The 41,684-nt window shown below is 55.1% G+C and carries 35 protein-coding genes; 12 read left to right on the top strand and 23 right to left on the bottom strand.

Translation table 11 applies throughout. The features are described from left to right. The 3 genes from B4F73_RS08515 to B4F73_RS08525 all read left to right on the top strand — a co-directional run. Positions 1 to 1,139, top strand: a 1,139-nt coding sequence (locus tag B4F73_RS08515) for a hypothetical protein (RefSeq protein ID WP_290483008.1), incomplete at its 5' end; no start/stop codon positions are given. 43 nt (positions 1,140 to 1,182) lie between these two features. Continuing rightward, the gene (locus B4F73_RS08520) at positions 1,183 to 2,253 is read left to right on the top strand and encodes a glycosyltransferase (protein ID WP_290483009.1); all 1,071 of its coding nucleotides are present in this window, start codon (positions 1,183 to 1,185) and stop codon (positions 2,251 to 2,253) included. 25 nt (positions 2,254 to 2,278) lie between these two features. After that, a complete protein-coding gene (locus B4F73_RS08525; RefSeq protein ID WP_290483010.1) occupies positions 2,279 to 3,379 on the top strand; it encodes a glycosyltransferase in 1,101 nt (366 codons plus the stop codon). A gap of 41 nt (positions 3,380 to 3,420) precedes the next feature. Here the strand turns inward: B4F73_RS08525 and B4F73_RS08530 are convergent, their stop codons facing one another. From B4F73_RS08530 to B4F73_RS08545, 4 genes are all read right to left on the bottom strand, one after another. Next, positions 3,421 to 3,807 carry a DCC1-like thiol-disulfide oxidoreductase family protein gene (locus B4F73_RS08530; RefSeq protein ID WP_290483011.1) on the bottom strand — a complete coding sequence of 129 codons (387 nt, stop codon included), beginning with the start codon at positions 3,805 to 3,807 and terminating at the stop codon, positions 3,421 to 3,423. 11 nt (positions 3,808 to 3,818) lie between these two features. After that, the gene (locus B4F73_RS08535; protein WP_290479604.1) at positions 3,819 to 5,531 is read right to left on the bottom strand and encodes a hypothetical protein; all 1,713 of its coding nucleotides are present in this window, start codon (positions 5,529 to 5,531) and stop codon (positions 3,819 to 3,821) included. Positions 5,532 to 5,756: 225 nt separating this feature from the next. Then, the gene (locus B4F73_RS08540; RefSeq protein ID WP_290479605.1) at positions 5,757 to 6,776 is read right to left on the bottom strand and encodes a hypothetical protein; all 1,020 of its coding nucleotides are present in this window, start codon (positions 6,774 to 6,776) and stop codon (positions 5,757 to 5,759) included. Further along, on the bottom strand, positions 6,773 to 8,308 hold the full coding sequence (locus tag B4F73_RS08545) for a lipopolysaccharide biosynthesis protein (RefSeq protein ID WP_290483012.1): 1,536 nt from the start codon (positions 8,306 to 8,308) through the stop codon (positions 6,773 to 6,775). Before B4F73_RS08545 ends, B4F73_RS08540 begins: the two co-directional genes overlap by 4 nt. A 429-nt stretch (positions 8,309 to 8,737) precedes the next feature. On the opposite strand from B4F73_RS08545, the gene B4F73_RS08550 reads away from it, so the two are divergent. The 3 genes from B4F73_RS08550 (at position 8,738) to B4F73_RS08560 (ending at position 11,931) form a co-directional block, all read left to right on the top strand. Then, positions 8,738 to 10,198: a GMC oxidoreductase gene (locus tag B4F73_RS08550; protein ID WP_290483013.1), complete on the top strand. Its 1,461-nt coding sequence runs from the start codon at positions 8,738 to 8,740 to the stop codon at positions 10,196 to 10,198. Beyond that, complete coding sequence (locus B4F73_RS08555) at positions 10,195 to 10,638, top strand: hypothetical protein (RefSeq protein ID WP_206990701.1); 444 nt, start codon at positions 10,195 to 10,197, stop codon at positions 10,636 to 10,638. Before B4F73_RS08550 ends, B4F73_RS08555 begins: the two co-directional genes overlap by 4 nt. A 63-nt stretch (positions 10,639 to 10,701) precedes the next feature. Beyond that, positions 10,702 to 11,931: an acyltransferase family protein gene (locus B4F73_RS08560; RefSeq protein WP_290483014.1), complete on the top strand. Its 1,230-nt coding sequence runs from the start codon at positions 10,702 to 10,704 to the stop codon at positions 11,929 to 11,931. Between the two features lie 9 nt (positions 11,932 to 11,940). Here the strand turns inward: B4F73_RS08560 and B4F73_RS08565 are convergent, their stop codons facing one another. The 4 genes from B4F73_RS08565 to B4F73_RS08580 form a co-directional block, all read right to left on the bottom strand. Then, positions 11,941 to 13,284, bottom strand: a complete 1,344-nt coding sequence (locus B4F73_RS08565) for an HlyD family type I secretion periplasmic adaptor subunit (protein WP_206990703.1) — start codon at positions 13,282 to 13,284, stop codon at positions 11,941 to 11,943. Next, positions 13,281 to 15,029 carry a type I secretion system permease/ATPase gene (locus B4F73_RS08570; protein ID WP_290483015.1) on the bottom strand — a complete coding sequence of 583 codons (1,749 nt, stop codon included), beginning with the start codon at positions 15,027 to 15,029 and terminating at the stop codon, positions 13,281 to 13,283. The genes B4F73_RS08565 and B4F73_RS08570 overlap by 4 nt, the downstream gene beginning before the upstream one ends. Before the next feature lie 198 nt (positions 15,030 to 15,227). Next, on the bottom strand, positions 15,228 to 16,199 hold the full coding sequence (locus B4F73_RS08575) for a glycosyltransferase family 2 protein (protein WP_290479611.1): 972 nt from the start codon (positions 16,197 to 16,199) through the stop codon (positions 15,228 to 15,230). A 54-nt stretch (positions 16,200 to 16,253) separates the two neighbouring features. Then, positions 16,254 to 17,786: a lipopolysaccharide biosynthesis protein gene (locus tag B4F73_RS08580; RefSeq protein ID WP_290483016.1), complete on the bottom strand. Its 1,533-nt coding sequence runs from the start codon at positions 17,784 to 17,786 to the stop codon at positions 16,254 to 16,256. A gap of 399 nt (positions 17,787 to 18,185) precedes the next feature. Between B4F73_RS08580 and B4F73_RS08585 the strand changes: the two genes are divergently transcribed. Further along, positions 18,186 to 18,356, top strand: a complete 171-nt coding sequence (locus B4F73_RS08585) for a hypothetical protein (RefSeq protein WP_156947807.1) — start codon at positions 18,186 to 18,188, stop codon at positions 18,354 to 18,356. Between the two features lie 30 nt (positions 18,357 to 18,386). Here B4F73_RS08585 and B4F73_RS08590 read toward each other — a convergent pair whose 3' ends face one another. From B4F73_RS08590 to B4F73_RS08620, 7 genes are all read right to left on the bottom strand, one after another. Next, positions 18,387 to 19,688 (bottom strand): O-antigen ligase family protein, encoded by a 1,302-nt coding sequence (locus tag B4F73_RS08590; RefSeq protein WP_290483017.1) that lies wholly within the window; start codon positions 19,686 to 19,688, stop codon positions 18,387 to 18,389. Next, entirely contained in the window at positions 19,685 to 20,830 is a 1,146-nt protein-coding gene (locus B4F73_RS08595; RefSeq protein ID WP_290483018.1) for a hypothetical protein, read from the bottom strand. Before B4F73_RS08595 ends, B4F73_RS08590 begins: the two co-directional genes overlap by 4 nt. A gap of 59 nt (positions 20,831 to 20,889) precedes the next feature. Further along, the gene (locus tag B4F73_RS08600; protein ID WP_290479616.1) at positions 20,890 to 23,286 is read right to left on the bottom strand and encodes a GumC family protein; all 2,397 of its coding nucleotides are present in this window, start codon (positions 23,284 to 23,286) and stop codon (positions 20,890 to 20,892) included. Between the two features lie 72 nt (positions 23,287 to 23,358). Next, complete coding sequence (locus B4F73_RS08605; RefSeq protein WP_290481108.1) at positions 23,359 to 24,651, bottom strand: outer membrane beta-barrel protein; 1,293 nt, start codon at positions 24,649 to 24,651, stop codon at positions 23,359 to 23,361. Between the two features lie 361 nt (positions 24,652 to 25,012). Beyond that, positions 25,013 to 26,167, bottom strand: coding sequence for an acyl-CoA dehydrogenase family protein (locus tag B4F73_RS08610; protein WP_206990711.1), 1,155 nt, complete (start codon positions 26,165 to 26,167; stop codon positions 25,013 to 25,015). A gap of 26 nt (positions 26,168 to 26,193) precedes the next feature. After that, on the bottom strand, positions 26,194 to 27,390 hold the full coding sequence (locus tag B4F73_RS08615) for an acyl-CoA dehydrogenase family protein (RefSeq protein ID WP_290479618.1): 1,197 nt from the start codon (positions 27,388 to 27,390) through the stop codon (positions 26,194 to 26,196). 109 nt (positions 27,391 to 27,499) lie between these two features. Beyond that, the gene (locus B4F73_RS08620) at positions 27,500 to 28,441 is read right to left on the bottom strand and encodes a nicotinate-nucleotide--dimethylbenzimidazole phosphoribosyltransferase (protein WP_242517322.1); all 942 of its coding nucleotides are present in this window, start codon (positions 28,439 to 28,441) and stop codon (positions 27,500 to 27,502) included. Between the two features lie 200 nt (positions 28,442 to 28,641). On the opposite strand from B4F73_RS08620, the gene B4F73_RS08625 reads away from it, so the two are divergent. After that, the gene (locus B4F73_RS08625; protein ID WP_206990714.1) at positions 28,642 to 28,836 is read left to right on the top strand and encodes a DUF1289 domain-containing protein; all 195 of its coding nucleotides are present in this window, start codon (positions 28,642 to 28,644) and stop codon (positions 28,834 to 28,836) included. 9 nt (positions 28,837 to 28,845) lie between these two features. Beyond that, positions 28,846 to 29,382, top strand: coding sequence for a retropepsin-like aspartic protease family protein (locus B4F73_RS08630; RefSeq protein WP_206990715.1), 537 nt, complete (start codon positions 28,846 to 28,848; stop codon positions 29,380 to 29,382). Here the strand turns inward: B4F73_RS08630 and pyk are convergent. After that, a complete protein-coding gene (pyk, locus tag B4F73_RS08635; protein WP_206990716.1) occupies positions 29,369 to 30,793 on the bottom strand; it encodes a pyruvate kinase in 1,425 nt (474 codons plus the stop codon). The two genes, B4F73_RS08630 and pyk, sit on opposite strands and share 14 nt — an antisense overlap. 158 nt (positions 30,794 to 30,951) lie before the next feature. On the opposite strand from pyk, the gene B4F73_RS08640 reads away from it, so the two are divergent. Continuing rightward, complete coding sequence (locus B4F73_RS08640) at positions 30,952 to 31,791, top strand: DUF5694 domain-containing protein (RefSeq protein ID WP_206990717.1); 840 nt, start codon at positions 30,952 to 30,954, stop codon at positions 31,789 to 31,791. On the opposite strand, the gene metH is transcribed toward B4F73_RS08640, so the two are convergent. The 5 genes from metH to B4F73_RS08665 are packed head-to-tail and all read right to left on the bottom strand — an operon-like array spanning position 31,788 to position 37,781. Beyond that, positions 31,788 to 34,421 (bottom strand): methionine synthase, encoded by a 2,634-nt coding sequence (metH, locus tag B4F73_RS08645; protein WP_290479619.1) that lies wholly within the window; start codon positions 34,419 to 34,421, stop codon positions 31,788 to 31,790. The genes B4F73_RS08640 and metH overlap by 4 nt on opposite strands. After that, positions 34,418 to 34,846, bottom strand: a complete 429-nt coding sequence (locus tag B4F73_RS08650) for a gamma-glutamylcyclotransferase family protein (RefSeq protein WP_290483019.1) — start codon at positions 34,844 to 34,846, stop codon at positions 34,418 to 34,420. The genes metH and B4F73_RS08650 overlap by 4 nt, the downstream gene beginning before the upstream one ends. Beyond that, entirely contained in the window at positions 34,843 to 35,916 is a 1,074-nt protein-coding gene (locus tag B4F73_RS08655; RefSeq protein ID WP_290483020.1) for a homocysteine S-methyltransferase family protein, read from the bottom strand. Before B4F73_RS08655 ends, B4F73_RS08650 begins: the two co-directional genes overlap by 4 nt. A gap of 3 nt (positions 35,917 to 35,919) precedes the next feature. Beyond that, complete coding sequence (metF, locus tag B4F73_RS08660; protein ID WP_290483021.1) at positions 35,920 to 36,828, bottom strand: methylenetetrahydrofolate reductase [NAD(P)H]; 909 nt, start codon at positions 36,826 to 36,828, stop codon at positions 35,920 to 35,922. Beyond that, positions 36,825 to 37,781, bottom strand: a complete 957-nt coding sequence (locus tag B4F73_RS08665; RefSeq protein ID WP_290483022.1) for an ArsR/SmtB family transcription factor — start codon at positions 37,779 to 37,781, stop codon at positions 36,825 to 36,827. Before B4F73_RS08665 ends, metF begins: the two co-directional genes overlap by 4 nt. Positions 37,782 to 37,945: 164 nt before the next feature. Here B4F73_RS08665 and B4F73_RS08670 point away from each other — a divergent pair, with 164 nt between their 5' ends. Together B4F73_RS08670 and B4F73_RS08675 are read left to right on the top strand one after the other, a co-directional pair. Continuing rightward, the gene (locus tag B4F73_RS08670; RefSeq protein WP_290479624.1) at positions 37,946 to 38,701 is read left to right on the top strand and encodes an MlaA family lipoprotein; all 756 of its coding nucleotides are present in this window, start codon (positions 37,946 to 37,948) and stop codon (positions 38,699 to 38,701) included. A 35-nt stretch (positions 38,702 to 38,736) separates the two neighbouring features. Beyond that, positions 38,737 to 39,366: an MlaC/ttg2D family ABC transporter substrate-binding protein gene (locus B4F73_RS08675; RefSeq protein ID WP_242517323.1), complete on the top strand. Its 630-nt coding sequence runs from the start codon at positions 38,737 to 38,739 to the stop codon at positions 39,364 to 39,366. 69 nt (positions 39,367 to 39,435) lie between these two features. Here B4F73_RS08675 and B4F73_RS08680 read toward each other — a convergent pair whose 3' ends face one another. Both B4F73_RS08680 and ettA read right to left on the bottom strand, forming a co-directional pair. Beyond that, positions 39,436 to 40,299: a sulfotransferase family protein gene (locus B4F73_RS08680; RefSeq protein ID WP_206990724.1), complete on the bottom strand. Its 864-nt coding sequence runs from the start codon at positions 40,297 to 40,299 to the stop codon at positions 39,436 to 39,438. Positions 40,300 to 40,580: 281 nt separating this feature from the next. Further along, positions 40,581 to 41,684: energy-dependent translational throttle protein EttA (gene ettA / locus B4F73_RS08685; RefSeq protein ID WP_290483023.1), on the bottom strand; the 1,104-nt coding region annotated here is incomplete at its 5' end.

Here is a 41,684-nt window from a genome sequence, read left to right on the forward strand (position 1 = left end):
CGCCTCCGCCGCCACCTCCAGCTGCGGATATTGGACTTGGCCGCACAGAAGCAGAAGACTTGGTCCTCACTGATGGGTTCATTACTGAATCCCGTTCGACCGCTTCGAACGACGCCGTTATACGCGCGGAGGATAGCGCAACAACCAGCGTCGCCGAGGGACAGTTCACAGGTGCTGACGGCGACTATCTGGTTCGCCTGTCCCATCTTGATGAGAGCGACGGAGTCTCGGCCTATCAGATCAAAGTAAACGGCCAGATCGTCACAAGCTGGCTGGCAGATGCAGATAATGATGTGTTCAATATTCATGAAGCTTCGGTCGCTCTCGAAACCGGCGACCAAATCTCCGTGGAAGCGGTCTATGATTCAGGCGAGAAGGCCCGGATCGACTGGATTGAAATCGTCGAAGACGATTCAATCGCCCCAATTTCTCACACACTCAACCCGGAAGATTACGATTATATCGCCTTCACCGGTCAGTCGAACGCCGAGCGGTACTTCTATCGCCACAAGGATGACGAGAGCCCAGGCGATATCGGATCGGTTGTGTTCGAGGACTCCATCGAGGCTTATCTCAATGGTGACACCACGCTGATCAACGCCGCCAAAGGCGGCAGCGGCTCCAACCCGCTGGCCGATGCCAATAGTTATTGGTGGAATGTGGATACAGATTCCCCGGGGCCAGCGCTGCTAACCGCGGTTTCAAAGATAGATGCAGCCCTCAATGCGGGCGAGGATCTCGACGCCATTATCTGGGCACAAGGCGAAGATGATGCGCGCGCGATTGATGGAAGCAACACTTCTTCAATTGTCGACGCTCTGATCGACGCTACGACGAGCGTGTTCGAGTATCTCTGGAACCGGTATGGCACAGACATCCCCGTCTTCATTCAGGAATTGGGTGACTTTCCGGAGCTGGGCCCCTGGCTCGATGGCCCCGAAGGCGCGCTGTCAGCTATCCGGGATGCCCAAGCCTACATCGCATCACTTTACGACAACGTTTATATCGGGGCGACGACCACGGATGTCGATGAGCAAATGGACGATGGAATCCACTTCAATGTGGAAGGATTTGGTCTCATCGCCGAAGAACTTGCCGAGACCGTCGCAAATGTATTGACGGGTGAAGTTCTGGCGTAAATCGTGCACTCATCATTTCGTCTGGCACAGTCGAGAGCACGATATGCGAATACTCATTGCGAGCGCACACCCCTATATTCCGCAGATTGCGGGCGGCGCCCAATCCAGCACGCATGAACTCGTTCTGGAATTGCGAGCTCGAGGGCACAACGTCAACGTATTTTCAGGCCTGACCGGAGACGGTTGGCTCGGCTTGCGTCATCGTACAATGTTGAAAGTGAAGTCTGGAACGATCGTCAGCGATGACGTGTGCGGCTACACCACTTATCGTGCTTGGCACCCTGTGGATTCAACATCCGAAGTCGTGGACGCATTCAAACCCGACGTCGTGATTCTACAATCAGGGTTTCCAGCCCGGCTGGCGAAAGGCTTCAAATCCCGGAATGTACCGCTGGTTTTCTACCTGCGAAATGTAGAATTCGAAGATTTGGGGGGAGACCTCAAAGAGTTTTCAGATTGCCAGTTTATTGCAAATTCCGAATTCACGGCGCGAAAGTTCGATGACGCATTCGGCGTGAAGTCGGAAATCATCTATCCTCTCATTCGTCCAGAAATGTACCAGACGGAAACGCGGCGTGAGTCTGTCCTGTTTGTGAATCCGCACAAGCACAAAGGACTCGACATCGCGCTGAATTGCGCCCGCGCCTGTCCCGAGATCCCGTTCACGTTCCAGATGACCTGGACCCTATCCAAGGAAGACCTCGACGAACTCAACTCCGCGCTGGCGACTCTTCCAAACGTTCGGGTTCAGGCCCGGACCCAGGACATGAAGCAGGTCTATGCCGAAGCCAAGATTGTGCTGGCCCCAAGTCGATGGGAAGAGGCTTTTGGACGCATTTCGGCTGAGGCTCATATCAACGGAATTCCTGTTGTAGCATCGGCCCAAGGCGGATTGCCAGAATCTGTAGGACCCGGCGGGGTTTTGATCGATTTGTCAGAGCCTGAAGAAACCTGGTCAAGCGCCCTGAAGAGATTGTGGACCGATAAGGCTCATTACGATCAACTGGTCCAGGCCTCACTAGACTATGCAGCGCGCCCTGCCCTGCAACGCGATCATCAACTCGATACACTGGAAGCGGTGCTCGGACGTGCAACGTCCCTGGCCGACCAGTAACCCGCCCTACCGAACAGGACACACCATGAACCTATTGTTCGTCACTGCTCATCCGCATACGCCGCAAATTGCAGGCGGATCACAATCCAGTACGCATGAATTGTCGCTGGAAATCATCAAACGCGGTCATGATGTCTCAGTACTGTCCGGCCTCTACCACAAAGACCGGCTCGGTTACCTTGTACGGGCTGCGCTCAAGTTGACGCCTATGAAGTATACGCGCGACAAGCTGCCCGGGTATCCTGTTTATCGAAAATGGTTTGTCTGGGAAGAAGGTGACGCGGTTCTGAAACAAGCCAAGCCGGACGTATTGATTGTCACAGCGGGCAAGCCCTTCAAGACCGCAAAGCATTTCGCCCAGTTTGGCATTCCACTCGTAGTCTACGTCCGAGACGTGGAATTCCACAAGTATGAAGCCAGCCCTGCCGACCTCCCGGCTTCGACAATCTATGTTGCGAATTCCCAATTTACTGCGGATGCTTACAAGGAAAAGTATGGCATAGACGCGGTACCCATTCCGCCCATGTTCATGGCCGAGCGCTATACCTGCGATCATGCACCAGAGGTCGTCTCCTTTATTAATCCACACCCCAAGAAAGGGCGCGATATTGCGTTCCAGATCGCTGAACGCTGCCCTGATATTCCGTTCGAGTTTGTTGAAGGCTGGCCACTTCCCGAAGATGTCAGCAAACAGAATGTCGAGTGGGCACGAAAATGCGGAAATGTGACTCTGAAGCCGCGCACCAATGATATGCGCAAAGTCTATTCCAGAACCAAGATCCTCCTCATCCCGAGCCAATGGCAGGAAGCCTGGGGGCGCATTGCATCAGAAGCTCACTTCTCTGGCATTCCGTGCGTCGCCACAAAAATTGGAGGCTTGTCGGAATCTGTTGGCGAGGGCGGTATCCTAATCAGCCCGGACGCAACAATCGATGACTGGGTGTCGGCGGTGAGGAAGCTTTGGGATGACCAAGGTTTCTATGCGGCCATGCAACAACAAACGCGTGATTATTCCAAGCGCGATATCCTGAACAAAGATCACCAGATCGACACGCTTCTGGATGCGTGCAACCGCGCGAAGGCAGCTTTTACCGCCGAACCAGAAGCAGCTGCGACAGCGAACTGATAGACACGACAGTTGGGTGAAAGAAACCAGCTCTGCGGGTCTCAGGTTTCCGAGAGTGATTGTCCGATCTTCCGCCGGCCCAGCAAACGCAAAACGAGATTGCGACTGCTCCGCATAACGGGATAAAGCACGCGTGCTCGCTTGGGGCTACGAAATACCCAGCCGTTCAACTTGTTGAACACTGTCACAGGACTGCTGATCATCGACAATATGTGGATGCAATCATCCCCATAATACCATTCGCCACTGATGCGCGCGGCCATACCCTGATCCATATCGTACTTGCCGCGGGCGAAGATAGCCGTTTCATCGGACGACCGGGCATCTATCAGACGGACAGTCCCCACCGACTCGCGTATCCGCAGCATCTTCACATACTGGCTACAAAATGGACATTCACCATCATAGACGATTACATTTTCAGTCATTTTGATCGCCGCTAGTTTACCGGAATGATGTCGGTTTTTGTGCTCACCAGAACATCTCGCTTGAATGCGCCATCTTGCCAGTCGAGACACACCGTTTCGACATTGTAACGATAGCCTGCGATGTTTTCCAGATTCAGCGCTTCAAACCCCTTGTATCTCACCGGCATGGAATAATGATGGTGAGGATATAGGTGGTAAGACGGCATTTTGCCCGATTTAATTTTCTGCTGCAGCATCATCTGGTGATGAGAGCCGATGAAGCTCGACGCGGCTCCGGCATCAAAATCGACGATAGACGCATCATTTTCGTACGGTGAATGATAGGAGCAAGTCTTGGTAGCTTTCATGATATCGTAATTGGCGATTTCGTCCGAGTGAACGCCGATGCCAATCTGCCCCCATTGCGACGTCGGCACGTGACGAGACGGTCCGCGATGCTCGCGATATCCAAAGTTACGTGTGTACATGAGATAAGAAGACTGCCGGAAGAAGCTATTGGGGACCCGGTACTCTTCACCTGTATCGGTGATCGCGGTGAAATAGGAATCTCGCAATTCCCGGCTATCATACCAACCAAGGCGTGCATTGTAGAAAACTGTATGTCCCATGATCGTGACAAGTACGCCAGCAATGATCGCCTCCTTGGGAAGTCGATCCATCTTCATCGCGACAAAAGCCGATGCGAGAAGGCTGTTCAACAAAATCCAGGGAACGAACAACGCGCCGGTCAGCAGAAAGATTGCGATGTGCATCATGTCGAAGAAGACGGTGAAGGCCAACATGGTTCGCACGCGCAAAAAAGCGAGGAAGCACAAGAACTGCGCCGCCAATGTTACGACGTTGAGATACGGCTCGACTGCGCGAAGAACTGAATATGCAAAACCGAAAAGCCCGGGCGCATACGCCCCTGGTGCGGCACCGACATTATAGCCAGCCAACATCAGAGAACTGGTTGGATTGTCAGAAACCCAAGCAAAGACACCTCCATCAAGGTGAATCTTCGCCAAGCCAGACATGAAGTAGTTGCCCAGATGAGCGCCGACCGCCATGCAAAGAATGATGAGTGGCAACGCGGTGATGCCCTGCTGAATACCCGTGTGAAAGCGCTCCGGGATAATCTGCTTCCGCTTGGCGATCTCTACCGCTTTTACGAACAGGCCAAGCGCCACAACCGCACCGGCCGTGAAGACAAGCACTTCCACAAGCGGCGCATAATCATTGCGACCGAGTTCCTTCGCGCCAGACAGAACCCGTGTCAGGTCCTTGTGGATCAATAGATACAAGGGAGGTAACAGCGCCAGGGATGGCCGAAACATGGCGGCAATCGTGGCGGCGAAAACAATGAATGGAACGACAACAATAAAGTTTCCAGCGCCGCTCTGAACGTTCTCGTTTACACTCGAAAAATCCGCGCCCAACCACAGGCTGTAAAAGCCGAGGAAGAGGGCGAGACCCTTGATGATTATACGAAGATACTTTGGCACATCATCATACTTGATGATGGCAGCCAGCGCGCAGCAAACTGCGATTGCAATGTAAATCGCAAGCGCGCGTTCAGGGTGCCAAGCGGCCGAATAATTGGCAATGAAGTTGAAAATCGGAACCAGCAACAAGCTTGCCAGCACAATGATGCCGATTGTCCCAAACTTGATGATTGGTGTCAGATTGTCATCGTCGGATAGGTTGGATCTATGCCCGAGTGTTGCCCACCGTAGCCCTGCCATTTTATTGTCACCCCACTAGGTCTCCGAAGCAGCGTTCCTCCACCCGGAAACAGAAATATACATTACGACCATTTAACACGCCGAAGAGTTTATCGGAATGGAAAACCGGCCCGGTCAGACTAGTTTTTATTGATAATTACTACTGATCGCTTCAGCGAAATAAGTATTAGTCCGTATTCATCTTAAAAAAACTCTGAAACGATAACGCTAACGAAGGGATTTGCGTCAGGATCTACCCGACGCCTTCTTCATGAGCGCGTATCCTCTGTCGCCCACAATTGAACGAACAAAATTCTTCATCGACTGTTTGTTTGACAAGGGCGTCTTCTGAAGCACAATCCGCCGAGGCAACCCTTTCATGGATTGCTGAATTGTGCGCAGATCACCGCTGGCAGGCATATGCATTTGCTGCGTCTCAATGCATAGCGCTGGCTTGCCAGATAGACGGGCGATTTCAACCGCTTGATCGTGTTCGCTTTCAATGAACATAATGCTGTTCTTGTTGCGATAGACTTCCGCCTTGAACGACCCATGCGCCTTTGCTTTCTGGCGGGCCTCCTTGTTTGGCAGGTCTAGCATGTTGAGCGACTCGTACTGGATGCCCCACTTCTCGAGCCAAGCTTCCGTTTCCGGGCGATACTTTTCAAGTCGGCTCGTTACCAGATGGCCTAATGGCTTTGTCGGACGATTCAGCGGTATCGCGTTGAGGATAAATTCGCGATAGCGGTCGCCGTCATCATTTTGCTGGGCCGTGGGGTCCAGGCAAAGGACGCCATCAATATCGATGCAGCATTCCTTAAGCAGGCCGTGGTGGAAGAGGTTCCATTGAAAAATTCGCGGCTGGGGTACAGCGTCCAGAACAATGTCGATATCCGGGTGCGTCATCTTGGGACCGAAAACGGCACAATACGTCAGATTGTATCCTTCAAGTTCGACATCCAGCCGCTCCTTTACAGCGCGAATGGAATTGCCGTGGAACACGCTGTCATCAATCACCAGCACATTCTTCATCTCGGCGAAGGTCTTGTTCACCGCCGCACCGCGACGCGTGCGTCCCGAAGCCATGACGCGCCCCTCAATCAAACCTTCAACATCCGTGATGGGCAGGTTCAGCAAAAGGCCAAGGAAGTTCGCCGGAATCAAGCCGCTGCGCGGAACGCCCACGATTAGATCGATGTTGTCCGGCAACCGGCCAAGCCCCATCGTTATGGCGTCATACATATCTGCGAGAGAGCGATAGTTCATTCCTGCATTCCCTTTTGAGCCGCTCGAGCCTGTCGCTTGGACTGAATGCTGTTCCAGACCATTTCAAGCAGTTCTCGCGCCATCGAAACCTTTTCTTTGAACAAGGTCAGAACAGCAAGGTATATGCCATAAGAGAGCGCCAGAAGCAGGCCAATTTGTAAAAAGCCGATCTGCTGGAACGACTGCCCCGTGAAATAAAGTGCAGCAGCTGCGACTGCCAACGCCAACAGGTGCGGCATGAGCAGACGCACGAAATCTCCGAACCTGACGGTCCCATTGCGGGATGCCATGAACCAGACATAAGGCGTCTTGAACACTAGATCGCCAATGGCATACGCCGCAGCCACGCCTACGGCCCCTTGGGGCAATCCCACAACGAAGGAGGTTATGGAAATCACGGCAGTAACGGCGCCGACCATGAGATAGTGCTTACCTCGCCCCTGGCTGACGAACAGCCAACCCATGGTCGAGGTCATGACCTGAACAAGACCAGCAATTCCGAGCCACATGAAAACTGGCGCCGCCGGCACCCACTCCTTGCCCAGCAGGACGAGGAAAATTTCGTCGGCGAACAGTATGCCGACCAGAACGCCCGGCTGCGCGGCAACAAGAATAATGGTGACGGCCACAAAGTAAGCACGCTTGTAGCGCTCAGGCTGGTTCACATTACGAGAAAGGAACGGCACCATCACCCTGGAGAGCGGATAAGTAATTTTCTGCAATGGGAAGAGCAGAAGCTTGTAGGCCCGGTCATAAAGACCGAGTTCGACCGCATCATGAAAGCGCGCGATTAGAATATTGTCGGCATTTCGTGAGGCAAAATTGAGAAGGTCAAATCCGGCGATACTGGAGCCGAACCCGATCATCTCCCTCATGCCTTCCGCACTGCCTATTTTCATCGGCTTGAACTTGCTGGCCATCCAGCTGGCGAGTGTGGAAACAGCCGCCGTAACAATCGTGCCGTAGAAGAGCGCCCAATAGCTTCGGGTCAGATAGGCGGTTGCGACCGCGACAATGAACCCGGCGAGCAACGAAACGACCTCGATGATCGCGATGGTCTTGAACGCGAGCTTGCGAGCCAACAAGGCGGCCGGCTGGGATTGCAGGCCCCAGACCACGATCGTTGCAGCATACGCGACCGCGAGCGCCTGGACTTCAGGCTCTCCATAGAAATCGGCAAGCAAAGGCGCACACGCCGCCATGATGACGGCCAGCAAAATGCTCATCGAAACGCTGAGCCAGAAAAGATTGCTCACAATCTGCTGCGATATCTGGTCTCGCTGTACCGTCGCCTGGTTCAGACCGAGTTCCTTGACCATGGCCGCGAAGGCGACGGCGGGCGCAACCATGGCAACGAGACCGAAGTCAGCCGGCAGCAACAGGCGCGCCAAGACGATACCCTGAACAAACCCCAGCACAACTCGAAAGCCCTGAGCGACGCCGGTGATCGCAGCTCCACTCGCCAGGCCCGCCGCAGTCGTATTGATATTATTGAGTTCGTCATCCTCGGGAGGCGTGTCGTTCTTGGACATGTTCTGAAATGGAGGCTTTCTCTGGCTCGTTCTCAATTCTGTTGCAGGCTGCTACAGTGCGAAATTCTGGCTGGTTAATAGTACAAGGACGTCACTGCCGGATCTCTATCTAGATTTTGATAATTTGATCCGGTTGATTTTCATTGCGCTTGTCATTGGAATGCTCGCTTGTTGTGCACCCATGGCGCTTGCCTTGCCTCAATTCCCCTTTTTCGGTCATGTCCCAAGTTTCCGGCGCGAACACGCCCGGGTTTCGGGAGACGCCCCCGTGTAGAAATGTTAGATGGTGAGCCTGACTATTTGGGGACGATCCCCTCTAGCATGCGAATTGCAAATATAGCGCCAGATGAATAAAGAATACCGGCGCTATCGGGTCTCTTTTCAGACCCATGCTGCAGCGCTGCATGAATGGGGATCAAAGGTGGGGTCATGCTAAAAAATCTGGCACAGCCGGAAACTGTGAATTCACAGCATTACGACTTTGTCGTGGTCGGCTCCGGCTTTGGCTCCGGTTTCTTTCTGTCGAAATTACTGCAGACAATAACCGGTCGAGTGCTCGTCATCGAACGCGGGGATTATAATGCCCATTCGTGGCAAGTGAACGAAAACCGGAACAGCTCGATCGACCGGGCAACGACTTATCATTCCGACAGCGACAAGCCGTGGAACTTCACCATCGGGTTTGGTGGCGGGACGAATTGCTGGTTCGCCCAATCGCCCAGATTTCTGCCAAATGATTTCCGGCTGAAGTCCAAGTACGGCGTCGGCCAGGACTGGCCTGTCAGCTATGATGAGCTGGAACCCTACTATTGCGATGCAGAAACCATCATGTCGGTTTCAGGCGATCCGGACATGCACGGCATCGCGCCACGTTCGAAACCGTTTCCACAACCACCGCATCATCCTTCTACGCCCGATCAGGTGATGAAGGCGGCGCGACCCGACACACACTTTATTATTCCCACTGCTCGTGCCCGAGTTGCCACGGAAGGACGCGGCCCCTGCTGCGCCTCCTTGCGATGCATGATTTGCCCGGCCGATGCGAAGTTCACGGCCCAGAACGGCCTGATGGATGTGTATAACGACCATCGCGTGACGGTGATCCTGAACAGCCGCGTCACCAGCTTTGACTCGACGAATAATACGGTAAAGAGCGCGAGTTTCGAGTCCGCGGGAAAGACATTCTCGGTTACCGGAGACGTGTTTGTACTCGGCGCAAATGCCATTCATAGCCCTGCTATAATGCAGGCATCTGGAATGGCCGATGCGCTGACCGGTGCCGGCCTAAACGAGACTTATGGGGCTGATCTAGAAATCCTGCTGGATGGTATGGAGAATTTCGACGGTTCCACTATCACGACTGGCTTGGACTATAGTTTCGCAGATGGCGACTTCCGCGCCGATCGCGGCGCAGCGCTTATCTACTTTGAAAATCGTTGGAAGTTTGGCCTTCGGACAGAGCGCTCGAAATGGCGGCAGACGCTTCCAATCTCTATCGTTGTCGAAGAGATGCTTGAAGACGGAAATCGCGTCGAACTCGGCGAGAACGGAGAGCCAATCGTTCACTTCATGGGCGCCAGCGACTACGCCAAGAAAGGTTTGCAGGCAGCCATCGACGGTTTGGACGAGATCCTTCAACCCCTACCCGTAGAAGAGGTTGTGTTCCGCCGGATACGCCGGACGGAGTCGCATCTGCAAAGCACGATGCGCATGGGGTCCGATCCGGCAAGCTCCGTGGTGGATGGAGATCTCATTCACCACAAATACCGAAATCTCATTGTGGTCGGCTCGTCTGTGTTCCCAACATGTGGAACCGGCAACCCCAGCCTGACCGTTGCCGCTCTCAGCTTGAGGGCAGCTGAAAAGCTGACTGCGAAGGTGACCATATGACCCGGAACAGACTCTCACTTTCTCGCCGGGCCATGATTTTAGGCGGCGTTGGCGTAGCGGCAGCAGCTGGGGCTGGCACGGTTCTGCTGACGACCGATCAGGGGCATATCCGGCGCACGCTGAGACGGCTGGTCGGTCCGTTCAAAATGGACAAAGCGGAATTTGAGACCTTCGTACGAGACTTTCGGGAGGCTGAGGCTGCACCTTCCTTCATCAAGTCGGCCACGCTGCGCGGACTGGAATTGATTGGGCTCGGATCAACTGTATCCGGGGGCGGAATTCCGAAATTGTCTGATCATCAAGCCGATTTCGAACGCGCCCTGCTCACCGCCTTTATCGTGCGCACCGACTATACGTTGCTTGATGAGCCCGCCACTGAACCCACGACCTATCTCGGCTCCATGACGGCTTGCTTCAATCCATATGCCGAGTTTGCCTAGGGCAGGCACCTGTATGCTGGCGCTCATGCGGTGCTTGCACAATACCTTGAAAAGATTTGCGTTATGACTTCACAACCAATTCTCCCAAATCCTTCTTCGTCTGAGCAGGTGACGTTCTCAAACAGTCTTGCGAGCCTGAGAGGCACTGCCGCCTCTTTCGTCGTGATTTATCATGCATTCCTGTTGTTCAAGGTTTCTGGACTGGATACACCGCAACGGCACGGTCTCAATTTTTCTGAACCGTTCCACATGCTGGTTCACGGCCTGATCGGATTTTTCAACGGACCTGCCGCAGTTGTTCTCTTCTTCGTGTTGAGCGGGACAGTTCTCACGCTTTCCCTGCGCCGGTCGAAGGGCAAAGGACTTGCTCATCTGGCTGGCTATTATGTTCGACGTCTCTTTCGCCTGTATCCGCTACTGATCGCGGTGACATTGTTTGCTGCGGCCATGCACTGGCTGTATTTCAGTGATGCGCCCACGGCTGGGGCCACGAGCTGGATGAATGGATATTTCAACCAGGACCCCGGTCTCATAGAAACGCTTCTCAATGCCGTCGGCTACTCCAATAGCCTGAACTCTCCGGCGTGGACCATCCGGACAGAGATCATTGCATCATTTTTGATGCCTTTGTTTGTCGTTCTGACGCGTCGGCCGGCCCTTATAGCCGCTACGCTTGTTGTGCTGGTGGCGCTAATGTACGCACCGCTGCACATCGGCCATGTGAATGTCTATCTGATCGCATTCTTTCTGGGTGCTCTGATACCGAACTATGGACGCATGGTCGCCGACCTAAATTTTCGGTTTCCGAAATGGTTTCGCTACCTTCTCATTGCCGGTGCACTTTTCGCTGGCATGTTCGTCCAGCGGATTTTCCGGCCATGGGTTCACGTGGACCCGTCTTCTGTTCTGGTCGTATCTCTTGCCGCAACATTTCTTGTCACCATAACTTTTTATGGTCGTAGTGAAGGCTGGCTGGCCTCCAAGAAGCTCGTCTTCCTCGGAGATATCTCCTACGGGCTGTACCTCTTGCATTTCATCATCTTGTTCGCATTCGCAGAATTGCTTGGGCCGATGCTTGGTGCCGATCCTTCACCTGTCTCTGCACTTGCCATGATGGCGTTCATTGCAGCCTTGACGCTGGCAGTGACCATTCCGCTTGCAACGCTGAGCTATCACTATCTCGAACGCCCGCTGCAGGACCTCGGAAGAAAATATTCCAAGCAAATTCAATCGGCTGACAAGACCGCAGAACTGTCGGCGGCAAACACCCGGCCCGCTGTCGAGACGCCCTGAAATGCTCGCCTATTCTTCTTTGAACGATACGGCCGTGAAGTCTGCAAGTGGCTTGGTCAAGTATGACAGAGCCGTGCGCTGACCTGTCTGGATCATGGCGTTCGCTTGCATACCGGGCGTCAGCTCGGTGCCGACGCGCTCTTTCTCCTGCTCAGTCAGCTCGACGACAGCGCGGTAATACGGCGCGATGCCATCCTGTTCGACCAGGACATCAGCCGACACGGTCTTCAGAGTGCCTCTGACTTCGGGCGTACGAGACGCATTGAGCGAGGGAAAGCGTATCCGCACAGAATCCCCATTCTGCACCCGGTCGATTTCGCTTGGGGATATTCGGACGATCATCACCAACTCCTCGTCATCCGGGACGATGGATAGCAAAGGCGCGCCCGCACCAATCACGCCATTGACCGCATGCACATTCACACCAAAAACCTGCCCTGCATAAGGCGCAACAATTTCAGTACGAGCCAATTGGTCAGCCGCGTACTGGCGACGCTCCATAAGGTCTTCAATACCCAACTGGATCTCTTTCAACTGAGTCAGCACAGTCTCACGCGTATCGGTTTCCAATCTCGATATCTGCAGCCGGCCTTCCGCCATCGCCGTACGTATCTGAGCGATCTCCGCTCTATGAGACGCTTGTTGGCCAGCAAGACGTTCCTTCTCGCGCTTTAGCGCCAGCATTCGGCTCTTTGGCGCGTGCCCTCTTTCGAACAATGCCTCAAGCCCGTTAAGCTCGTCTTCAAGGATCAATATCTGTTGGGAATTCGAACTCATGAGGTCTTTCAGGCCCGCAACGCGTTCACCCTGTTGATCTATTTTGTATGAGAGCAATTGGACATCGGTTTCGAGTGCTTGAGTACGCGTATCCAAGATGGCCTGCTGAGTTGCAATAACGCGCGCCACGCGTCGCTTGCCGTCCTCTAGAGTTTCCAGAAATTCGATTGTGGGGGTCCGGACAACGACGTCACGTCCCTCCCGCTCCGACAGCAACCTCGCCTCTTCTCCTGCCAGGGTGAACAATTGGGCCTCAAGGCTGGCAAGAGAGGCCGCAACACCGGAAGTATCCAGGCGGATCAGTGGCTGGCCGATTTCAACAGTATCTCCATCCGCGACCAGGATCTCCTTCACGATCCCACCTTCCAGATGCTGGACCGTCTTGTTGGCACCCGAAACCTGCACCGTGCCCGGCGCGACAACGGCGCTTTCGAGTGGCACGACCGCCGACCAGATGAACAAGCCACCAAACAACACACCAACTACTACAAGGCCCTGTACCATGAGCCTACGCAGGCCCAGGTCGATCAGCGTCAGACGGTCGCTATCCTCGAATACGATCGGACCCGTGGTCATTGCGTCTTGCCCTTCTCTATCAGCTTGATGCCGGTAGCAGACCGCTTCTGAGTTCTCAGAACCTTCGACAGAATTTCATCTCGCGGTCCGAGTGCCTGCACTTTACCCTCATGCATCAACACTATTTTGTCGACATGGCGCAGCGTGGTTGGGCGGTGTCCGATTATCACAACAGCCACCTTCTCATCCTTGAGCAGCTTGAGTGTGTCATTCAGCGCCTCATCGCCCTCATGGTCGAGATTGGCATTCGGCTCATCCAGGATCACCAGCTTGGGATCAGAGAACAAGGCGCGCGCCAACCCAATACGTTGGCGTTGACCGGCCGAAAGACGTTCGCCACCAATACCCAACTCAGTGTTATAGCCATCTGCAAAAGACTGGATCATGTCGTGGGCGTTCGCACGTTTGGCCGCAGCCACGATTTTTTCTGGGTCGGCGTTTGGACGAAGGCGGGCAATATTCTCACTGATGGTACCGGGTAAAAGTTCGACCGCCTGCGGCAAGTAGCCAAGCTGTTGTCCCAACTGGTCCGGCTGGTACTCCTTGATCTCGGCACCATCAAGTCGCACTGCGCCAAGCGCATAGGGCCAGACTCCGGTCAACACCCTGGCCAAGGTCGTCTTGCCCGAGCCACTCGCTCCGATCACACCGACAATCTCGCCCGGCTCAACCGAGAACGAGATTGCTTGAAGAAAAGGTTTTTGCTGGCCTGGCAAGGCTGCGAATACATTCTCTACCAACAGCTTTCCGGTGATGGCCGGAAGGGTCATCGGCGCTGCCTTCTGCTCGGTAGCGCCCGTTAAAGACGCAAGCCGTTTTCGCGCGGCCCTGGCACGAACAATCGAACGCCATTGCGAAACTATCTGCTCAATTGGAGTGATCGCCCGCGCGCCGATGATAGAGCCTGCGATGATCACACCTGGCGTTGCAACACCAGCAATGGCGAGCACGGCGCCCGCACCAAGCAAGGCGGATTGCAAAAACATCCGGAAAGCACGTGTGGCGGCGGCGGCGGTATTGATTGTGTCAGATGTTCGAATAGCTGTGGCATCCGCTTCGGTGGTGGCATCAACCCATTTGTCACGGACAGTCTTTTGCATACCCAGCGCGTGAACCGATTCAGAACTGCGCCACGCATTCTGGGCGAAGACAGCGCCCGTATTGCTGACTTCACCAGAGGTGAGCAACGAGGCTTCGCTTGCCTTTTGAGTATATAGAGCCAGCGCAAAAATCACGGCTGAACCAATCAGGGCCAGTACACCGAGCGTCCAGTGCATGAGGAAGAGGATCAAAAAATAGAGTGGCGCCAGTGGCAGGTCAAAAGCCGCCTTGACCGTCGGGCCAGCCATGAATTGCCGAAGTTCCGCCAGGTCTTTCATTGCCCGACCGTCCTTGGCACCTGAATCCTGGAGTGATCGACGATGAATGGCATCGAAAACCAAAGGGGCCATTTCACGCTCAATCCGGGCAGCCACATGAACCAGCATCGACGACCGGATCGCATCAATAAGCGCGTATCCAATGAACAATACGGCGATTAAAGCTGTAAGCGCGATCAGCGTTTGCAGGGAACCACTGACCAGCACCCGGTCGTAAACCTGCAGCATGTAAAGCGGACCTGCCAGCATCAACACATTAAGGGCAACACTGAAGCCCCCGACTGCGAGAATAGCCCTGCGGGATTTCCGCGCCGTCTCGATCAGGGTTTCTTCATGACCCAACTGGTTCGGTCTTTGATTGGACACGCATCCACCTCTTCCGTGCGAGACGTCGTCACGTCAGCGCTCTATCAAGCAGACATGCACCGTCTCGCTGATCTTGTGCCCACCGGTTCGCACGAATGCGCGAGTTTCCAGGCACTATTCACCATACATGGAATTTGGTTGAATCTCTATTTACCAAGCCTTTGAAAACAACGACTTCTCGGAGATGTTACTTAATTTTTACGCTGTCGGAGTTCGTGAACTCACGCGCGCGCCGGCCTGTCTTGCAAGATTCCCGATGACGTGAAGCGTTGCCAATGGTGAAATCACCAGAGCTCTGATGGCTTTGGCTGGATTTCTTTCGCGAACAGCCTCGATCATTGTCCACCAGGCCAGCTCTCTTTCCGAGTATCTCAAGTGACCCAGAAGCGCGCGCCGGTCCGTACGCGTCAGGCTCGGATAATTCAGCATTTCCCGACTGATTTCAACCAAGCGCTGATGATCCCTGCCCGACTGGGAATGGGAAGCTGATCCTCTCCGGCGAACAAGGTAATAGCCCTCGGGATCGACAAGATCCGCCTTGGCACCTGACATCAGTAACCGCGTATACAATTCAAAGTCTTCGCCGAACCTCAACTGGTCTCTGTAAGGTCGCGAGGCGTCGCCAAGACAGCGCCGATTGATCAGGGGCTTGATGAAGCCGAGTTCCGACCGCTCAATGTCTACATCGTAGGATTGTTTGACGAACAACTCAGTCGTCAACCGGACGGCCCCTTCCGGCTTATCGGGCCACAAGACACGCTCGACCTCTTCCGGAGTGTCCTCGGAACTCATCAGGAGATTGTCTGCCACCCAGTCGAGATCTCTCGCGCGCGCTTCGTCCAGCAGGCCGGCAATGCGCGTCGGCAACATGAAATCATCACTATCGAGCGGCGTGAACCAGGCCGCATCTGTTTGCCGTATCGCGCAATTTCGAGCGGCCGACGGCCCGGAATTCTGAGCCTGCTGGACAAATGTAAGATTTGGAATTGTCCGCGCCATTCGCTTGGCGATCTCTGGTCCCTCGTCTGAAGAACAATCGTCCACGACGATCACCTCAACCGCAACAGTGTCCGGAACCTTCTGTTCGACGGCACTACGAATGGCACGTTCAATATTGGGGGCGTCATTGTAGAGGGGAATAACAATCGCAATCTTGTTTTCATCAAGCATTGGTCTTGCCTCCATATCTAAACCCTTGAAAATCTTCAGTGTCCGAATAGATTTTCATGACACTTTCCGGAGATTCGCGATCGCCATCTTCCGGTCCCCCTTCAGCAGCATTACCATAGACGACATGCCGCGCTTCGCCATTGCGGGGGCCGCAATCAAAAGGCCTGCGACGTAGAGCGCTATTCCGAGCCCGATGATCGCCGCAACCCTGGTGAGGTCGGACCAGTCATCAGGAAGGTGGCCAGCGGCCCACCATATCCCGCCGCCCATTACGAGTGCGGCAATTAAAACCGACGACCCCGCAAGAATTTGACGGGTGATAGGGAATTTCACAGCACGGTAAACGGCCCAACTGCTGAGGAACCAGCCGAGGAACTTCTGGAAAGCCAAGGCGATCATTACGGCCTCCAAACTCACCCGCGATGCGAAAGGCAGCATCACCAAGAGAACCAGCAGCGCGAAAACACTGACCTTCAGCAAAAGGCCCGGTCGTCCGACACCGCGAAGTACCCCGCCATTGAACGCGGAAGACGGAAGGCGAATACCCATCAACATGGAAATCTGAATCGCGATGATCGCATCATTCCACTGGTCACCAAACACAACCGGCACAATGACCGGAGCGGCAGCGGCGGCACCGATGAATGCCGGATACGCAATAAATCCGGCGAGCCAGATCGCGGTAGACATCGTCTTGTAGAGCGTCGGAAGATCGTTCTGAGTTTTCGACGCTACCGGGAATGCAACTGCACCAAACGGCGACACGAGCGCCTGCATCGCCTGATTCTGTATCCGCATGGCAAGATTGAACATACCGAGCGCCGCCGGCCCGAGAAACAAACCCACAAACAATCGCGGCAGACCCAAATCCCCTGCTGCTACCAGCCTCAATCCGATTGATGCCATCTTGAATCGGAGCAAGGACTTGAACTCGATCAGATTTGTCCGGAAAGACGGCCACCATTTGGCAAAATACAGGAAAGCCAGCATCCTCGCGAAACGACGGGAAATTTCCATCGCGACCAGCGCCCAGGCATTCTGAAACAGGATCGCGCAACTTACGCCGACAATTGCGCCAACGATGTAACCCACGACATCCACAATGGTGATTTCGCGAAACTGCATATGTCGCTGTAGCAAGGCAGCTGGAACCGCACTCAGCGCGCCCATGAACAGAACCAACGACATGACCCGCAGGTAGTCGACCAAGGGCGGCACATCAAAGAGCACCGCAATGTAGGGAGCACTGAGTTGGATCAGTCCAAAAAACAGGGCTGCGAAGCACAGCGAGGACAGAAAGACTGAGTTGGAATGTTCTGTTTTCAAATCGGTCCTCTGAATGAGAACCTCGTTGAGACTGTCGCTCGAAAAGACTTCCGGGATGACAAGTACAATCAAAAGAAACCCGTAGACGCCAAAATCCTCTGGCGTGAGCAACCGAGCGACCACAACAAGCGACACCAGACCGCTCAGCAAGCCCAACCACTTACTGAAAGCTACCCAGATGGCGGCTTTGCCAGCAGACCTCATCAGGCCTTGCGATGGGCTCGAGGGAATTTCGTCGGAAGAAATGGCTGCTGTTCCCATGGAAGCTGAACGCACTCAAAAGCTGGATTCGGCTTTTAACCTTGCAAGGATGGTGCCTGAAAGGGCAGATTTTGCCAATTGCAGTACCGGCGAGCGGTAAGATTACTGTCCTGCAATGCTCAACAAACGATAGAAAATTCCTAGAGAATTCAGCTATCTGCGCAGATGGTTAATATACCGGTCGCCCATTGCAGCCTGTTGGTGTTTCGTCAGCCTGCTCAAATCCCCAGTAACGGCGGGATACCGTCCCAAACCAACCACATTGATGCCGGATTCGACGTCGAGACTGAGTCAATGATTATGGGTGAAATCACGTGTCGGTTTAAGTCACCTTTAATAGTTGGTCGCCAAAAAAGAAGTATGCGCAATGCGAATTCGTCTCTGGCAAGGAATACATCCATGATGCATCTGGCTGCAGAGCCCACCACAATTCGCCACTATCAGAGCGACGTCCAGACCGATATCGAGAATTTCGGCAAATGGCCCGTCTGGCTGCGCATCACGTTGATCGTTGGTCTTAGCGCTTCGCTGTGGGCAGGCATCATTTTCGCCATCGGCGCCCTGTTGTAATACAGCCCCCAAAAAGTGGTTACCTGGTCGCTACGCCTTGGCGTAGCCCGGACTGGAACTCAGGTACACGGGCGCCTTCCCTACGTATGTGCGACGCACCGGCGATAGTGTCGCCAAGGCGCCAAGATACAGCAAGTTAAGGGGGGTGTTGAAACTCGCCCACGCCAAAGACTCCGTAAACGTCGAAATGAATACGATCGCGCCGAAGACGAGCAGCGCAGACATCTCCAAAGACGAATCCCGGAAGAACTGCATTAGCAGACGATAACCGCACCACGCCCACATCAACAGGTAAAGTCCGAGACCGATGTATCCGAGATGCACGCGCACTTCGAGATACGCATTGTGGAAGGTCAGCTTTGTCCCGTATGGCTTGAAATCCATTTCATTGATCGATTGTGCCGCGCCATTTGACGGGTTCCAAAATCCCTCAAGCCCCAAACCGATAATTGGGTGCTCTTCCGCTGCCAAGCGCCCAGCAGACCAGATATGAGTTCGCCCAGTGAAAGTCGTATCCTTACCTAGCGCGCCCAGGAAGTCCGCCACATAGTCTTGGTGAGTCTGGTTCAGCACAATCATGGCGCCTATCAAAACAACGCTGACGCCAGCAATGAATATGATGGATCGCAAGTGGCGCACCTTGCTAATGGATTGCCACGCGAACTTGACTAGAAACAGGCCGATGATCCCGACACCGGCAAACACGAGTGCCGTTGCCGACGGCGCCCGTAGCATAAAGATCAAAGCAACTGGGAAAATGAGCGCGGCCAATAGCCGTGTCCAAGGCCATGACTTTTCATTCAACAATGTCATGAAGCTGAGCAATGCCACGAACAACATTTGCTGGGCGAAATAGTTCTTTTGCGGATACGGCCCGCCGGAGGGCATTGAATCATAGAATGGAATACACACAATGATCGCCATCACACCTGCGAAGAACATGCATCGCAGGATAGTGGTGATATCAAATCGCGTAATGATAATGACAGCGACCAGAGGGGTTAGAAGGTAAAGTGCGCCGCTCCGGATGGCTGCCCCCATATAGGGTGACCACAGAATCGAAATGAAACCGAATATCGGCAGGAGGAAAAGAGGCCACGCCTTGAGCACGATCGGAATGACCTGCTCCTTATGCAAGGCGAGAAGCCACAGAAACCACAAAACCATCAGATAGCGTAGTGGAGTTTCAAGCGGCAGTGGCACGAATGAATTCAGGAACCAAACCGAGATAAGCGCTTGCTCCCAGTATGGGATTTTCCGCGGCTCCTCATAGACTTTGGCCATGACAAGAGATGAATCGCGGTCAGTCGGAATACGACTTACAATGTTCATGCGACAGCCTCCTGGCCAAGACTGGTCGAGATCATGTCGCGCATAAATCCAGCCGGCTGCACGAACAGGTCTTCTGGCAAGCTTGCAAGACGCATGGCGTAAGCGGCAATCTCCCGGCGATCTGTCAACAAATGTCCCACCAGTTTCGACAGCGAGCGCTCAAGGGGCTCCTCAATCACGAACCCGCAGTCATTCCGTGCGATCCAGGCTGCTGTCTCTGTACCGGCCGGCGCGATCGAGGGCGTCGCGTAATAGCCTCCCTCATAGATCCGGTTCGGCAACAGCCAGACCGAATTGTACCCAGCCTCCATGAAGTCCCCTGCCCAGACCACATCCAGCGAGGCATAAATGCTGGATAGATCCTCTGGTGACCGGAACTTTCCAAAGAAGGTCATGTTTGGTCGACGCTCAATCTCGGGTTCGAACACAGGAATTTCGGTGCGTGCCGGGATTCCATGTAGCCGAATTTCCAATGTATCGGGATACGCGTCAGCCAGAGCGCATAGCAGGTCCAGCGAACGCTGGCACCGCAACATGCCGACCCAGCCGAGTACAAGTTTTCGGTCTTCCAGAATCTCCACCGGGAGCGCAGTCTCCGGCCGTGGGCCAAAGTTACTGTCAGCACTTAAACGGTTCTCTACGACATAGGCCGTGAAGTCGCCCCCGTAGTGAAGTTCGAAATGGTTCCGCAAGAAGCCGGGAGAACTCACAACAAGCGCCCGTGTCCGCTTCAGCAGAGCGCGTTCGAGGCCACGAAATATCCGACCCACAAAATCGGAGCGCGTCAGCAAGCGATGCACATCGAGGCTCTCGTAGATGACGGGCGTCTTCAGTCTTGTATGGCGCTTTGCCAGGAACGCACACGCCAGCATGTCGAGATTTCGCGCATATATGACGTCAGCTGCAGCTAATAACTCACGTTGCTCAGCCGCCTTCCGCGCGCCAGCAAACACCTGCTTGATCCGCTGGAGGAAGGCGCCATCACGCGTCTTGCCAAGATCGACATTTTTCCATTCCGGAGAAACATCACGGCGGCGCATCATGAAGCCAACAACATCCATTCCATCGCCGACGAACGACTTCACACGTCGGCGCACAGCGGCATCTGCCGCATCATGTCCGAAGAATGCAATTGTCGTCATCGCTCGATCCAATTCAGGCTAAGCGAAGCGATCATCGCATGATCGCTCCGTCTCACACCTTAGTTTGCGTCAACTTTTTCAGGAGACTCTGTGCTGTGCTCCGCGAGGCTCGGCGGGGTCTGGATCGCTGTAGGGCGAATTTCGCCCTTCTTGGGCTTGTTCGGATCCCGGCGCATGAAGCTGAACAGAGAAGGCTTCGTCTCCATTTGATAGTACTTACGATAGGCATCATATCCTGCACCCGGGTCGCTGTAGTGGCGGCGGCGGTTGAGGTTCACCATGTTTAGCGTAACACCCAGCAGGTCGGCCTTGAAGGATCGCAAGAGTGCCAACGACTGACGCGCTGCTGAGCGGTTCGTGTGACGCCAGCGCACAACCAGAATGGCCTTGTCCGTCTTGCCTGCAACAACCCGCGCCTCAGCCATCAGCAGCAGTGGCCCCGTATCGATCAGGATGAGATCGTACATGGAGCGCAAGCGAACCAGAAGATCGTCAAAGGCGCGCGTCCCGAACACGTCATGTGGCGTATGGCCCGTCAGAGACAGCGGCAGAATATCCAGCATGCTCTTGGGGTCCTTGGAGATCGCATCAGAAAGCTGTCCTGCGCCGAAGAGATACTCAATGAAACCGATCTCAGGCTTCAAGCCAGCCGCATCAGTCAACTGGCGGCGGCGGAAATCGCCATCAATGACCAGTGTCCGTGCACCCGACATGGCCGACATACGACCGAGCGCGAGCGTCAGGCTTGTCTTGCCTTCATCCGGCAGGGACGAAGTGATCGCTACGGTCTTCGTTTCGCTGTCCAAGTCCGAGAAAGCGATTGCTGCTCGCAGATAGCGAATACTTTCGGCAAACGCTGATAACGGGTTTTCTATGAGATAATCGGCAGGATTGGTTTGAGCGAAGCCAAGGGCATTGCCGGTGCGGATCAGTGGCACCGTGCCGAGGGCATTCTGAGCAAGCTTCTTTTCAATGTCTTCCGAAGACGAAATCTTCATATCGAACATTTCGGCCATGATGGCGAGAGCGCCACCGAGCAAACAGCCAAGTATCGCACCAATCAAGAGGTTCAGTGTGGTACGAGGTGAACTTGGAAACTTTGGCACCGATGCATTGGACAGGATCACGGCATCCGGCTGGACAAGACCATCCTGCTCCCGGGTCTCCTTGGATCGCGCAATGAACTCTTCATACAATACGCGGCTGGTTTCAGCATCGCGCTCAAGCTCGCGCAGGCGCACCATTGCGAGGCTGTTGCCGCGGAGCTTGGAGTTCGAGTTGCTGATTTGTGACTGGAGCCGGCTAACCTGGTCCTGACGAACACGAACTTCGTTTTCGAGATTAGTGGCGATCCGGGTCATTTCGTTCTGGATCTGACGCTCGATATCCGCCTGTTCAGCGCGCGCACCAATCAGTTCAGGGTGCTGCGGCCCGAGACGGGTTTCGAGGTCACCCACCCGGCCGCGGACAGTAGAGAGCTGTTGTTTCAAGCTCGTGATAAGAGGAGATTCCAGAACTTCGGAAATCCCATCCACGCCAGCGCCGCTATTGATCTGCCGGCGCATACTGTCAAAGCGTGACCGGACACGGTTCAGCTCGACTTCAGCCTGTGTTTTCTGCGTGGTCAGATAGGCAATGTTCTGCTCGGTGAGCGTGTTACCCATCGCCGTTTCCATGTCGTTGTCGGCAATGAATTTGGCAACGCGGTTTTCCTTTTCCTCAACTTCCTCACGAAGGGCAAACACACGATCAGACAACCATTCGGTAGCGCGCCGTGTGGCGTCCAGCTTCGTTTCAAGCTGTTGAACCCGATACTGATCCGCGATGGCATTGGCGAGGCGGGCAGATGTTTCTGGCGAGGTGCTCGTGACCTCAACGTTGATAAGATAGGTGGTGCCGATACGCGAAACACCAACACGCCCCATCAACGTGCCGACCACGCTATCCAGAATGGCGCTCTCGCGCTCATCGACACTCATGCCTTCAAACGGGTCGACCACGCGCGTATCCATGCCGACCAGTGATTTGACCTGGTTCTTCAGCTTGCCCAGTGCGCTGGTCTTTCGCTCGCGCAGTGTCCAGTTGAACTCAGGATCCTCGATGAGCTTCTGTTTGACGGCAACCTTCGTCAGAAGTGACTTTGACTTCATGATCATGACTTCGGTGTCGATCACCGCCGTGCTGACCGCCAAACCACTGAGAACACTGCCCAGGTCGATCACGTTTTGCTGCTCAGTATCCAGCTGGACCACAGAACTCGATTGGTAGAGCGGTGTCTGGTTGAACGTCATGTACGCGACCAGCGTGAAGACCGAGAGGAAGCTCAGCGCAATCAGCCAGAAGCGCCGGTACACAGCCCCCAACAGCGACTTCAGATCTGTCGGCATGTTGTTGCCTTCGGTCTCCGCTTCTGCGGGAACCTGGGACGGAAGTTCAAAACTGAATGTCTTGGTCAAGATAATATACCGCGCGTTGGGGTTGGAAGCTTTCAGGCGACCGGCCGGATGGTCGGTCGCCTGGTATGGAAATTAAGGGTGGATACGAACCGAAATACCGAGAAGGTTCGCAGAGAAGCTCTCATCGGCCGCAAACGCCGTACCACTCCGGTCACGATCAACGCGACGTGCGAAGGCGTTCAGGTGCACCCGCTTGTTCATTTTGTACGTACCGATCACACCGAATTCGGTGATGTCGTCATCCCTGTCGGTCTCATCGTATTCATAGCTGGTGAGCTCGCCATATCCTGACAGGATGATATTGCGGTACAGTTCGTGATCAACACGAGCGCCTAGCGTCGTTTGAATGGAGCTCGCGCTGGTCCGAATGCCGCTATCGACTGTTCGGCGTGCACCATTGAAGCTCACAGTGGTGAGACGGGTCGGGAACCATTCTACATTCGCATCGACGGCCAGACCGTCAGTGTCTTCGTAGAAAGTGTCATCCTTTTCTTCGCTCAGGTAGCCAATGGCCACGTCACCGCGGATCAACGTGTTCAGTTCGAAGTCCACACCACCGTAAACAGTGTAGGAATCTGAATCCCTGGACCGTTCCGCACCATCGACGACGATCAGATTATCGTACTCACGCTGTTGGATCATGCCTTGGCCAAAAACAGCCACGTTCGGCGAAATCGCATAGCTGAGGCGCGAATTGAAGAGCGTGTCAGACCGGTCACGGAAGTCCTGATCGATCGGCGTGCCGTCAAGGGAGACCGTGTCGTCATAGTCGACTTCCGCAAATGTCACAGAGTTCGTCCAGCGAATACGGTCATTTGTATAATTGGCACTCAGCTCGACGCCTGCGCGGGTATACTCGATCGGCTCGCCCAGTCCGGATGTGTTCGATGGGTCGGACCGCTGATCCGTAGATTGCTGGTAGAAGACCGCGCCGCCAAGTGCGACGTCGCGCGTGACGTCCAGACGGCCCCGCAGCCGCGTATTGACGTCATTGGCTGACTGGTCACTGAAATCCTGGTACTCGTCACGGCTGACAGACACGGAAGCGGCCACTTCGTGCACGCTCCAGTTTGTACGAGCCGCAATATCAGCACCGATGCGGGCGATAACATCAGATTCTTCGTTGTCGCTCGTTCCCAACGCATTGTCGGTATAACCAAGGCCAGCGAACAGACTGGAATTTACCGTAAATGCTCCGAGCCGGATGGGCTCCGGATCATATTCGGGCTGACGGCGGTCTGTAACCGCCTCATACTTGTCCCGACTGTAATAGTCGCTCGACTGCGCATACGCCGTCCCAGACATCGCCGCAATCAGAGCGCCTGTCGCGACTCCTGCAAGGCTAACCCGCTTAGTATACAACATTTCCACCTCTTCCCTGGATTATGTATTCCGGTTGCTCGAACCGCCATGTTTACCAAAGGTCCCAAAGCAAGACCCATACCACTTTTCTTACAAAGAGTGAGGGCTTCATAGGGGAATACGGTGTCAGTCAAGTAATCAAAGTTAGGCAAATTCGAGCGAATTATTGGAAGGTTTCAGCGGCCCGCAAGACCGAGAGGCGGATTGTCGGCAATAATTTCTCAATTAATCAAGACATAAGAAGAGGCCCGGGACGCTGTCTTCGCGTCCCGGGCCGTCTCGTCAGACTAATTCGGCAGAATATTAATTATTAAAAAGCCCGTAGGCCCAATATTCAGCCTGCACAGTTACTGGACTCTGATGTCTATTCCGCCGCTGCCGGAAGTTCCATCTCTGTCAGTCCGGTGTACCGCTTCAGATGGTGATCGATATTGCCGAACTCGGAATCGATCATCGTCAGGCGTTTGAAATAGTGTCCGACAGCCAGTTCGTCTGTCATGCCCATGCCGCCATGGATCTGCACGGCTTCCTGACCAATGAAGCGACCGGCTTGACCGATGCGCACCTTGGCAGCGGATGCCGCCTTCTTGCGCGTGACTTCGTCTTCATCAAGCTTGAGCGTGGCCATGTAGGTCATGGAAATCGACTGCTCATGCTCCATGAACATATCGACCATGCGGTGCTGCAGCACCTGGAACTTGCCAATCGGAACGCCAAACTGCTTACGCTGGCGTGAATATTCGACCGTCATGGCGTGCGCCACCTTCATGGCGCCGCAGGCTTCGGCACAGATCGCGGCGATGGCCTCGTCGGTAACGGTTTCGATCAACGGCAGACCATTGTCGACTTCGCCAATCACCGCTTCTGCGCCAACCGCGACGTTCTCGAAGTAGACTTCCGACGCGCGGCGACCATCGACCGTCGGATAATCGCGGGTACTTACGCCCTGCGCATCCTTGGCAACGACGAAGACTGAAACGCCATTGCTGTCACGGCGATCACCTGACGTGCGCGCTGTCACAACGAAGTGGGTTGCCCAAGGCGCCCCAATGACCACGGCCTTGTGCCCATTCAGGACAAAGCCGGCGCCGTCTTTCTTGGCGGTCGTCTCAAGATCGGCCAGATTATAGCGACCGCGCGGTTCTGCGTAGGCGAATGCAAAGATGTTCTCGCCCGACATGATGCCGCTAAGGTATTCTTCCTTTTGCGCATCCGTGCCGCGCTTGAGGAAACCACCACCGCAAACAACGCTCGGCACGTAAGGCTCGACCACGAGGCCCTTGCCGAACTCTTCCATGACGACCATCGCATCAATCGGGCCGCCACCAAGGCCGCCATCTTCTTCGCTGAACGGTGCCATCAAGAGACCAAGCTCAGCAAACTGTGCCCACATTTCAGGACGCCAGCCCGCTTCGGACTCGACCACCTTGCGGCGCGTGTCGAAATCATACTGCTCGCGGATCAGCCTCGAGAGGCTGTCGCGGATCATGTTCTGCTCTTCGGTGAAATTGAAGTCCATCTTCTATCCTCCCTGCCTCGTGCGCCCTAAAGGCCGAGGATCATCTTTGAAATAATGTTGCGCTGGATCTCGTTGGATCCACCGTAGATCGATGTCTTGCGCATGTTGAAATACGTTTCAGCCGCAAAGTTCGCATGGTCGGGACCGACGCCAAATCCGTCATTCCCCGTATTTTCCATGCCATAGCCATACGGAGCACCATAGTTTCCAACGGCCTCGAGCGTAAGCTCGGTCAAGCGCTGCTGGATCTCGGTTCCCTTCACTTTCAGGATCGAACTTTCGGGCCCGGGGCCTTTGCCTGCTGCCTCGGAAGCCAGCGTGCGAAGTTCAGTGAATTCCAAAGCGGTCAGGTCGATTTCGAGCTGGCTGATCTTGCGCGCAAAATCTTGCGATTGAAGCAATGGCTGACCATCAACCAGCTCTTCTGACGCGATACTGCGCAAGCGTTCAACGCCCCGCTTGGAGCGCGCAACGCCAGCGATACCGGAGCGCTCATGAGCAAGCAGGAATTTCGCGTAGGTCCAGCCTTCATTTTCCGTGCCGACGAGGTTTTCAACCGGAACGCGGACATCCGTCAGCCACGTCTCGTTCACTTCATGCGTACCATCGATCAACTTGATCGGCTTCACTTCGATGCCCGGCGTGTTCATGTCGACAAGGATGAAGCTGATGCCTTCTTGAGGTTTCTTCGCCGTCGGGTCCGTACGGCAGAGGAAGAATCCCCAATCCGCGTGCTGCGCCAGCGTGGTCCAGGTCTTCTGGCCATTCAGAACATAATGGTCGCCGTCGCGAACCGCTGTCGTCTTGAGGCTTGCAAGGTCAGAACCTGCGCCTGGCTCGGAATAGCCTTGGCACCACCACACTTCGCCGGACCGAATGCCTGGCAGGTGACGAGCCTTCTGCTCTTCATTGCCGAATGTGTAGATAACTGGCGCAACCATCGACACACCGAATGGCAGAGGCATCAGCGCATCAACGCGAGCATTCTCTTCCGACCAGATATAGCGCTGGGTAGAGGTCCAGCCGGTGCCGCCGTATTTTTCAGGCCATGCAGGTGTTGACCACCCCTTTTTACCGAGCACTTTGTGCCAGGCGAGGAATTCTTCGCGCGTAAGATCCTCACGCGACCCGATACCCTCAAGTTCTTTCGGATAGTTTTCGCGAATGAATTCGCGGACCTCATTGCGGAAGGTAATCTCTTCCGGCGAAAAATCGAGATTCATGACGGCTCCTCACTGTGCGCTTGATGCGCATCGTACTTATCCCCTCTAATTCAGCCATTTTCGGCTAAAGGCAAGGTGACGTGAGCGTAAACGTCAGGTTCTCGTCGCGTCAGGTCGCATTTGCCGCTGAAGGCTCAGCAATGAAAGGGGCACACGCTGTCTTGAGCAACCCAATTGCCGTAGCGGAACCCAGTCCGCCCCCGGTTTGAAACTCGAGTTGAAGGAGGGGTTGCAGGCCCAACCGCTCGACTGCCGCCTCATGAGCTGGTCGCCGTGTCACGTGCGATGCTATGCAGTGACTGATGGCCTTTGGTTCGATTGAATGCACAACCGCGGCGGCGATAGTGGTTGCAAATCCATCCAGAACCACCGGGATTCCCTGATGCCGCGCCGCAATGATTGCGCCGACACAGGCCGCCAATTCCCGACCGCCAAGATATCTGAGAGCTTGTAACGGATCAGCCAGATGCCCCCGATGCAAAGCCAGCGCGCGCGATACGACGTCCACTCGCCGCTCTACCAAATTGGCCGTGGATTGATTGTCCGGCCTGACCCAGTAATCCGGCGCTCCGCCATACAATGCGCACGCGACAGCCGCGGCGGCGGTGCCGACCCCTGCTCCGGAGACGGCAAGCGCGAGCAGATCCGGCTTTTCCTCGGTGGCCTCAAACCCGTATGCGATGGTCGCGGCACATTCCCGCTCGGTCATGGCCGGCTCCTCCGCAATACTTGGAGTTGGCTTGTCGATGGCAAGATCGAACACGCGTATGGCGGCTCCGGCCTGTGTTGCTATTGCCGACAGCGGCGCCTTGCCTTCCCGCAGTGCATCAACATGTGCGCGCGTATCCGTCTGACTTGAGAGCGAGACACCCTCTGACTGAAGGCCGTGTGAACTGGCGAACACTGCCAACACCGGGTTTTCGATACGTGGAGGAAAGCGATGCTGCCAATTAGCAAGCCATTCTGCGGCCTTGCCGAGACGACCGAAATCTCCCTCACGGCCCATTTCGAGCAATGCCGCACGCACTTTCTGGCCAGGGGCCGGATCCACATCCACCGACGCCTTAATTAGAGACCTGGCATCCGCCAATGGTGAAGTTTGTTGTGCCGGCTCACTCAAAGCAGGTTGCTCCCAATGCATTTGAAATCGATTTCATCTTATAGCAGACAACACATGTTAACTGCGACAAGGTTTTGTTACCTCGTTTATGAGATACTTGTGTCCTCTCGTGAGCTGACTAACCTAAATACATGACCACTCAACCCATAAAATCCCCTTGCATCAAAGTGTGCGCTGTAGACGCCTCTACAGGACTCTGTCTCGGTTGTGCACGGTCACTTAAGGAAATCGGAAGTTGGGTAAGATTGGGACCAGACGGACGCGAGAAGATAATGGCCGAATTGCCTGAGCGGATCACCCGGCTTGAAGCGCTCGGCAAACGCTAGGATTTCTCGATGTCCATAGGAAAGACCCTCGTATCCGGATTTGGCGCAGCTGTGCTGATTTCCGCAACTGTCGCTTTCTTTCTCGTCCCTAGGCTGGAGCAGCATCAGGCAGAGATTGCCACAATGCAACCGGATCCGGCACCGGCCCCGTCCGAGAAGCGCACATCGGTAAACTTTGCGGATGCCGCCATTATCGATCGCGAGTCAGATGGCCATTACTGGACCCGCGCCGAAGTGCATGGAACAGCGGTCAAGTTCATGGTCGATACCGGAGCCAGCACCGTCGCCTTGACCTTTCGTGATGCTCAGCGGATTGGTTTGAAACCGGAAACGCTGGACTACAAATGGGAAATTCGCACGGCTGGCGGCATCACATATGGCGCTGCCGTCACGCTGGATAATATTCGCATAGGCCAAGTCGAAATCGAACGTGTCGATGCCATGATCCTCAAGGACGGGCTCGAACAATCGCTCTTGGGTATGACCTATCTTGGCGAACTCTATTCATACGAGTTCAAGCAAAGCCAATTGATCATACGCCGGTAATTTTCTCACCGTTCTGGCCTTTTCCGACACCAACTTCCCACGCGAACCTTTCTGCATCGCCGGCCCATCGGGCATAGGCCACGCGACCCTCAAGTCCCGCTGCATCCATCAGGTCGCGATACCAGTAGTCAGCCCCGGCATTCAGCCTTTGCGGATGCACGCCCCAGAGCAGACAGGCCGTGCGCAAGCGCTGATCGTCCAATGACCCGTAAAGAATCGGTGCCGTTCCTCGGACTCTGGCAAAACGGGCGAGCCGATCAAAAGCGCCAGTACGTAGGGCCAGCGCTGTCGCACCTTCCGCCTCGGCCATACCCTGGGCCGTCTCTGCAACAACATCGATTGCGCTTTGCGCAGGTATGTCACCCGAAAACTGTTCCAGCGACCGCCGATAATCCTCAGCGCCCTCTGTGGCACGGATGATCCGGGACATGATGGCCACCGTGGTGGCGGGATGGCGTCCGACTGCGGTCTCACCTGACAGCATGACTGCGTCTGCGCCTTGATAGATGGCCGTGGCCACATCGGAAGCTTCGGCGCGGGTCGGGGCGGCATTCTCAATCATGGATTCCAACATCTGCGTCGCCACGATTACCGGCCGGCCCAGTCCGCGAGCACAACGTACGATCCGGCGCTGGATGACCGGCACGTCTTCAGGCGCATACTCAACACCGAGATCCCCTCGCGCGACCATCACAGCGTCGGCCGCGGCAACAATAGGCTCCAGGTTTGAAATGGCGGCAGGCTTTTCGAGTTTGGCGACAAGCGGTGCCCGACCAGCAATGATGGCCTTCACTTCTTCGATGTCTTCAACTGTCTGCACAAAGGACAATGCGACGAGATCAACGCCAATCTCGAGCGCGAAATCAAGGTCGGCGCGGTCTTTGTCGGTCAATGCTCGCACCGGCAGGGCCTTGCCGCGAACCGTGAAGCCCTTCTTGTCGGTCAACTTGCCAGGCACGTCAGCTCGCACCATCGGCTTGCTGCCTGCCTGAGTTACGGTGAACATCAGCTTGCCGTCATCCACCAGGATAACGTCGCCTTCTTCGAGGATTTCGACAATCTCGGCGTGCGGTACTGGAATGGTATCTTCCGCCTCGGTCGTCTCAGCGGCAACGACCGCATATTCCTTCTGATACCGCAGTCGCAGCTCTCCACCCGGCAGCGATCCGACGCGTACTTTGGGCCCCTGCAGGTCTCCCAGCGTAGCGAGGGGACGACCCGTTTCTTTTTCAGCGGCGCGCACAGCATCCAGGGCATCTTTGTGTGCACTGTACTCGCCATGGCTGAAGTTCAAGCGGAAGACGTCAACGCCTGCATAGGCCAATGCCAGAACTTCCTTCGGCGAGCGACTGCCCGGACCGAGTGTTGCGACAATCTTTGCGTTCTCACCAATTAGCCGATTTTCAGTCATTCCGCCCTCCTATGACAAGGTTGACACCGGTCCTATACGAGTCCCTTCGGGTATGCCAGCCGATCTGTTTTTCCCCCGCTCAATACACAAAAACTTCATGTGCGTGCATCCAATCGACCAAGTCGATGCATCTTCCTATGCAAAAGGAGAAATCGAGCATGAAATCAGCCCTCTTGGCCCTGTCTGTCCTGGCCGCCTGCGCCGTGCCCCTGTCACAAGCCGAAACGCCGCCCACCGAAGATCGGGTCGAACCTGTCCAGGTCATGGTGCTCGGCACCTATCATTTCGAAAATCCGGGCCTGGATCTGGTGAACACGGATGCAGATGATGTGTTGGCGCCGCACCGCCAGGCGGAACTGCAAGACCTGGCCGAGCGGCTGACCGCGTTTCGCCCCACCGCCATCGCCCTGGAGCGCATCCGCCAGACCGATGATGCGCTCGACCCGAACTTTGTGGACTTCGTCCCCGAGGATTTGACCCGAAAGCGCAACGAGAGGGTCCAGATCGGCTACCGCATCGCGCACGAGACCGGAATTGACCGGGTCTACGCAGTCGACACTCAGGATGGTGAAATCGCCTACTTTCCCTTCGATCGGGTGGAAGCCTTTGCTGCACGCACGGGCCGGGAAGACAAGATCACCAGTCTGATCGACACAATCAAGACCCAAGCCGAAGTCCTCATGCAAGACCAGGCCTCAACCCCCATCGCAGAATTGCTGGTCCGACAGAATGACCCGGCTGTGATCCGCACCATGCATTCAGACTTTTACTATGGCCTGCTCGACATGTCGGATATCGAAGATGCTGCGGGTGCCGTTCTGAACTATGGCTGGTATGCTCGCAATGCCGAAATCTTCGCGAACATCACCGAAATTGCAGAACCAGGAGACCGGATCCTCATCGTATACGGATCAGGACACAACTATTGGCTGCGCCACTTCGCGCAGGAAACGCCCGGCTTCGAACTGGTCGAAGCCACCCCCTACCTCACCGATTAGTCGACAGCAAACGGATCATAATTGAGAATCGGCGCAAGCCAACGCTCCGCCTTGCGCGTCTCCCACCCCTTGCGCCGCGCGTAATCCTCGACCTGGTCTTTTTCGATACGTCCAACCGCAAAATATACGCTGTCGGGATGCGCGAAGTAGAGTCCCGAAACACTGGCTGCAGGCGTCATGGCGAAGCTGCTGGTCAGCGAAACGCCAATGCGCGCCTCAGGTTCGAGCAGGCGGAACAGGGTTTCCTTCTCGGTGTGTTCCGGCTGGCTCGGATAGCCGGGAGCCGGCCTGATGCCGCGATACTTCTCCTTGATCAGTTCAGGATTGGACAGGTCTTCATCGGGAGCATAAGCCCACAACTCCTTGCGAACACGCTCATGCATGTATTCCGCCATCGCCTCTGCAAACCGGTCAGCCAGCGCCTTGACCATAATGGAGGAATAATCGTCGCCTCTCTTAATGAAGTCTTGCGCAATTTCCTCCGCATGCGGACCTGAAGTAACGCAGAATCCACCGATCCAGTCATCGCCTTCCGGTGCAACAAAGTCGGACAATGCGAAGTTGGCGCGGGAATTATCCTTCACCATTTGCTGGCGAAGCGTATGAAAGACATCCCCTGAATCGAGGCAAATATCATCGCCATCAGAATTTGCCCTCCAGAAGCCCACCACAGCTTTCGGCTTCAACCACGCTTCCCCGACGAGTTGTTGCATCATGGCTTGAGTGTCATTCCAAAGGCCGGTCGCAGCCTCGCCGACAATCTTGTCTTCCAATATCTGGGGATACTGACCCGCCAGGTCCCATGCCGAAAAATAGGGAGTCCAATCGATATAGCGCGCCAACGTCGCGAGATCGAAATCTTCAAAAGTCCGCACGCCCTCAAACGTTGGCTGTGGCGGCGTGTAAGTTTTCCAATCTAGTTTGAGCCTAGCCTCGCGCGCCTGACCTATCGGCAGTCGCGGTTTCGGCGGACCGCCCGCGCGCGCTTCGCGCATCCGCTCATAGCGTGCTTTGGTCTGCGTTACAAAGGCCGGTTTGTCGTCTTCGCTCAATAGCGTGCTGACGACGCCGACGGCACGGCTCGCATCGGACACATGCACAACAGGGGCTGTTCGGATGACCGGATCAATCTTGACCGCCGTATGAGCGGGACTGGTCGTAGCACCACCAATCAGGAGTGGCTGTTTCATACCACGCCGTTCCATTTCGGAAGCAACATAGACCATCTCATCAAGACTTGGTGTAATCAGGCCTGAAAGCCCGATGATATCGACACCCTCTTTTTCGGCCGTATCCAGAATGGTTTCTGCGGCCACCATGACACCAAGATCCAGGATCTCATAACCGTTGCAGGCCAGAACCACGCCCACAATATTCTTGCCGATGTCGTGAACATCTCCCTTCACAGTCGCCATCAGAACCTTACCATTCGAAACATCCACAGTGCCGAGGCGCTGCTTCTCCTCCTCCATGTAAGGTTCGAGCCAAGCGACAGCCTGTTTCATGACGCGCGCGGACTTCACCACTTGCGGCAGGAACATCTTGCCAGAGCCGAACAGGTCGCCAACGACATTCATCCCGTCCATCAGGGGGCCTTCGATGACATGCAGCGGACGCTCGACCGATTGGCGCGCTTCCTCGGTATCCGCATCAATGTATTCGGTAATGCCGTGCACGAGCGCGTATTCGAGCCGCTTCGCGACAGGCGCCTCGCGCCAGGACAGATCCTTCTCGGCCGTCTTTCCTTTCTGGCCCTTGAAGCCTTCAGCTATCTCGATCAGCCGTTCAGTGGCATCCTCGCGACGGTTCAGAATCACGTCTTCGACGCGCTCGCGCAGGTCAGCCTCGATATCATCATAGATATCGAGCTGGCCGGCATTGACGATGCCCATATCCATGCCTGCCGGAATGGCATGATAGAGGAAGACAGAATGCATGGCGCGCCGAACGGGCTCATTGCCTCGGAAGCTGAATGAGACATTCGAGAGCCCACCGGATATATGACATCCCGGGCATGTTTTGCGAATTTCGCGCGTCGCCTCAATGAAGTCGACCGCGTAATTGTTATGTTCTTCTATGCCCGTTGCGACGGCAAAGACATTCGGGTCAAAGATGATGTCTTCAGCGGGGAACCCGACTTCTTCAGTGAGAATTCTGAAAGCACGTTGGCAGATCTCGACCTTGCGGTCTTTGGTGTCGGCCTGACCCACTTCATCAAACGCCATAACCACGACGGCCGCGCCGTAAGCGAGGCAGGCTCGCGCCTGCTTCCGGAACGTCTCTTCGCCTTCCTTCATGGAAATGGAGTTGACGATCGCCTTGCCTTGAACACATTTCAGGCCAGCCTCGATCACCTCCCATTTGGAAGAGTCGATCATGACCGGGACACGGGCAATGTCCGGCTCGGCGGCGATCAGGTTCAGAAAGGTGCGCATGGCCTCGGCGCCATCCAGCATGCCTTCATCCATGTTTACGTCGATCACCTGCGCGCCGCTCTCGACCTGCTGTCGCGCAACCTCAACGGCATCCGCGTAACGACCTTCGGTGATCATTTTCCGGAAACGCGCAGAACCTGTCACATTGGTACGTTCACCAATGTTCACAAAAGATTGGGAAGCTGCAATTGTCATTTTCTCGTTTTCCCGGCGTCTAGCGGCCAGTTGCCATCGACCACAGAGGGAAACCCGTCTGCAGGACGATTATACCAATAAATCCAGGCGGTTTCGCCTGACTCAGCCCCGGTGTCATCCAACAGGGAAATTCGTTTACGCAAGTATAGACTGGTCACCGGGTCGTTGGTTACGTCCTCGAAGGCATCCATTGCTGACATGATCGCTGTATCGCCGATCCGCCAGCGAATACCATGGCAAAGCTCATCACCCTCGATGACACCCGGAAAACCTCCAAGATCGATCATCCGCCCTCGAAAGCGGCAGGGCGCCCCGAAGACACCCGCACTGTCCAGCGGCAGATCGGCGGGTTGCCCGGCCGCGCCCAGCTTGAGCAGTCCATAGAAAACGAAAAGGTCTCCGACCTCCACGGCTCTGGCCGTCATGAGGCCACCTCGAATGGCTCCAGCCCCGACAGGCGCATCGTGTGTTTGCTCGGCGCCGGGTCACGTGGCTTTATGCTGTCGACTGCGTTGGCGATCGCCGCGATATGTTCCGGGGTGGTACCACAACAACCACCCAGAATGTTCACAAGACCATCCTTCGCCCAACCACCTACAGAACCGGATGTTTCTTCAGGTTGCTCATCATACTGGCCCATTTCATTCGGCAGACCAGCATTCGGATAGGCAGCGACAAGCGTGTCCGCTACGCGTGACAGAGCCGCAATGTGCGGCCTCATCAAGTCAGCGCCAAGCGCACAATTGAATCCGATAGCAAAAGGCTTCGCGTGACGTACCGAGTTCCAGAACGCCTCGACCGTCTGGCCAGACAGTGTACGACCAGACCGGTCAGTAATCGTGCCGGAAATCCAGATGGGCAGTTGGTCCATGCCCTCTTCTTCAAGGTCCATGATCGCCTTTATCGCCGCCTTGCAATTCAGAGTGTCTGTAATCGTCTCAATCAGGTAGAGATCGACCCCACCCTCGTTCAGCGCACGGATTTGTTGGCGATAGGCTTCATAGACCTCATCAAAGGTCACAGACCGAGCGCCTGGATCGTTTACATCCGATGACATGGACAACATCTTGTTTAGAGGCCCGATGGAGCCCGCCAGGAACCTCGGCTTGTCCGGCGTCTTCGCCGTCCACGCATCGGCCGCAGCCCGGCCGAGCTTCGCCCCTTCCAGATTGATGTCCCAGACAGATTGCGGGTCCAGCTTGTAGTCATCCTGCGCGATGACCGTTGCGCTGAACGTGTTGGTCTCGGAAATGTCGGCACCTGCTCCATAATAGGCATCATGCAGGTCGGTCACGATATCCGGCCGCGTCAGGCACAAAATATCATTGTTTCCTTTCATCTGGCCGGGATAATCAGACTCGCTGAACCGAGTCCCTCGGTAATCTCCCTCCTCCAGGCCGCGCCTCTGAATCATGACCCCCCACGATCCATCGAGAATGAGAATTCGTTCCTTGGCGGCTGCCTTCAGGGCGCTGATGCGATCTTGTCTGTTCATGGCTCAAGCGGCCTCAACTGGTTTGGGTTTCAGTCCGAGCAGGCGACAGGTGGACAAAGCCAACCCAGCCCGGTTCAGCGTGTAAAAATGGAAATCGGAGACCCCCTCATCGGACAATTTCCGACAAAGGTCCGCCGCAACGTTAGCTGTTACTAGTTCCCGCGTTTCCTGATCATCCTCAAGGCCCTCATAGAGCTCATGCAGCCAGGTCGGCAGTGATGCGCCACACAGTTGAGATATACGCTTCAAGCCCTTGAAATTCGGTTGCAGCATGATGCCCGGCACAATGGGCATGGTAACACCACCTGCACGAGCCTTTTCCAGAAAATTCAGATAGATTTCCGGCTCGAAGAAGAATTGCGTGATTGCTCGATCCGCACCTGCATCTTGCTTTGCTTTCAGAAACGCGATTTCGGCGTCCCACCCCTGACTCTCAGGATGAAGCTCAGGATAACAGGACACAGAAATCTCGAAGCAGCGACCGAGATCGGGCCGATGGGCACGAATGCCTTCAATCAAATCGATTGAATCCCTGAACCCACCGGGGTGCTGTTCGAATTTCTCGCCCATGCCACTCGGTGGATCACCGCGAAGGGCAACAATATGCCTTACCCCAGCCTCCCAGTAATCTTCCGCAACGGACAGCACTTCATCCTTGGTTGCACTGACGCACGTCAAGTGACCAGCCGGTCGCAAATGGGTCTGTTGAGCAATCCGGCGAACAGTGTCGTGAGTACGCTCACGCGTAGATCCCCCGGCGCCATAAGTGACGGAAACAAAATTCGGAGTCATCGGCTCGAGGCGCTCAACCGTTTCCCACAGGCGATCAGCCATCGCTTCGGATTTCGGCGGAAAAAACTCGAATGAAACAGACGGCGAGCCTGCCTGCCGAGGGGTAACGAGCGAGCTCATGCGACATGCTCCTTGGGTTTGGCGGACTTGACCGCCTTCCAGATATTTACGGTGAGACCATCCTGTTCACCTTCGGGAGGCGCAAAGGAACGCGGCTCGAAGAGGTCGAGGCCCACATCGGCAGACCACACAGCCATAGCTTCGTGCGCCATACCCAACCGGTGATGGCCATACTCGGCGCGCAAAAACTCCAGATCATGCGGTGCGAAATCCACGATCAGGAGCTGGCCGCCGGGCTTCAGCACACGGCTAGCCTCCGCGATCGCCCGATTTGGCGCGTCCATATAGTGAAGAACCTGATGAATGATCACCAAATCAGCAGAGTTGTCGTCAAACGGTACAGCTGTCACGTTCCCCTGACGCACGCGGGCACCATGCATGCCTTGCTGTTCCAGATTTGCCCGCGCGACAGTGAGCATATGATGACTTAGGTCAATGCCCTCTGCTTCCTCGGCCAAAGGTGCAAATAGGCTCAGCATACGTCCGGTACCGGTTCCGAAATCCAGGACGCGCCCAAATGGTCCCATCCCCGCGAGTTCGACTAGAGCCCCCTCGATCAGATCGTTGGGATAGTGAAGAGACCGCAAACGGTCCCACGTCTCAGCGATGTTTGAGAAGTAAGCTTCAGCTGATTCCGCACGCGCAGCGCTCACTTCGTCCAGACGTGCTGCATCACGAGCCAGTTCCGGCTCGTCTCGATCCAGTTGCGCAAACAAGGAATCCAGAAATGCTTTTCCATACGACCCGGTTGAAGCGCGGTAGAAGACAAATGAACCTTCAGGCAAACGCTCAACCAAACCTGCAGCCGTGAGCGCCTTCAGGTGGTGAGACAGGCGAGGCTGGGACTGCTCCAATACCTGCACCAGTTCCCCGACCGACAGGTCGCGCTGGCGCAACAGGGCCAACACCCTCAAACGAGTGGGCTCCCCTGCTGCGCGCAGAGCCTCAATCATGGATGACAGCCGTGAAGTCATTTAATGATATAAACATTGATTTATATGTTTTTGCAACACAGCTTTACAGAAATATCACCTATGCGTGTTTCGGTAGAGATTGAGAGTTGAAGCGCCAGCGCTTAACTACCATCTACCGGCTTCCACAACGGGGTTATCCACACATGACACAGCGACTCTTTGCTGCGGTTCTTGCCATGGGGCTAGGAGCCTGTGCGTCCACACAAAACCTTGAATCCGGCACCGTTCCCGATCCTTACGAAGGCTTCAACCGTCAGATGTTCGCCTTCAATAGTGGCGTAGACAAGTATGCGCTCGGCCCCGCAGCAGACTTGTATGAGACGGTGACCCCCGAGTACGGTCGCGACCGACTGAGCGACTTCCTTCACAACTTGAAGTCTCCAGTGATCTTTGTAAACGATGTCCTGCAGGGCGAGAGTGATCGCGCTAGCGAAACATTTGCTCGATTTTTTCTGAACTCGACGCTGGGTATCGCCGGACTTTGGGACGTTGCTGAGTATACCGGTATTGAGAAGCACAATGAGGATTTTGGACAAACCCTTGCTGTGTGGGGTGTCGACAGCGGCCCCTTCCTGATCCTGCCCCTCATGGGTCCAACAACGCCGCGTGACCTGTTCGGTAGCGGTGTGGATCGTGCGCTGGATCCGCTTGTCTGGACAGAGTTCGATAACAATCCCGACCTCGACGATCACATCGAAATGAGTCGTGGAATTCTCGGAGGGCTGAATGCCCGCGTCGCCCTCGATGATGCGCTGGAGCAACTGAATGCTCAGCCAGAGCCCTACATCGCTTTGCGGAGACTTTATTCATCCCAGCGTCAGGCAGAAATACGTAATGGTCGCATAGACGAGGAAGATGCTTACGAGGATCTCCCTGATTTTGACGAATTTGAAGAGTAGGTCCGGGGCGTGATGACCACCAACAGGAGCGAAATGTGAAACGCTACTACCGATATTTTGCATTGGCTGGCGCTGCAGTATTGATGCTTGCCCCAACCAGCCAGGCAGACGCAAAGACAGAATCCTATGTTCAGGAGAATGCCAGTGACGTATTGGCATCGCTGAACGATCCGTCCCTGGACTCAGAAGAGCGCACAGAAAAATTCAATACTTACATGGATGAGTTCACCGACATGACTGCGGTGTCCAACTTTGCCATTGGCAAGTATGCGCGCCGCTTCAGCGAAGATGAGTTAGCTCGCTACCGGAAAGTTTTTCGGGAGTATGCACTCGCAGTTTATGAGAATGAACTCGACGCCTATCGCGGAGAAGCCGTGATCGTAAAGGATTCGGTGGATCGATCTGCGACCGATTCGATCGTCAACACGGTCATTAAGCGTCAGGACGGCAAAGACATGGATGTGCGGTGGCGCGTTCTGACCCGCGACGGCAAGTATCAGGTCGTAGACGTTGCCCTGAATCTGGACGGTAATTTGATCTGGCTCGCAATCGAACAGCGCGCCCAATTCCTCGCTTTGCTAGACCGCTCGAACGGCTCGGCCGAGGCCTTGATTGACAAGATCGAAAGCATGAAGCGGAAGCTGGAAACCGAGAAGCGAAGCTAGTCGTCTGAAATCAGCCAAAGATCAATAGCCCCCACCAGACGGCTGGTTGGGGGCTTTTTTACGTGTGGCTTACACGCTCCAGCTGCGGAACGGTTTTCCAGTCAGCTCCCGAAAGCGACTCGCATCAGTTTTCAGCTTCTGCGCCAGATTAGAACGAATCCTGTCGTCGAATTCTGGAACTTCGACGGGTTTCCTCGTTTTGACCGCTGCGCGCAGGGAGTCGATGAGGACTCGCGGCGTGCGCGAACGGACGTATCTCCCCATACCTGTATCTCGCATTTGCCCCCACCAACGAGGCATTTTGCGAATTTCCTCTCCCGAATTTGCCTCGGGCAGATTGCTCAAATGTTCGACGGCCGAAGGTGCCAGACCGATATGCTCTGCGATCCGCCTGAACACGGAGGAAGAGTTGGCAAGCAGATCGTTGAAATCTACGATTAAAATGTCGTCTTTAGACCAGTACTCAAAGTAGGGCTCCAACTGGTAAGCATATTTGCTAACCATAAGTATGTGCTCACCCTCATGTGTGTCGAACACATCAGCCGGCTCAGCGAGAGATGCTGAATGCATGAATGTATGCTTGTATTGGGACTCGGCCCGCGCAACGGGATCCCGGGCGATAAAGATCAGCTTCGAGTTCGGAGCATTTTCATACGTCCGCGCTGGTGCGCCTGGAAACATGTCCCGCTTTGTATAGTTCGGACAAAAATCCACCCAAGGAAGGTCCGAATTGCCGAACTGTTTGCGATACCAGCCCAGGCCTCGCGCAAAATTTTCTTTGGACAGATAAAAGTCGGTTTCCTTGCATTCCGGCACGGCCACTAGACCGCTTTCAAGGAATACTCGGTACAGGGCGGTCGTGCCAGCTCGCATCGCCCCAATGACGATTGCGTCAGCCGCAGTCTTGTCCCCTGGTTCGCCGGTTTGGATCATCGTCGAACATTCCCGCATTGTCATGGGCACAAATGCCCAATTCGAGCATATACGCACATTCTGTCCCCACCCTTCAAAGGGTGAGCCTCTTATCGGCAAAGGAATGGCAACGCGCAAGCATTTCGTTAACCAATGTTAACGAAATTCGAATTTACACCAAAATTCGATCACACTTCTCACTACCCGCAAAGCAAACGCTCATCAGTAATGCGATGACAATTCATTTTTAGTTTGGGCCAACAAGTACGGCCCGACTTCCAGCGGGCCGAAAATCTTGCCAATCAGCGGGCAAATTTCTTGAACTTCAGACGCTTGGGATTGACGGCATCCTCACCTAAGCGGCGCTTCTTGTCTTCAAGGTAGGAAGAAAAGTCGCCTTCGAACCATTCAACATGGGAATCGCCCTCGAATGCGAGAATGTGCGTTGCCATACGGTCCAGGAACCAGCGATCGTGCGAAATGATCACCGCGCAGCCGGGGAAATTGTCGAGACCTTCTTCGAGCGCCTGCAAGGTTTCCACGTCGAGATCGTTGGTCGGTTCATCTAGCAGAAGCAAATTGTGGCTACCTTTGAGCATCTTGGCGAGATGGACACGATTACGCTCACCACCAGATAGGAGCCCGACTTTTTTCTGTTGATCTGTGCCCTTGAAGTTGAACGCGCCAACATATGCGCGCGACATGACTTCAACACCACCCAAATCGATGACATCCGTCCCCCCGGAGATTTCCTCCCAGACATTCTTGTCGGAATCGAGTTTGTCGCGACTCTGGTCAACATAGCCAATCTTCACCGTATCACCGATGCGCAGGCTACCCTGGTCTGGCTTCTCCTGCTCAAGGATCATTTTGAACAAGGTCGATTTACCCGCACCATTCGGGCCGATGACACCAACAATACCACCAGGAGGCAATTTGAAGTCCAGATTTTCGATCAGGAGATTGTCGCCGAATGCCTTTCGCAACCCTTCCGCCTCCAGAACGACTCCACCAAGGCGCGGGCCGGGGGGAATCCGGATTTGTGCGGTCATGACCTTCTCGCGCTCAGCCTGCGATGCCATTTCCTCATAGGCGTTGATACGCGCCTTGGATTTTGCCTGACGCGCCTTCTGACCAGAACGAACCCACTCAAGTTCCTTCGCCAGGGTGCGCTTGCGACCGGACTCTTCACGCGCCTCCTGCTCCATCCGCTTGGCCTTTTGCTCAACCCACCCGGAATAGTTGCCCTGGAAGGGAACACCGCGGCCACGGTCGAGTTCGAGGATCCAGCTGGTAATATCATCAAGGAAGTATCGGTCGTGGGTCACGAGGATCACACAGCCCGGGAAGTTGATCAGATAATTCTGCAGCCACGCAACGGTTTCGGCGTCGAGGTGGTTGGTCGG

The organism is Hyphomonas sp. UBA3601 (assembly GCF_002375605.1).
In the GTDB taxonomy this organism is placed as follows: Bacteria; Pseudomonadota; Alphaproteobacteria; order Caulobacterales; family Hyphomonadaceae; genus Hyphomonas.

What these genes read in the sequence shown, in the direction of transcription:
- B4F73_RS08520 (WP_290483009.1), top strand. Translation starts at nt 1,183, where the DNA reads ATGCGAATACTCATTGCGAGCGCACACCCCTATATTCCGCAGATTGCG.
- B4F73_RS08525 (WP_290483010.1), top strand. Translation starts at nt 2,279, where the DNA reads ATGAACCTATTGTTCGTCACTGCTCATCCGCATACGCCGCAAATTGCA.
- B4F73_RS08530 (WP_290483011.1), bottom strand. Translation starts at nt 3,807, where the DNA reads ATGACTGAAAATGTAATCGTCTATGATGGTGAATGTCCATTTTGTAGC.
- B4F73_RS08535 (WP_290479604.1), bottom strand. Translation starts at nt 5,531, where the DNA reads ATGGCAGGGCTACGGTGGGCAACACTCGGGCATAGATCCAACCTATCC.
- B4F73_RS08540 (WP_290479605.1), bottom strand. Translation starts at nt 6,776, where the DNA reads ATGAACTATCGCTCTCTCGCAGATATGTATGACGCCATAACGATGGGG.
- B4F73_RS08545 (WP_290483012.1), bottom strand. Translation starts at nt 8,308, where the DNA reads ATGTCCAAGAACGACACGCCTCCCGAGGATGACGAACTCAATAATATC.
- B4F73_RS08550 (WP_290483013.1), top strand. Translation starts at nt 8,738, where the DNA reads ATGCTAAAAAATCTGGCACAGCCGGAAACTGTGAATTCACAGCATTAC.
- B4F73_RS08555 (WP_206990701.1), top strand. Translation starts at nt 10,195, where the DNA reads ATGACCCGGAACAGACTCTCACTTTCTCGCCGGGCCATGATTTTAGGC.
- B4F73_RS08560 (WP_290483014.1), top strand. Translation starts at nt 10,702, where the DNA reads ATGACTTCACAACCAATTCTCCCAAATCCTTCTTCGTCTGAGCAGGTG.
- B4F73_RS08565 (WP_206990703.1), bottom strand. Translation starts at nt 13,284, where the DNA reads ATGACCACGGGTCCGATCGTATTCGAGGATAGCGACCGTCTGACGCTG.
- B4F73_RS08575 (WP_290479611.1), bottom strand. Translation starts at nt 16,199, where the DNA reads ATGCTTGATGAAAACAAGATTGCGATTGTTATTCCCCTCTACAATGAC.
- B4F73_RS08580 (WP_290483016.1), bottom strand. Translation starts at nt 17,786, where the DNA reads ATGGGAACAGCAGCCATTTCTTCCGACGAAATTCCCTCGAGCCCATCG.
- B4F73_RS08585 (WP_156947807.1), top strand. Translation starts at nt 18,186, where the DNA reads ATGATGCATCTGGCTGCAGAGCCCACCACAATTCGCCACTATCAGAGC.
- B4F73_RS08590 (WP_290483017.1), bottom strand. Translation starts at nt 19,688, where the DNA reads ATGAACATTGTAAGTCGTATTCCGACTGACCGCGATTCATCTCTTGTC.
- B4F73_RS08595 (WP_290483018.1), bottom strand. Translation starts at nt 20,830, where the DNA reads ATGACGACAATTGCATTCTTCGGACATGATGCGGCAGATGCCGCTGTG.
- B4F73_RS08605 (WP_290481108.1), bottom strand. Translation starts at nt 24,651, where the DNA reads ATGTTGTATACTAAGCGGGTTAGCCTTGCAGGAGTCGCGACAGGCGCT.
- B4F73_RS08610 (WP_206990711.1), bottom strand. Translation starts at nt 26,167, where the DNA reads ATGGACTTCAATTTCACCGAAGAGCAGAACATGATCCGCGACAGCCTC.
- B4F73_RS08615 (WP_290479618.1), bottom strand. Translation starts at nt 27,390, where the DNA reads ATGAATCTCGATTTTTCGCCGGAAGAGATTACCTTCCGCAATGAGGTC.
- B4F73_RS08625 (WP_206990714.1), top strand. Translation starts at nt 28,642, where the DNA reads ATGACCACTCAACCCATAAAATCCCCTTGCATCAAAGTGTGCGCTGTA.
- B4F73_RS08630 (WP_206990715.1), top strand. Translation starts at nt 28,846, where the DNA reads ATGTCCATAGGAAAGACCCTCGTATCCGGATTTGGCGCAGCTGTGCTG.
- pyk (WP_206990716.1), bottom strand. Translation starts at nt 30,793, where the DNA reads ATGACTGAAAATCGGCTAATTGGTGAGAACGCAAAGATTGTCGCAACA.
- B4F73_RS08640 (WP_206990717.1), top strand. Translation starts at nt 30,952, where the DNA reads ATGAAATCAGCCCTCTTGGCCCTGTCTGTCCTGGCCGCCTGCGCCGTG.
- metH (WP_290479619.1), bottom strand. Translation starts at nt 34,421, where the DNA reads ATGACAATTGCAGCTTCCCAATCTTTTGTGAACATTGGTGAACGTACC.
- B4F73_RS08650 (WP_290483019.1), bottom strand. Translation starts at nt 34,846, where the DNA reads ATGACGGCCAGAGCCGTGGAGGTCGGAGACCTTTTCGTTTTCTATGGA.
- B4F73_RS08655 (WP_290483020.1), bottom strand. Translation starts at nt 35,916, where the DNA reads ATGAACAGACAAGATCGCATCAGCGCCCTGAAGGCAGCCGCCAAGGAA.
- metF (WP_290483021.1), bottom strand. Translation starts at nt 36,828, where the DNA reads ATGAGCTCGCTCGTTACCCCTCGGCAGGCAGGCTCGCCGTCTGTTTCA.
- B4F73_RS08665 (WP_290483022.1), bottom strand. Translation starts at nt 37,781, where the DNA reads ATGATTGAGGCTCTGCGCGCAGCAGGGGAGCCCACTCGTTTGAGGGTG.
- B4F73_RS08670 (WP_290479624.1), top strand. Translation starts at nt 37,946, where the DNA reads ATGACACAGCGACTCTTTGCTGCGGTTCTTGCCATGGGGCTAGGAGCC.
- B4F73_RS08680 (WP_206990724.1), bottom strand. Translation starts at nt 40,299, where the DNA reads ATGATCCAAACCGGCGAACCAGGGGACAAGACTGCGGCTGACGCAATC.